The sequence below is a fragment of the Streptomyces sp. NPDC056361 genome, from assembly GCF_042262805.1.
Taxonomy (GTDB): domain Bacteria; phylum Actinomycetota; class Actinomycetes; order Streptomycetales; family Streptomycetaceae; genus Streptomyces.
Genome location: NZ_JBHJQI010000011.1, coordinates 1 through 57,671, shown reverse-complemented (window position 1 = coordinate 57,671; position 57,671 = coordinate 1). Strand labels below are relative to the sequence as shown.

Sequence of the window (57,671 nt, the reverse complement as noted above, 5' to 3'; positions counted from 1 at the left end):
GCTGCGCGGCGTGCGGATCACCGGCGTGCTGAACCTGGCGGGCGGGACCATAGGGCCGTACGTGGAGCTGCACGGCTGCCGTTTCGACGGCGAGGTGGTGCTGCCCGAGGCGCGCTTCGGGACGCTGCGGATGGTGGAGTGCTCGCTGCCGCGCCTGGAGGCGGCCCGGCTGCACACGGAGGGCGACCTGCACCTGCCGCGCTGCCGGGTGCGGCACGGCATACGGCTGACGGACGCCCAGATCGGCACGGACCTGCTGATCAACCAGATCCAGGTGTGGCCGGACCGGCGGGGCCGGGCGATCACCGCCGACGGCATGGTGGTGGCGCAGGACGTCCAGGCCGAGCTGATCGAGACGCACGGCGAGCTGAGCCTGCGCGGGGCGAAGGTCGGCGTGTCGCTCAGCCTGCGCGGCAGCGTGCTGCGCGGGGCGCAGGGCCGCCGCGCCCTGAACGCACCGCAGCTGACGGTGGAGCGCTCCCTCTATCTGAACGCGGCGTGGGTGTACGACGACTCGGGGAGCTACGCCTCCACCTACTCCACGGCCACCCCGCCGTACGGGGTGACGCCCGCCCAGGGCGCCCGCCGCAAGCCGGTGGAGTGCCACGGCGGGGTGCGGCTCGACGACGGCCGGTTCGGTGACGCGGTCGATCTGCACCACGCCCGCTTCGTGCTGAACGGCGCGCGCCGGGAGGAGGTGTCGCTGCGCCGGATCGTCACCCCGGAGCTCCGGTTCAACGGCGAGCGGCCGGAGGAGGGCCGGGTCGTGCTGAACGGCGCCAAGGTCGTCACGCTGATCGACCTGTCGACCAGCTGGCCGGGCCCCGGCGGGCTCGCGATGGGCGGCTTCGCCTACGAGAACCTCGTGCCGTACGGGCCGTTCCCGCTGGCCCGGCGCCTGGAGTGGGTCGCGGCGGCGACCCCGGAGTACGCCCCCGAGCCGTACGAACGGCTCGCGACGGTCCTGCGCAACAGCGGGGAGGACGCCGACGCCCGCGAGGTGCTGCTCGCCAAGCAGCGGCGAAGACGCGAGACCCTCCCCGTCGCCGGAAAGCTGTGGGGGTACCTCCAGGACTGGACGGTGGCGTACGGCTACCGGCCGGGCCGGGCGGCCCTGTGGATGGCGGTGCTCTGGGCGGCGGGCACGGCCGCCTTCTCCCACTACCGCCCGATCGCCCTGAAGGGCGACGAGGCGCCCGAGTGGAACGGCCCGCTGTACGCGCTCGACCTCCTGCTCCCGGTGATCAACCTCGGCCAGGACGGCTACTGGCGCCTGGAGGGCCTCTGGCAGTGGGCGGCGGCCGTGCTCATCCTCCTCGGCTGGATCCTGGCCACGACGGTGGCGGCGGGCGCCACCCGGCTGCTGCGCCGCGGCTGACCGGGCGCGCCAGGCGGGCGAGCGGGCCAGGCGGGCGGGCCGGTGGGAGGTGCGCTCGGGTGGCCCGGCGGGCGGGATGCGCTCGGGTGGCCCGGCGGGCCGGGTGCGCCCGGATGCCCCGGCCGGCCCGGCGCGTGGGTGACCGGGCGGGCGCACGCGGCCGACCGGCGGCCTGGTGGAGGGACTCCGGGGCCGTGGTGTGGGCCCGGTGGAATGAGGGTGAAAGGGCTGGGCAGGCGGGCGCGCGGGACCCCGGCGCGGTGGGAAAATACGTCGCACGATGTCCTTGCTCCGCGCCCTGGTCGGCGCCGCCCGCTCGGCCCGGCACGCACCGCGGCTCGCCGCGGGCTTCGTGCCGGACGACGACGTGCTGCTCGACGCCCCGGACGAGCGGCTCGCCCCCGCCCTCGTCGCCGCCGCCCTCGCCGACCCCGAACCGGCGGCGAAGCTGCTCGCCACCACCCGGGACGGCAGCGAGTGGGAGGACCGCGACCGGTACGTCACCCGGCTCGCCACCTTCGCGTACAACAGGGACGAGTGGCTGACGCACTGGCTCGACGCCGCGCCCCGCGACCCCGACGCCCTCCTCGTCACGGCGCAGCTCGCCGTCCGCAGGGCCTGGGAGTCCCCGGCGCGGGCCGAGCGGCTGCGCGACCTCGCCCCGCTGATCGGCGCCGTCGCGGAGCAGGCCCCGCGGGACCCGGTGCCGTGGCGCCTCGCCCTGGACCACGCGCGCGGGGCGCACGCCGGGCACACGGTCTTCGAGTCGCTCTGGGCCCAGGCCGTGCGCCGCTCCCCCCACCACTACGGCTGCCACGTCGCGGCGCTCAAGTACCTCTCCGCGCAGTGGTACGGCTCGCACCGCGCCGCCTTCGACTTCGCCGAACAGGCCGCGGACGACGCCGCCGAGGACTCGCTCGTCCGGGCCCTGCCGGTCCGCGCGGCCTACGACCTGCTGCGGGTGGGGCCCGCCGACGACGGGTCGGTGCCCGCGGCGCGGATCGACCGGGCCGTGGACCGCGCCCTGGTCCTGTCGGCGGCCTTCCCCGCGGGCGACCCGTGGCCGGCCGAGGTCCGCAACCTGCTCGCGTACGTGCTGGTGGAGCGGGGGCGGTGGCGGGAGGCGCGGGAGGAGTTCGGCCGGATCGGCCCGTACGCGACCTCGTTCCCCTGGCGGGCCGCGCGGGGCTCCGTACCGGAGGATCCTTCCCCGAGCTCTCGGCTTCGCTCGAGCAGGGGGGACCCCCTCCTCGGATTCCTGGCCGCGCGGGACCGCGTGCGGGCCGAGGTCGCCCGTCGGACACCCCTGTGGGACACCGGAGTCGGACGGGCCGGACGGGGCGGGCCCGGCGGCCATTAGGCTTGGCCGCTGTGACCACCGCTCGCCTGCCCCTCTTCCCGCTCAACGCGGTGCTGTTCCCGGGCCTCGTGCTGCCTCTGAACGTCTTCGAGGAGCGTTATCGCGCCATGATGCGCGAACTGCTCACGATCGACGAGTCGGAGCCGCGCCGGTTCGCCGTCGTCGCGATCCGCGACGGCCGTGAGGTCGCGCCGACCGCCCCGGGCATGCCGGACCAGACGTCGCTGCCGGAGAAGGGCCCGGGCGCGGGCTTCGGCACCGACCCGATCCAGTCCTTCCACCGGGTCGGCTGCGTCGCCGACGCGGCGTCGATCCGCGAGCGCGCCAACGGCAGCTTCGAGGTGATGGCCACCGGCACGACCCGGGTGAAGCTGCTCTCGGTCGACGCGAGCGGGCCGTTCCTGGTCGCCGAGGTCGAGGAGATCCCGGAGGAGCGCGGCGAGGAGGCCGGCACCCTCTCCGAGGGCGTGCTGCGGGCCTTCCGGAGCTACCAGAAGCGGCTCGCGGGGGCGCGGGAGCGCTCGCTGACGACGAGTGAGCTGCCCGACGACCCGTCGGTGGTGTCGTACCTGGTCGCTGCGGCGGCCGTGCTCGACACCCCGTCGAAGCAGCGGCTGCTCCAGGCGCCGGACACGGCGACGCGGCTGCGCGAGGAGCTGACGCTGCTGCGCGCGGAGACGGCCGTGCTCCGTCATCTGCCGTCGCTGCCGGCGGTGGACCTGACGCAGGCCCCGACGTACCCGAACTGAGCCGGACCCCAGCGGGACGGACCGAGCCGAGGAAGAGCGCGTGGCGAAGAAGCAGAAGAAGAACAGCGGGGGCACCCCGGCGACGGTGGCGCTGACCGCGGCCGGCACCCCGTTCACCCTGCACGCGTACGAGCACGACCCCGCCTCCCCCTCCTACGGCGAGGAGGCGGCGGAGGCCCTCGGGGTCTCCCCCGACCGGGTCTTCAAGACGCTGGTGGCCGACGTGGACGGCGAGCTGACCGTGGCGGTGGTCCCGGTGGCGGGGCAGCTGGACCTGAAGGCGCTGGCCTCGGCGGTCGGCGGCAAGCGCGCGGCGATGGCGGACCCGGCGGCCGCGGAGCGCACCACGGGGTACGTCCGGGGCGGGATCTCCCCGCTGGGCCAGCGCAAGCGTCTGCGTACCGTCCTCGACGCGTCGGCCTCGGACCACGCCACCGTCTGCATCTCGGCGGGCCGCCGCGGCCTCGAGGTGGAGCTCTCCCCCGCCGACCTGGCGGCCCTCACCTCGGCGGTCGTCGCCCCGATCGGCCGCGCCTGACGTCCGGCGCGGCCCTTCCCCGAGGCCGGTGCCGTCAGCCGGCGCTCGGGCCCTGCCGGTACGGCTTCGGCTGGTCCCACGCCTCGGGCTCGGGGTCGCGGGGGCCGAACGCGGCCGTGAGGGCGAGGTGCACGATCATCGCCGCGAGCGGCCAGGCCAGCATCGCGGCCGCGGCCATGTTCAGTTCGAGCGGCGCCTCGAAGACGACGTTGGGGCCGACCGCCTTGGCGTGGCCGACGACGTCGTCCGTCGGACCGAAGGACGTGCCGAGGCCCCAGGCGAGGAGCGAGCCGAGGACGCCGCCCAGGGCCAGGCCGAGCACCAGGGGGACCCCGCCCTTGCGGCGCAGCAGGAAGACCACGAGCGCGGCGACCGCGCCGAAGGCCAGGGCGAGGAGCACGAACGTGCCGTCCGCGCCGATCGCCGACTCCCCCTCGGAGTCGCGGAGGTAGACCCCCTTGCCGTCCGAGATCAGCAGGACGCGGGGGGCCAGGGTCAGCCACAGGACTCCGAGCACCGCGCCCGCGACCGCCGAGACGAGGGTCACCACGACGCCCTGCAGCACCTCGGCGCCCGTGATCGGGTCGCCGGCCGGCCCGTCGCTCGGCGGGGGCGACGGGGGCCAGTCGGGGTCGTGCGGCGGCTGGTGAGGCGGAGTCAGGGGTGCGGTCACCCCGCCATCGTGCCAGGTGTCCCTGTGGCCCGCCTCAGCGGACGGCGGCCCGCCGGTACGCCCAGGTGGCGACGGCGAGGGAGAGGACGCCGACCGCCCCGCACACGGCGAGGTCTCCGGCGACGAGCGCCCAGTCCGGGTGCGGGTCGAAGGTGCGGGCCAGGGCCTCCACGCCGTACGTGGACGGCAGCAGGTCCCGCGCCCACGCGATCGGTGTGGGCATCCCCTCCGCCGGGAGCACCCCGAGGAGCAGCGCCGCCGACATGCCGAGCTGGCCGAGGAGGGTGGCCAGCTCCGGCCGGGGAGCCAGGAGTCCGAGGGCCGCGCCGAGTCCGGCGAGCGCCGCCCCGGAGAGCGGGACGACGGCGGCGAGGATCCACAGGTGGCCGAGCGGGAGGCCGAACAGCACGGAGCCGGCGACCGCGGTGACGGCGGTTCCGGGCACGGTGAAGGAGGCGTACGCCCCGGCCGCGCCGAGCACGACCGCGGCGGGCGGCACGGGCAGCGTGGCGTAGTGGTCGAGGCCGCCGCCGGCCCGCAGCTGCCCGAAGTACTGGGCGAGCAGGTTGAGCGCGACGAAGGCGACGACCAGGACGGTGGAGCCCGCCACGACAGCCCGTGCCTCGGTGCCGCCGTCGACGACCCCGCGCATCATGACCATGATGCCGATCGACTGGAAGGTCGCCACGAAGAGCAGCGGGATGCGGGCGACCCGGGCCCGGGAGAGCTGCGCCCGGTAGACGGCGGCCAGGGCGGGCAGCAGCCGGGCGCGCGGGGCGAGGGGCGCGGGGCCGTCCTCGGCGCCGCGGGACCGGGTGGTCGACGCGGCGGCCGGCAGGACCTCCGCGGGCACGGTGCTCACTGCGGGCAGCTCCTGACGGTGTCGTGCGGTGCGTGGGGGCCGCGCGGGGCGCGGGGGGCAGGGCGGGTCACGCCTTCACCAGCCCCTCGGTCGCCCCGCCCAGTGCGAGGTAGACGTCCTCCAGGCTGGGCGTGGCCAGGGTGAAGTCGTCGAGCGCGGCGAAGGCGGCGCCGCCGGTGACGGTGGCGACGGCCGCGCGGGCGGCGTCGGGGGCGAGCCGGAGGTTCCAGCGCCGTCCGGTCTCCTGGGCGAGCTCCCGCAGCGCGGCGACCTCGGGCAGGTGGAGCGGGGCGGACTCGCGCCAGACCAGTTCGACGCGGACCTCGCCGGCGACGCGTTCCTTGAGCCCGGCGGGGGTGTCGCAGGCGATGACCCGGCCGTGGTCGAGGACGGCGACCCGGTCGAGGACGGTCTCGGCCTCGATGACGTTGTGGGTGACGAGCACGACGGTGGTGCCGTGCTCGGCGCGGCGCCGGTCGACGGCGGCCCAGACGGCCCGGCGGGCGACGGGGTCCATGCCGGTGGTGGGCTCGTCGAGGACGAGGACGGGCCGTCCGCCGACGAGGGCGGCGGCGACGCAGGCGAGCCGCCGCTGTCCGCCGGAGAGCTTCTTGAGGGGCCGGGAGGCGAGCGCGGTGAGGCCCAGCTCCTCCAGGACGGCGTCGCGCTCGGCGCGCGCGTCGGGGGCGCTGAGGCCGCGCAGCCGTGCGGTGGTCTCGGCGGCGAGGGCGACGGTCAGCTCGTCGAGGGCGGTGGACTCCTGGCCGAGGTAGGCGAGGAGCCGGGCCGCCCGCTCGGGGTGGCGGACCAGGTCGTGGCCGAGGAGCTCGACGGTGCCGGAGTCGGGGCGCATGAGTCCGGTGAGCTGGCGGACGAGGCTGGACTTGCCGGCTCCGTTGGGGCCGAGCAGGCCGAAGATCTCGCCGCCGCGCACGTCGAGGCTGACCCCGTCGGTGGCCCGCACCTCGGGTGTCGCGGGCGCACCGCGCCTGCCGCGCGTGGCGGGGTACGTCTTGACCAGATCCCGCACCACGCACACCGTACTCACGGGGGAAGAGCCTACGGGGTCGCCGGGCCCACTCCGGGCGCGGGGGCGTGTTCGGCGGCGGCGCGGACGTCGATCTCGCGCCAGAACCCGGCTCGGATCGCGTACCGGTCGTGCTCGTCGATCTGGTCGTCCTTGTGGGCGAGCAGACCGAAACGGGCGGCGTAGCGGAGGAGTTCGCCGTCGATGCGGTGCGGGATGCGGGGGTAGAGGGTGGACAGCTTCTGTACGTGGCTCTGCTCGGGGAGCCGTTCCATCCAACGGCGGGCGAACACCTGTCCGACCTCGAACGGGTCGCCGCCGACGGTGGTGATGTCCTCCTCGCGGTCGGCCCAGCGCTGCTCGGCACTGGTGAGCGCGGCGAGGGTGGGCAGGGAGGCGGTCTCGGCCGGCTCGCCGAGGGAGGGCGCGGGGCGCTCGACCCAGCCCCGGTCGGAGGACCAGCGGAGCGCGCTGGCGCCCTGCGGCACGGCGGCGACGGACGCGCCGGGCAGCGCCGGGGTGCCGGGGCCGCGCAGGCCGGCCAGGTCCTTGGGGGTGGGGACGCCCTTGCCCGGGGCCGGGGCGGGGAGCCCCGCGCCGTTCAGGTGACCGCCGCCCAGGTGGCCGTCGTCCCGCAGGTGGCCGTCCTCGCGGAGGTGGGCGTCGTCCCGCAGGTGGCCGTTGTCGGGGAGGTGGCCGTTGGCGTGGACGCGGTCGCCGTCGCGGATGTGGCCGTTGCGGTGGACGAGGCCGTCGGCGCCGTGGCCGCGGTCGGCGGGGACGGCGGCATCACCGGCGGGGGCGGGCCGGCCGTCGCGCGCGGCCGCGGCCTCCGCCGCCCGTTCGGCCGAGGCGGCGAGGGCGGCCTCGGGCAGCGGCGCGGAGAGGATCGCCGCGATCTCGGGGCGCGGGGCGGGCGGGGGCGCGCAGAGGCCGCTGAGGTCCTTGGCGCGGACGGCGCGGGTGATCCAGGTCCGGTCGAGGACCCGCCGTTCGTCGGCCTCGGCCACGAGGTCCTCGGACTGGTTGTAGTCGCCGTCGGCGGCCTGGACGGCCCAGAGGTGGACGGCGACGCCGTGCTCCTTGGCCGACATGAGGCCCGGCAGCAGGTCGCCGTCGCCGGTGACGAGCACGATGTCGGAGCAGGCCCGGTTCCTGGCGAGCTCGGTCAGCTCGGTGTGCATGGCCGCGTCGACGCCCTTCTGCGCCCAGCGTCCCTCGCTCCTGGTCAGGGCGCCCAGCCGGACGGTGACGCGGGGCATCACGCGCAGTCTGCGGTGCTCGGGCTGGGGCACCCGGTCGGGTGCGCCGTCGAACCAGTAGATCCGCAGCAGGGGCAGGGCGGTCTCGGCCTCGGCCCGCTCGCGCAGCTGCCGGATGAGGCCGGCGTGGTCGACGGTGATACGGGAGCGGGCCGGTTCCCCGGCGAGAAGACTGGCGGCGGCGCCCAGGAGGTAGCCGGCGTCCACCAGGACGACGCAGCGGTCCACGTGTTCCACCCTCTTTCGGGAGCCTCGGATTCGAAAGGGTGCTTCGGGTTTCCTTCGAGTCTGCCCGACCGCCGGGGGCTTGACGGCCGGAACTGGATCATCGGCGTGGCGAATATCACGCCAGCTCACCCCCTACGCTCCGTAATGATCCAACATGCGGCGGTTCATGCCGTATGTGAGTCTGACAGCGGCCCTGGCCCCTAGGTCCCTTTGAGGAGGCATTCCCATGGCCAAGAACCGCAACCAGAACCGCGGTCAGAAGCAGCAGTCCCCGGCCGAGCGCGGCGCGCAGCAGGCGCAGCAGTCCGCCCTCGAATCCCAGGCCGAACAGCGCGCCACCCAGGTGACACCGGGTGACATGGCGCGGAAGGGTCGTCAGAAGCGCTTCGGCCACAACTGACGCCTCCACGGCAAAGGGGCGCGCCCGTGACGACGGGCGCGCCCCTTGCGCGTGCGCGAGACCGGACGAAGGACGTCCGGAGGCCGGAGCGTAGTGCGTGCGGGAGGTCAGCCCGCCAGGCAGGACGGGCCGAGCAGCACCTTCAGGTCCCCGAAGAGGGCCGGGTCGGCCTGCACCCGGTGCCGGTCGAGCCGGAGCACGGTCGTGGTCCGGGGCCCCTGGAGCTTGATCCGCACCTCGGTGTTGCCCTTGTGGTGCTTGAGGATCTCGCCGAGCCGGGTGACCATCGGCGGCGTCACCTTCACCGTCGGGATGGTGAGGATCACCGGCGCGTTGGTCCCGGCGTTCGACAGGTCGGGGACCATCAGCTCCATGGCGACGAGGCGGGGGATGTCCTCGCGCTTGTCGAGCCGTCCCTTGACGAAGACGACCGTGTCCTCGACGAGCTGGGTGGAGACCAGCTGGTAGGTGGCCGGGAAGAACATGCACTCGATGGATCCGGCGAGGTCCTCGACGGTGGCGATGGCCCAGGCGTTGCCCTGCTTGGTCATCTTGCGCTGGAGGCCGGAGATGATGCCGCCGATGGTGACGACCGCGCCGTCGCCGTGCTCGCCGCCGGTGAGCTGGGAGATCGCGGCGTCCGTCTTGTCGGACAGGACGTGCTCGATGCCGAACAGCGGGTGGTCGGAGACGTAGAGGCCGAGCATCTCGCGCTCCTGGGCGAGCAGGTAGGACTTCTCCCACTCGACGTCGGAGAACTCGACGTCGAGGCCGAAGCCGGGCTCGTCGCTCGCCTCGTCACCCATTCCGCCGAAGAGGTCGAACTGTCCCTCGGCCTCCTTGCGCTTGACCGCCACCACGTTGTCGATCATGGGTTCGTGGTGGGCGACCAGGCCCTTGCGGGTGTGGCCCATCTCGTCGAACGCGCCGGCCTTGATCAGCGACTCGACCGTCCGCTTGTTGCAGACGACGGCCTCGACCTTGTCGAGGAAGTCCGGGAAGGAGGAGTACTTCCCCTTCGCCTTGCGCGACTTGATGATCGACTCGACGACGTTGGTGCCGACGTTGCGGACGGCGGAGAGGCCGAAGAGGATCACGTCGTCGCCCTGGGCGGCGAAGTTCGACTCGGACTCGTTCACGTTCGGCGGGAGCACCTTGATGCCCATGCGGCGGCACTCGTTCAGGTAGACCGCGGACTTGTCCTTGTCGTCCTTGACCGAGGTGAGCAGGCCGGCCATGTACTCGGCCGGGTGGTTGGCCTTGAGGTAGGCGGTCCAGTAGGACACCAGGCCGTACGCGGCCGAGTGCGCCTTGTTGAAGGCGTAGCCGGCGAAGGGGACCAGGACGTCCCAGAGGCCCTGGATGGCCTCGTCGCTGTAGCCGTTCTTCTTGGCGCCGGCCTGGAAGATGGTGAAGTTCTTCGCCAGCTCCTCGGGCTTCTTCTTGCCCATCACGCGGCGGAGGATGTCGGCCTCGCCGAGGGAGTACCCGGCGATGATCTGGGCGGCCTTCTGCACCTGCTCCTGGTACACGATCAGGCCGTAGGTGACCGCGAGCACCTCTTCGAGCGGCTTCTCCAGCTCGGGGTGGATCGGGGTGATCTCCTGCTGGCCGTTCTTGCGCAGCGCGTAGTTCGTGTGCGAGTTCATGCCCATCGGGCCCGGCCGGTACAGGGCGGACACGGCGGAGATGTCTTCGAAGTTGTCGGGCTTCATCAGCCGCAGCAGGGACCGCATGGGTCCGCCGTCGAACTGGAAGACGCCGAGGGTGTCACCGCGCTGGAGCAGTTCGAAGGTCTTGGGGTCGTCCAGCGGCAGGGCCAGGAGATCGATGTCGATCCCCTTGTTGGACTTCACCATCTTGACGGCGTCGTCCATGATCGTGAGGTTGCGCAGGCCGAGGAAGTCCATCTTCAGCAGGCCGAGCGACTCGCACTGCGGGTAGTCCCACTGCGTGATGGTGACGCCGTCGGTGTGCCGCACCCAGATCGGCGCGTGGTCGACGATCGGCTCGCTGGACATGATGACGCCGGCGGCGTGCACGCCCATCTGGCGGACCAGGCCCTCGACGCCGCGGGCGGTGTCGATGACCTTCTTGACGTCCGGCTCGTTCTCGTACATCGACCGGATCTCGCCCGCCTCGCTGTAGCGCGGGTGCGAGGGGTCGGTGATGCCGTTGAGGTCGATGCCCTTGCCGAGGACGTCGGCGGGCATGGCCTTGGTGAGCCGGTCGCCCATGGCGTACGGGTAGCCGAGGACGCGCGCGGAGTCCTTGATGGCGTTCTTGGCCTTGATCTTGCCGTAGGTGCCGATCATGGCGACCTTGTCCGAGCCGTACTTCTCGGTCACGTACCGGATGACCTCGACGCGCCTGCGCTCGTCGAAGTCGATGTCGACGTCGGGCATGGAGATGCGCTCGGGGTTGAGGAAGCGCTCGAAGATCAGACCGTGCGGGATCGGGTCGAGGTCGGTGATGCCCATGGCGTACGCGACGATCGAGCCGGCCGCGGAGCCTCGGCCGGGGCCGACGGCGATGCCCTGCTTCTTCGCCCACATGATGAAGTCGGCGACGACGAGGAAGTAGCCCGGGAAGCCCATCGAGATGATGGTGTCCATCTCGTACTCGACCTGCTTCATGCGGTCGTCCGGGATGCCTCCGGGGAAGCGGCGGTGCATGCCGCGCATGGTCTCCTCGCGGAACCAGCTGACCTCGGTGTAGCCCTCCGGGATGTCGAACCTCGGCATCAGGTTCTTCTCGACGAACATGCCGTCGGTGCTGACCTGCTCCGCGACCAGGAGGGTGTTGCGGCAGCCCTCCTGCCAGGCGTCCGAGGAGTCCACGGCGTACATCTCGTCCGTGGACTTCAGGTAGTAGCCGGTGCCGTCGAACTTGAAGCGGTCCGGGTCGGAGAGGTTCTTGCCGGTCTGGATGCAGAGCAGGGCGTCGTGGGCGCCGGCCTCGTGCGCGTACGTGTAGTGCGAGTCGTTGGTGACCAGCGGCGGGATGCCGAGCTTCTTGCCGATCTCCAGGAGCCCGTCGCGGACCCGGCGCTCGATCTCGATGCCGTGGTCCATCAGCTCCAGGAAGTACCGCTCCTTGCCGAAGATGTCCTGGTACTCGGAGGCCGACTTGAGGGCCTCGTCGAACTGGCCGAGGCGGAGCCGGGTCTGGAGCTCGCCGGAGGGGCAGCCGGTGGAGGCGATGAGCCCCTCCGACCACTGGGAGATCGTCTCCTTGTCCATCCGGGGCCACTTCTGCAGCCAGCCCTCGGCGTACGCGTCGGAGGAGAGCTTGAAGAGGTTGTGGAGTCCGGTGGCGTTCGCCGCCCAGATCGTCTTGTGGGTGTAACCGCCGGAACCGGAGACGTCGTCGCGCTTCTGGTGCGGCTGTCCCCACTGGATCTTCCGCTTGTTGCGCCGGGACTCGGGGGCCACGTACGCCTCGATGCCGATGATCGGCGTGACCCCGGCCTTCTTCGCGGTGTGGAAGAAGTCGTACGCCCCGTGCAGGTTGCCGTGGTCGGACATGGCGATGTGCGTCATGCCCATCTCGTTGCACGCGTTGAACATGTCCTTCAGCCGCGCGGCACCGTCCAGCAGCGAGTACTGGGTGTGGACGTGGAGGTGCGTGAAGGGCGGCTTGGTCACGGCGGGGGGCCTCCGGGAAACGACGGACTTCAGGCTGCGGACAGTCTGGGGGGACAGCGTGGAAGTCTACGTCGGCCGAGTGACAGACGACGGGCACTCACGGCTGGGGTCGCGCGTTGAGAGACCGGGAACACCTGTCCCCTATGTCATGAACGGCCTTGCAGCACGTCCGGTACCAGGAGGCACCTCGATGTCGGTCCCCCAGCCCACCGCGGCAGAGCGCGGTGAGCACATCCTCGCCGTCTTCGACACCGCCTTCGGCGAGCTCCTCGCCGCCGACCCCGCGGCCTTCCGCGTCAAGTTCCGGAAGATGGCCGGCTCCGCCTTCGCCTTCTACCGGGGCACCGCCTGCCTGTTCTACGCGGACCTGGAGCGGGAGGCCCACGGCGGCCCGTACCTGGACGAGCGCACCGGCCGGGTCTGGATCCACGGCGACCTGCACGCCGAGAACTTCGGCACGTACATGGACGCCAACGGCCGGCTGATCTTCAACGTCAACGACTTCGACGAGGCGTACGTCGGCCCCTTCACCTGGGACCTGAAGCGGCTCGCCGCCTCGCTCGCCCTGATCGGCTACGCCAAGGCGCTCAGCGACGGGCAGATCACCGACCTGGTCCGGATCTACGCGGCCGGGTACCGGGAGCGCGTCCACGCCCTGGCGACCGGCGCCAAGGGCGACGAGGTCCCCGCCTTCACCCTGGAGACCGCCGAGGGGGCGCTGCTCGGCGCGCTGCGCGAGGCGCGGGCGCTGACCCGCTTCGGGCTGCTCGACTCGATGACCGAGATCCGCGAGTACGAGCGCCGCTTCACGGCGGGCAGCGGCACGATCGAGCTGGACGCGGCCACCCGGTACAAGGTCCTCGCGGCCTTCGACGGCTATCTGGAGACCCTGCCGGAGTCCAGCCTGGCCCGGCCCGACTCGTACCGGGTCAAGGACGTCGTCGGGCGGCGCGGGATCGGCATCGGCTCGGCCGGCCTCCCCTCGTACAACGTCCTGCTGGAGGGCAACAGCGACGCCCTGGAGAACGACGTCGTGATCTACCTCAAGCAGGCGCAGACCCCGGCGGTCTCGCGGCACGTCACGGACGCGGCCGTGCGGGAGTACTTCCGGCACGAGGGCCACCGCACGGTGATCTCGCAGCGGGCGCTGCAGGCGCACGCGGACCCGTGGCTGGGCTGGACGGAGCTGGACGGCGCCGGGCAGCTCGTCGCCGAGGTCTCGCCGTACGCGGTGGACCTGGACTGGTCGGACATCGACGACTGGGAGGAGATCGCGGCGACCGTCGCGGACCTGGGCCGGGCGACGGCGACCATGCACGCGGCGGCGGACGACTCCAGCGGCCACTCGCTGGTGCCGTTCTCGACGGAGCGGGCCATCGACGCGGCCATCGCGGCCGACGAGGAGGGCTTCGCCGAGCTCCTGGTGGACTTCGCGCACGCCTACGGGGCCCGGGCGCGGACCGACCACCAGATCTTCGTGGACCTCTTCCGCAACGGCCGGATCCCCGGCCTGTAGGGATCGGCGGGGCCGTCCACAGGGAGTCCTTAGGGACCTCTTACGGCCCCCCGTGACACACTCCTCGACGATGGACATGGCAGGGACGCAGCTGAGGACGCTGCGGGCGGCGTTCTTCACGGCCCTGGTCGTGACGCTGTCCGTGGCGTCCCACGTGCTGCTCTCGGGCGTTCCGCTGCCGCTGGGGACCGTGGTCCCCGTGGCGGTCGCCGTCTTCGCCGCGGCGTACGCGCTGGCCGGCCGCGAGCGCGGCCTCGGCCCGATCGCCGGGCTCCTCGTCCCGCTGGAACTGGCGGCCGACACCCTCTTCACCAGCGGCCAGGCGGTCTGTTACGGCCCCGCCGGCGGCCCGGTCGCCGGTTCGCTGCGCACGGTGGGGGTGGAGGTGTTCTGCGGCGGCGCCGTGGGGACCCCGCTGCCCGGCGTGGTGACCCCCGAGGCCGGAAGCGCGGCCGCCCTGCTCTCCTCCCCCGACCCGGCGCTGCCGTGGCTGCTGCTCCTGGCGCACGTGGGCGTCGGGTTCGCGGCGGCGTGCTGGCTGCGCGGCGGGGAGCGCGCGCTGGCCCGGCTGATGGGCGCGGTGGCGGCCTGCGCGTTCCGTCCGCTGCTCCTGGTGGCGGCCTTCTTCCGTGCGGGTGGTCCGGCGCCCCGGCGTGCCGGGCGGCCCGTGGGGCGGCCGCGGTCCTCCCGTACCCGGTTCCTCGTGCACTCCGTGGGGCGGCGGGGGCCGCCGAACCCGGGTCTCGCCCTCGTCTGAGCGCGTCCCGCGGTTCCCCCTGCCTTCCCTCTCTCACGGAGATCATCATCATGAGTGCACGCAACAGCCAGTCCAACAAGGCCGCCGCCCGCGAGCGCCTGCGCGTCGAACGCGAGCGCCAGGCGAAGAAGGACCGGGCCCGCCGGCAGCTCGTCGTCGGCGTCTCGGCCGTGGCCGTCCTGGCCGCGGCCGGCGGCATCGGCTACGCGGTGGTGCAGTCCAACAAGCCCTCCCAGTGGGAGGCCGCGGCGGACGCGAAGAACGTCACGGCCCCGAAGAACACCTCGGGCACGAACGGCACGACGGTCGTCATCGGCAAGTCGTCCGCGAAGAAGACGCTGGAGCTGTACGAGGACTCGCGCTGCCCGGTCTGCGCGACCTTCGAGCAGTCGGTGGGCTCCACCGTCGAGAAGGACGTCGAGGCCGGCAAGTACAAGATCAAGTACGTCGGTGCCACCTTCATCGACAACGGCGCCCCGGGCGAGGGCTCCAAGAACGCCCTCTCCGCGCTCGGCGCGGCCCTGGACGTCAGCCCCGAGGCCTTCCTGAAGTACAAGTCCGCGCTCTACTCGACGGACTTCCACCCGGAGGAGAACGACGACAAGTTCGCCAAGGACTCCTACCTCCTGGAGGTGGCGGACTCCGTGCCGGCGCTCAAGAACAACGCCGCCTTCAAGAAGAACGTGGAGGAGGGCACCTTCGACGCCTGGGCGATGAAGATGTCCGCGGCCTTCGACGCGAGCGGGGTGACGGGCACCCCGACCCTGAAGATGGACGGCAAGCCGGTGACGGCTGCGGGCAGCGACAGCCCGCCGATGACGCCGGCCGAGTTCGACACGGCGATCGCGGCGGCCCTCAAGGCCTGACCGCCCCCTCGCGCACCCCGCCCTCACCCCCGCCCCCGCCCCTGCCTCCCCGGCCGGGGGCGGGGGCGGGGGCGTCCTCGGGGCGACGAGTCGGCGAACTTCCGGATTTCGCCTGCCCAACGGGCGTACTCGTCAGTAATCTGACTGGCCGTGACCAGTCGTTTCATATCTCCTGCCCCCACCCGCCGCACGGTCGTCAAGGCCGCCGCCGTCACCGCCGTCGCGGCACCCGCCCTCCTCGGGGCGGCCTCCCCCGCCCTCGCGGACTCCGGGGCCCCCGCCTTCCTGCACGGCGTCGCCTCCGGCGACCCGCTGCCCGACGGCGTCCTGCTCTGGACGCGCGTCACCCCCTCCCCCGAGGCCGTACCCGGATCGGGCCTCGGCCCGGACGTCCGGGTCGGCTGGGAACTCGCCGAGGACCGCGGCTTCGCCCGGGTCGTCGCCTCCGGTACGGCCACGGCGAGCGCCTCCTCCGACCACACCGTCAAGGCGGACGTCCGCGGCCTGCGCCCGGCCACCGCCTACTGGTTCCGCTTCACCGCGGGCGACGCCGTCTCGCCCGCCGCCCGCACCCGCACGGCACCGGCCGCCGACGCCGCCGCACCGGGCGTCCGCTTCGGCGTGGTCTCCTGCGCGAACTGGGAGTCCGGCCACTTCTCCGCCTACCGCCACCTCGCCGGCCGCGCCGACCTGGACGCGGTCCTCCATCTCGGCGACTACGTCTACGAGTACGCCAGCGGCGCCTACCCGGAAGCGAAGTACGTCGTCCGGCAGCACGAGCCGCGCCACGAGATCGTCTCGCTCGCCGACTACCGGACCCGGCACGGGAAGTACAAGACGGACCCCGACCTCCAGGCGCTGCACGCGGCCCACCCGGTCGTCGCCATCTGGGACGACCACGAGTTCGCCAACGACGCCTGGTCCGGCGGGGCCGAGAACCACACCCCCGGCGCCGAGGGCGACTGGGCGGCCCGGGTGGCCGCCGCCAAGCAGGCGTACTTCGAGTGGATGCCGGTCCGGACGTCCACGGAGGGCACGGTCTTCCGGCGGCTGCGCTTCGGCAAGCTGGCCGATCTGCACCTGCTCGACCTGCGCTCCTTCCGCTCCGCGCCGGCGAAGACGGGCAGCGGCACGGTCGACGACCCGGAGCGGAGCATCACCGGCCGCGCCCAACTGGACTGGCTGAAGGCCGGTCTGGCCGGCTCGGACGCGACCTGGCAGCTGGTCGGCACCTCGGTGATGATCTCGCCGGTCGCCTTCGGCGCCCTGCCCGCGTACCTCCTGGAGCCGCTGGCCGAGCTGATGGGCCTGCCCAAGGAGGGGCTCGCGGTCAACGTCGACCAGTGGGACGGCTACACCGACGACCGCAAGGAGCTGCTCGCGCACCTGACGACGCGGGCGATCCGGAACACGGTCTTCCTGACCGGTGACATCCACATGGCGTGGGCCAACGACGTGCCGGTGAAGGCCGCGACGTACCCGGTGTCGGCCTCGGCGGCGACCGAGTTCGTGGTCACCTCGGTCACCTCGGACAACCTGGACGACCTGCTGCACGTGGCCCCGGGGACGCTCTCGGTGGTGGCCGCCGGCGCGGTCAAGGCCGCCAACCGCCATGTGAAGTGGGTGGACATGGACCACCACGGCTACGGCGTGCTCGACGTGACCGCCGAGCGTTCGCAGATGGACTACTACACGGTCTCCGACAAGAAGGATCCCGCCGCGACGACGGCCTGGGCGCGCTCGTACCGGACGCTGAGCGGAACGCAGCGTGTCGAGCGGGTGTACCAGCCGGTGCGCTAGACACCCCTGTAGGGGCGATTTTCAGCCATGATCGCTCCTGTTAACGGGAGATCACATGGCTACGGCGGGTGGCGAGTTTCGGAGATCTAATCCGGACACACCACCCGCCTCTGTCACTCCACCTGTTACGTCGAGGTCTCAAACTCCGGAACCGGCGCAAGATTTTCTTCCCGAAGACCCGAATTGCCCCACGAATGATTGGGCTTGATCACTCCTCAACGATGGCTGACATGGACGCGTAATCTCCCCGGCGTGGCGAGGAAGTTCCTCACCAACACCCCCCACGAGGAGTCACCGTGCGTGCTCTTGTCCGTATATCCCCGCGTATGTCGCGCCGGATGCTCGGCACCGCCGTCATGGCCGGAACCCTGGCCCTGGCCCCGCTGTCCGCCCCCGTGGCCACCGGTGCCGCCACCACCCTGGCCGGCGCGTCCGCCGAGGAGTGCGCGGACGGCACCACCGCCCTCTCCGGCGCCCGCAAGGCGCGCGGCGCCGACACCCACGCCGCCGAGCCCAACGAGGTCTCGGCCGCCAAGGCCAAGGCCATGGACGACGACCTGAAGAAGAAGCTGGCCGCGGCCGCCTCCCAGGGGCGCCTCAGCGCCTCCGCCGGGGCCGCCGCCGTGGTCAACATCCCCGTCTACTTCCACGTCATCCACAGCGGCACGACGGGCAAGCTCTCCGCCACCGCCATCAACAACCAGATGAACGTCCTGAACGCGGCCTACGCGGGCCAGGGCACCGGCAACGTGAACACCAACTTCCAGTTCACCCTGGCCGGTACCGACTACACGGACAACGCCACCTGGTACAACCTGTCCTCCGGCTCCACCGCCGAGAAGCAGATGAAGCAGACCCTCCGCAAGGGCGGCGCCGGCGCGCTGAACTTCTACACCGCCAACCTCGGCGGCGGCCTCCTCGGCTGGGCGACCTTCCCGTCCTCGTACGCCTCGAACCCGTCCATGGACGGCGTCGTCGTCCTCGACGCCTCGCTCCCGGGCGGCACCGCGGCCAACTACAACGAGGGCGACACCGCGACCCACGAGGTCGGCCACTGGATGGGCCTCTACCACACCTTCCAGGGCGGCTGCACCGGCTCCGGCGACTCGGTGGCCGACACCCCGGCCGAGAAGACCCCGGCGTACGAGTGCCCGACCGGCCGTGACTCCTGCACCAGCAAGGCCGGTGTGGACCCGATCCACAACTTCATGGACTACACGTACGACGCCTGCATGTACCAGTTCACTTCCGGCCAGGTGGCCCGGATGAACCAGTTCTGGACCTCGTACCGCGCGAGCTGACGCACCGTCCGGACACAGGTGTGGCCCCCGGGGACTCCCCGGGGGCCACACCCCTTTCCGCGCGTACGCCCTACAGGCTCTCCAGGAAGGCCAGCGCCACCGACCAGGTCCGCCCGGCCGCCTCCTCGTCCCAGTCGGGCAGCTCCGGGTCCGTGTACACGTGCCCCGCGCCCCGGTAGCGGTAGATCTCCACGTCCGCCCCGGCCTTGCGCATCTGCAGGTACCACGAGGACAGCCAGTCGTCCGTCTCGAACGGGTCGGGCTCGGCCACGTGCAGCTGCACCGGCAGCTCGTCCACCGACGCCGACTCCGCGAGGTCCGAGGTGCCGTGGAACAGCAGCAGCCCGCGCGCCTTCTCGTCCCCGAGCGCCAGCGTCTGGGCGATCGAGGCCCCGAGGGAGAGGCCCATGTAGACCAGGCCCCGCTCGGAGTAGGGGGCGGCGGCCAGGACCGCCCGCTTCAGCAGCTCGTCCTTGCCGATCTCGTCCCGGAGCGCCACACCCTCCTCGACGGTCCCCACCGTCCGGCCGTCGTAGAGGTCGGGCGTCCAGACCTGGTGGCCGGCGGCCCGCAGCCGCTCCGCGGCCGCCTCGACGGAGGGGGTCAGCCCGTAGGCCGAGTGGAAGAGCATGATGTCCATGCGCCCCATCCTGCCACCCGGCCCACGGGGCACCCCTCAGCGCATGCTGCGCACGTCCAGCTGCCGCAGCACCCGGTCCACCACCTCGGGATCGGCACCCGGCTCGCTGCGTGCCGAGAGGACCTCGTGCCGGGCGGCCGACATCAGCTCCCGCTGGATCCGCTGCACCGCCTTGAGCCGGTCCACGCGCGCCGCGTAGGCGGCCCGCCGCTCCTCGTCGACCATGTCCGGACTGATCCGGGCCCCGATGTCGTACGCCCCGCGCAGCAACCGCTCCTGGACCTCCTCCGGCAGCTCCTCGACCTCCTCGATCTCCTTCAGCCGGCGCCTGGCAGCCTTCGCCGCCCGGATCGCGAGGTCGCGTTCGAGGGCCCGCTCGGCGTCCGTGTCGGCCCGTACGCCGAGCCGCTTGACCAGCGAGGGCAGGGTCAGCCCCTGGAAGACGAGGGTGGCGATGATCACACAGAAGGCGATGAAGATGATCTCGTCACGGCCGGGGAAGGGCTCGCCGTCGTGGGTGCGCAGCGGGATGGCGAGGGCGAGCGCCACCGAAGCCACCCCGCGCATCCCCGCCCACCACATGACGACGGTCTCCCGCCAGCTCATCGGGATCTCCTCGTCGATGTCCCTGAGGGTGTGCAGCCTCTTCGCCAGCCAGGTGGCGGGCAGCAGCCAGAGGAGCCGGACCCCGACGACCACGCCGACCACGGCGGCGCCCCAGCCGAGCATCTCCGAGCCGCGGCCCTCGGCCACCCCGAAGACGTGGATCAGCTCCAGGCCGATGAGGCCGAACGCGATGCCGGTGACCAGCGTGTCGACGATCTGCCAGAAGGTCTGCCCGGCGAGCCGGCCCATGACGTCGTCGGCGTCGGCCGCGTGCTCGGCGAGGAAGAGCGCGGTCAGCAGCACGGCGAGCACACCGGAGCCGTGCAGCTCCTCGGCGAGGACGTAGCTCACGAAGGGGACGAGGAGGGTGAGGCCGGTCTGCAGCGTGACGTCGCCGAGGAGGCCGATCAGCTTGTTGCAGAGCCAGCCGAGGACGAGGCCGACGGCCACGGCGACCACGGCGGACAGCACGAACTCGGCGAGCGCATCGGGCCAGGAGAAGGAGCCGCTGACGACCGCGGCGATGGCCACGTGGTACAGCACGATCGCGGTGACGTCGTTGAAGAGCCCCTCGCCCTCCAGGATCGACACCAGCCGGCGGGGCAGCCCGAGCGAACCGGCCACGGCGGTCGCGGCGACCGGGTCGGGCGGGGCGACGAGGGCGCCGAGCGCGATGGCGGCGGCCAGCGGCAGACCGGGCACGAGCGCGTGCGCGACCGCGCCGACGGCCGCCGTGGTGACGAAGACGAGGGCGACCGCGAGCAGGAAGATCGGTCGCCTGTTGGCCGCGAACTGCCGCCAGGAGGTCCGCTGCACGGAGGCGTAGAGGAGCGGCGGCAGCACCAGCGGGAGGATGAACTCCGGCGGGACCTCGACGTTCGGCACGAACGGCAGGAGGGCCAGCGCGATCCCGACGAGCGTCATCAGGACCGGGGCGGGCAGACCGAGCCGGTCGCCGAGGGGCACGGTCAGCAGGGCGCCGAGCAGCAGCAAGAACAACAGGGCCAATTGATCCACGGGGCCCACCCTGCCACGTACGTCCGTTTTGGCATTGAACGCCCCCTGTGTGCCGCCCGAGCGGCACACAGGGCCGCCGGGTCGGGGCCTGTCCGACCCCGGTCCGCCGGAGAGGGCCAGGGGCCAGGCGTCGCGGGGCAGACGGGAAGGTGACGACAGGCCCTAGAGGGCCTTGCGCATGGCCCGGTGCGGCATGCCCGCGTCCGGGAACTCGGGGCCGTACGCCTCGTAGCCGAGCCGCTCGTAGAAGCCCAGCGCGTGGGTCTGCGCGTGCAGGTCGACGGCGGTCAGACCCCGCTCGCGGGCCACGTCCTCGACGGCCCGCACGAGCGCCGCGCCGACCCCGAGACCGCGGGCCGCCTTCGCGACCGCGAGCCGGCCGAGGGAGCCCACCGAGGCGTCCCCGCCCGTCTTGCCGACGGCGTCCGCCCCGTGCAGCAGGCGCCCGGTGCCCAGCGGCAGTCCGTCCGCGCGCACGGCCAGGACGTGCAGCGCGGTCGCGTCGTACGTGTCGTACTCCAGCTCCTGCGGTACGCCCTGCTCCTCGACGAACACCTCGCGGCGGACCGCGAAGCACGCCTCGCGGTCGCCCTGCTCCGTCGCCTCGCGGACCGCGTACGCGGCCGTCACTGGCTCTCCGCCGCGATCCGGTCCAGCGCCCGCTGCAGGTCCTCGGGGTACGTGCTGGCGAACTCGACCCACGAGCCGTCCCCCGGGTGCTCGAAGCCGAGCCGGACCGCGTGCAGCCACTGCCGGGTCAGGCCGAGGCGCTTGGCCAGCGTCGGGTCGGCGCCGTAGGTGAGGTCGCCGACGCAGGGGTGGCGGTGGGCGGACATGTGCACCCGGATCTGGTGGGTGCGGCCCGTCTCCAGCTTGATGTCGAGCAGCGACGCCGAGCGGTACGCCTCGATGAGGTCGTAGTGCGTGACGGAGGGCTTGCCCTCGGCGGTGACCGCCCACTTGTAGTCGTGGTTCGGGTGCCGGCCGATCGGGGCGTCGATGGTGCCGCTCATCGGGTCGGGGTGGCCCTGGACCAGCGCGTTGTAGCGCTTGTCGACCGTGCGCTCCTTGAACTGGCGCTTGAGCGAGGTGTACGCGTACTCGGACTTCGCGACCACCATCAGGCCGGAGGTGCCGACGTCCAGGCGGTGCACGATGCCCTGGCGCTCGGCGGCGCCGGAGGTGGAGATGCGGTACCCGGCGGCGGCGAGACCGCCGATGACGGTGGTGCCGGTCCAGCCGGGGCTGGGGTGCGCGGCGACGCCGACCGGCTTCATGATCACGACGATGTCGTCGTCGTCGTGGACGATCTCCATGCCCTCGACGGGCTCCGCGACGATCTGCACGGGCGCGGCCGCGCCGGGCATCTCGACTTCGAGCCACGCGCCGCCGCTGACCCGCTCGGACTTGCCGACGACGGAGCCGTCGACCTGGACCTTCCCTGCGGCGGCCAGCTCGGCCGCCTTCGTACGGGAGAACCCGAACATACGGGCGATGGCGGCGTCGACGCGCTCGCCCTCCAGGCCATCGGGAACGGGCAGCGTGCGGATCTCGGGACTCGTACTCACCCGTCGAGTATGCCTTGTGCGGAAGACACTCTGTCTTCCGCACGGGGTCGGACCCCTGGCCGCTCAGTCCTTGTGGATCGTCCCGTCGGGGTCGAGGCCCCGGAACGACAGCAGGACGATGAGGATGCCGCCGCAGACGATCGCCGAGTCGGCGAGGTTGAAGACGGCGAAGTGCGCCGGGGCGATGAAGTCGACGACCGCGCCCTCGAAGACGCCCGGCGAGCGGAAGATCCGGTCCGTGAGGTTGCCGAGCGCGCCGCCGAGCAGCAGGCCGAGCGCGATCGCCCACGGCAGGCTGTAGAGCTTCCTGGCCAGCCGGATAATCACGACGATCACGGCGACCGCGATGCAGGTGAAGATGATCGTGAAGGCCTCGCCCATGCCGAACGCGGCACCCGGGTTCCGGATGGCGTCGAGCCGCAGCAGGTCCCCGATCAGGTCGATCGGCTCGTGGCCCTCCAGCTTGGCGACCACCAGCATCTTGCTGCCGAGGTCCAGGAGGTAGGCCAGCACGGCCACCACGAACAGCGCGACGATCCGGCGCCTGCCCCGCGGCCGCTCCTCGGGAGCGGCCGTCCCGTCGGAGGCCGCCGTCCCCTCGGAGGCGACCGTCCCGTCGGAGGCGGCCGTCTCGTCGGCCCCTGCTGAATCCGGCGTACCGATGATGCGCTCCGCCTCTGCCACGTGAGTGAGTCCCTCGACCTCGATGCCTGACCGTGCACCGAGGGTACGGCACAGGCGTACGAGACCGTCAGCCGAGATCGTCAGCCGCGCCGCTCCTGCCGCTGCTTGTCCTCGACGCAGAGCGTGGCCCGCGGGAAGGCCTGCATCCTCGCCTTGCCGATGGGCTTGCCGCACACCTCGCAGAGGCCGTACGTGCCCGCGTCGAGCCGCTCCAGGGCGTGCTCGGTCTGCTCCAGCATCTCCCGCGCGTTGGCCGCCAGGGCGAGCTCGTGCTCCCGGGTGATGTTCTTGGTGCCCGTGTCGGCCTGGTCGTCCCCGGCGCCGTCGCCCGAGTCCCGCATGAGGCCGGTGAGCTCCTCCTGGGAGTGGACGAGCTCGCTGCGGAGCCGCAGCACCTCGGCCTGGAGCGAGCTGCGGGCCTCGTCGACCTCCTCCGGCGTCCACGGGTCCTCGCCGGGACGCACCGCGAGTTCCCCGGTGCGGGCCGGGGGCACCGCGGCCTCGCTGCCGGCGGTCGTGACGCCGCCCGCGGTCTTCTTCGCTGCCACCGTCCTGGCTCCTGTCTGCTTCTTCGCGGCGGGCGCCTTCCTGGCCGCCGCCTTCTTCGCCACGGCCTTCCCGGCGGGCGTCTTCCCTGCGGGGGCCCCGCCGTCCGGGGCCGTGGTCTCGCGGGCGGGGGCCGCCCCGTCCGTCCCGTCGACGGCCGTCTTCCCGGTGGCCGCCTTCCTCGTGACCGCCTTCTTCGTGACGGCCTTCCCGGCAGCCGTCTTCGTCGCGACCGTCGACTTCTTGCCGGTCACGTCCTTGGCGACCTCGGCCGAACCGTCGGAACCGGCGGTCGAGGTCCTCTTCGCGGCGGTCTTCTTCGCCACCATGTCGCGGCCCCTTCACATTTTGTGATCTTGCTCGCGAATCGTGCTGGGACGATAAATCGGCCCAAGGCCCGCGGCAACGGGGCACGCCGCCGTTCCCACCCGCCCCCGCTCCCCGCGGGGCGGGCCTGCCTCCGTTGTGCCCAGCTCCCCGCCGGGTTATCCGTCCCGCCCTCCCCCACATGGCCGCACGCCAACTCCGGCCCGCCCCGTATGGCCATTCGGGTCACGCGAAAACCGGTCTGCCGCCCCGCTCCCGGCCCCGTACACTGGCCACAGCGAAAGGCTTGGATGGGGACGAGTAGCGTCGCAAGCAGCCATGAGCGACCCGGGGACGGTGAGAGCCCGGGGGCGAGCCCGATGTGAAGCATCACCCCGGAGCCGTCGGAAGAAAGCCGCAGCACAGCGCGGTGACTAGACCCGGCGTCGCGACCCCAATGAGGGGGCTCAGGGCGTGCGCGCCCGGGGCCAAGGAGGGTGGTACCGCGGGAGCCGGGCTCTCGTCCCTCCGACGGAACGACGACTTTCCGCCGGAGGAACTCGATGACACCGCCGCAGTACCGCCAGGTGCCCGCCCAGGTCGACCTGCCCGCCCTCGAACACGACGTGCTCGACTTCTGGCAGGACAACAAGGTCTTCGCCAAGACCCTGGAGCAGTCCGAGGGACGCCCCGAATGGGTGTTCTACGAGGGCCCGCCGACCGCCAACGGCATGCCCGGCGCCCACCACATCGAGGCCCGCGTCTTCAAGGACGTCTTCCCCCGCTTCCGCACCATGCGCGGCTACCACGTGGCCCGCAAGGCCGGCTGGGACTGCCACGGTCTGCCGGTCGAGCTCGCCGTCGAGAAGGAGCTCGGCTTCTCCGGCAAGAAGGACATCGAGGAATACGGCATCGCGGAGTTCAACGCGAAGTGCCGCGAGTCGGTGACCCGCCACACCGACGCGTTCGCCGACCTCACCACCCGCATGGGCTACTGGGTCGACCTGGACGACGCGTACCGGACCATGGACCCCTCGTACATCGAGTCGGTCTGGTGGTCGCTGAAGCAGATCTTCGACAAGGACCTCCTCGTCCAGGACCACCGGGTCGCCCCCTGGTGCCCGCGCTGCGGCACCGGCCTCTCCGACCACGAGCTGGCCCAGGGCTACGAGACGGTCGTCGACCCCTCCGTCTACGTCCGCTTCCCGCTGACCTCCGGCCCCCTGGCCGGCAAGGCGGCGCTCCTCGTCTGGACGACGACCCCCTGGACCCTGGTGTCCAACACGGCCGTCGCCGCCCACCCCGAGGTCACCTACGTCGTCGCCACCGACGGCGACGAGCGGGTCGTCGTCGCCCAGCCGCTGGTCGAGAAGGCCCTCGGCGAGGGCTGGGTCACCACCGGCGAGTCCTTCACGGGCGCCGAGATGGAGCGCTGGACCTACCAGCGCCCCTTCGAGCTGGTCGACTTCCCCGCCGAGGCGCACTACGTCGTCAACGCCGAGTACGTCACCACCGAGGACGGCACCGGTCTCGTCCACCAGTCCCCCGCCTTCGGTGAGGACGACCTCAAGGTCTGCAAGGCGTACGGCCTGCCGGTCGTGAACCCGGTCCGCCCCGACGGCACCTTCGAGGAGGACGTCCCGCTGGTCGGCGGCGTCTTCTTCAAGAAGGCCGACGAGGCCCTCACCGCCGACCTGGACGCGCGCGGCCTGCTCTTCCGCCACATCGCGTACGAGCACAGCTACCCGCACTGCTGGCGCTGCCACACGGCCCTGCTCTACTACGCGCAGCCGTCCTGGTACATCCGCACGACCGCGGTCAAGGACCGCATGCTCGCGGAGAACGAGAAGACCAACTGGTTCCCGGACTCGGTCAAGCACGGCCGCTTCGGCGACTGGCTGACCAACAACGTCGACTGGGCGCTCTCCCGGAACCGCTACTGGGGCACCCCGCTGCCGATCTGGCGCTGCGAGGAGGGCCACCTCACCTGCGTCGGCTCGCGCGCCGAGCTGACCGAGCTGACCGGCACCGACCAGTCCGAGCTCGACCCGCACCGCCCGTACATCGACGCGGTGACCTTCACCTGCCCGGCCGACGGCTGCGCGCTGGAGGCCACCCGCGTGCCGGAGGTCATCGACGCCTGGTACGACTCGGGCTCCATGCCGTTCGCGCAGTACGGGTACCCGTACCGGAACAAGGAGCTGTTCGAGAGCCGCTACCCGGCGCAGTTCATCTCCGAGGCCATCGACCAGACCCGCGGCTGGTTCTACACGCTGATGGCCGTCGGCACCCTGGTCTTCGACAAGTCGTCGTACGAGAACGTGGTCTGCCTCGGCCACATCCTCGCCGAGGACGGCCGCAAGATGTCCAAGCACCTGGGCAACATCCTCCAGCCGATCCCGCTCATGGACCAGCACGGCGCCGACGCGGTCCGCTGGTTCATGGCGGCCGGCGGCTCGCCCTGGGCGGCCCGCCGCGTGGGCCACGGCACCATCCAGGAAGTCGTCCGCAAGACCCTCCTGACGTACTGGAACACCGTCGCCTTCCAGGCGCTGTACGCCCGTACCTCCGGCTGGGCGCCGTCCGCCGCGGACCCGGCCCCCGCCGACCGCTCCGTCCTCGACAAGTGGCTCCTCTCCGAGCTCCACACCCTGGTCGTCGAGGCCACCGAGGCGATGGAGTCGTACGACACCCAGCGGACCGGCAAGCTCCTCTCCGCCTTCGTCGACGACCTCTCCAACTGGTACGTGCGCCGCTCCCGCCGCCGCTTCTGGCAGGGCGACGCGGCCGCGCTCCGCACCCTCCACGACGTGATCGAGACGGTCACCCGCCTCATGGCCCCGCTGACCCCCTTCATCACGGAGCGGGTCTGGCAGGACCTGGTGGTCCCGGTGACGGCCGACGCGCCCGAGTCCGTCCACCTCGCCACCTGGCCCGAGGCCGACACCGGCCTGATCGACCCGACCCTGTCCGAGCAGATGCTGCTGGTCCGCCGGCTGGTCGAGCTCGGCCGGGCGACGCGCGCCGAGTCGGGCGTCAAGACCCGCCAGCCGCTCTCCCGCGCGCTGGTGGCGGCGACGGGCTTCGCGGCCCTCCCGCCGGCGCTCCAGGCCCAGATCACGGAGGAGCTGAACGTCTCCTCCCTCGCCTCCCTCTCCGAGGTCGGCGGCTCCCTCGTCGACACCACCGCCAAGGCGAACTTCCGCGCCCTCGGCAAGCGCTTCGGCAAGGGCGTCCAGGACGTGGCCAAGGCCGTGGCGGCCGCGGACGCGGCGGCGCTGTCCCTGGCCCTCCGCTCCGGCGAGGCGACCCTCTCGGTGAACGGCGAGGACATCACCGTCACCCCCGAGGAGATCATCATCACGGAGACCCCCCGCGAGGGCTGGTCGGTCGCCTCCGACGCCGGCGCGACGGTCGCCCTCGACCTGGAGATCACCCCGGAGCTGCGTCAGGCGGGCCTCGCCCGTGACGCGATCCGCCTCATCCAGGAGGCCCGCAAGAACAGCGGCCTCGACGTCGCCGACCGCATCGCCCTCCGGTGGACCTCCACCTCCCCCGAGACGGTCGAGGCGCTCACCACCCACGCGGCGCTCATCGCGGACGAGGTCCTCGCCACGGACCACGCCCAGGGCGAGGCCGACGACTCCTACGGAGCCCCCTTCGAGGACGACTCCCTCGCCCTCGTCTTCCGCCTCCGCAAGTCCTGACCCCCTGACCGAAGGGCCCGGCCTCTCCTGAGGCCGGGCCCTTCGGCGTACGCGGGCCCCTTTCCGCGTGCGCGGGCCCCCTTCGGCGGGCGCGGGGCGCCGGCGTGACCGCGGGTCCGTCCCGGGGAACGGCGAAGGGCCGGCCCCCGGGAGAAACCCGGGAACCGGCCCTTGCAGCCTGCCGACGGCTACGCGCTCGTCGCGCGACCTCGCGCCGTCAGTTGTCGTCCTCGTCGATGAGGAAGCCGCGCATCGGCGCCGGCGCCTGCTGCATCGGCTGCGGTGCCTGCGGACGGACCGGAGCCATCGGCTGGGTCATCGCCGGAGACATCTGCTGCTGACCGCCGTAGGAGGGGGCGCCGCCCATGGACGGAGCACCACCCATCCCGCCGTTGCCGCCGTAGGACGGGGCGCTCGCGCCCGCCGAGGCCATGGACGGGGCCGGCGGCAGGGAGGCCGTCGCCGGGGTGCGCGGCGGGGCCAGCGAGTCGTCGGCCTGGGTCTCCAGCTGACGCAGCTGCGACTCCAGGTACGACTTCAGGCGCGTGCGGTACTCGCGCTCGAAGCCGCGCAGGTCCTCGACCTTGCGCTCCAGCGTGGCGCGCGCGGACTCCAGGGAGCCCATGGCCACGCGGTGCTTCTCCTGGGCGTCCCGCTCAAGAGCGTCCGCCTTGGCGCGGGCGTCCCGCTCCAGGCCCTCGGCGCGGGAGCGCGCCTCGCCGACGATCTTGTTGGCCTCGGAGCGGGCCTCGGCGATCGCCTGGTCGGCGGTCTGCTGGGCCAGCGAGAGGACACGCGCGGCGCTGTCGCCACCGGGGCCCTGCTGCGGCTGCTGCTGCATCTGCGGCTGCATCTGCTGCTGCGGGTGACCCATCGGGCCGCCCTGCATCGGGCCGGGGCCCATGGGACCGCCCTGCATGGGACCGCCCTGCATGGGACCGCCCTGCATCGGGCCGCCCTGCATGGGACCGCCCTGCATCGGGCCGCCCTGCATGGGGCCGGGGGGAAGCGCCGGGGCACCGGAGGGCAGCTGCGGCGGGCCCATCTGGGGCGGCTGCTGCTGGACCGGCGGACCGGATATGGCCGCGGGCACGGGCGCGCCGGGACGATCCTGCGGCTCCGGCGGCTTGCGCATGCCCTGCTGCTGCTGGTTCTGCGCGGCGGCGCGCGTCGCGGCGGCCAGCTTGGCGCGCAGGTCCTCGTTCTCGCGGAGCAGGCGGGTCAGTTCGGCTTCGACCTCATCGAGGAAGGCATCGACCTCGTCCTCGTCATAGCCTTCTCGAAGGCGGACGGTCGTGAACTGCTTGTTCCGCACGTCCTCGGGGGTCAGCGGCATCTCTTCTTCACCTCTACGTAGTCGTCGGCAGTCGGCAAGACCGTATCGTCCACACTCACCTCGCGAAGCTGCTCACGATGGAGATCAGGATGTAGACGATGATCATCAGAACGAAGAAGGACAGGTCGAGTGCCACGCCCCCGAGACGCAGCGGCGGGATGAGTCGCCGCAGAAGCTTGAGCGGTGGATCGGTGACAGTGTAGGTGGCCTCGAGAACGACCACCATCGCCTTACCGGGTTGCCATGAACGGGCGAACTGGAAGACGTAGTCCATGACCAGCCGGACGATCAGGAGGACGAGGAAGCACATCAGCACGATGTAGACCACCTGTAGTGCGACGCCCATCCCGCGTTTCCCTCTCCCCTGGCTTGCGTGCTCTCGCTCGGCCGGCCGCTTCGCGACCGGTCCGTCCGGTTCTGTTGTTCTCAGCTCTGGTTGAAGAATCCGCCCTCTGCGATCCGGGCCTTGTCCTCCGCCGTGACATCGACGTTAGCAGGCGACAACAGGAACACCTTCTGCGTCACGCGCTCAATGCTGCCATGGAGCCCGAAGACGAGTCCGGCGGCAAAGTCGACAAGTCGCTTCGCGTCCGTGTCGTCCATCTCCGTGAGGTTCATGATCACGGGGGTACCCTCGCGGAAGTGTTCCCCGATGGTACGGGCCTCGTTGTACGTCCGAGGGTGCAGCGTGGTGATGCGGTAGGGCTCCCGCTCGGACACGACCTTGGGCATGATCACCGGTGCGTTCTTCTCCAGGCTCGGACGTTCGGGTGTGATGGATGCCACGGGGGCAATTCGGGCCGGACGTCCGCTTTCGGCGAGTACCGGGACGGAATGGGCGACCGGTTCCCGCTGCGCGGGGGGTGCCACGACACGCACCGGTTCCTCGCGCTCCACCTGACGCGGGGGGGTGTGACGCCGGTCGCGCTCGGGCTCCGGCTCCAGCTCGGGTTCGAAGTCGTCGTCGGGGTCGAAACCCCGGCCGTCGTACCCATCGTCCTCCACGAGGCCGAGGTAGACCGCCATCTTGCGCATCGCGCCGGCCATTCTCTGAGTCCTCCGCTCTGTGGTGGATCGGCCTCGTCACCAAGTGCCGGCGATCCACGGGACACCCCGCCGTTCTGCGGAATGACCATATTTTCTGCTGTGGTCCGACTTGCTTCGCGACGTTACCCGAGCTTCGGGCGGACGCCGAGTACCGCCGTACCGACGCGTACGTGTGTCGCCCCGGCCGCGACGGCCTCCTCGAGGTCCGCGCTCATCCCTGCTGACACCATGTTCGCAGCCGGACGGGCCGCGCGCAGGGCAGTCGACAAATCCATGAGGCGGTCGAAGGCGGCGCGTTGCCGTCCCGCGTACGGGCCGGCGAGCGGGGCCACGGTCATCAGTCCGCCGAGCCGCAGCCCGGGCGCGGCGTCCACCGCGGCCGCCAACTCCTCGATCCCGTCGGGCGAGACACCGCCGCGGTCGCCCCGCTCGCCGGACTCGGCGTCGAGCGCGACCTGGAGCAGGCAGCCGAGCTCGCGCCCCTCCTTCTCCGCGGCCGCGGAGAGGGCGGAAACGAGCTTCAAGCGGTCGACGGACTGCACCACATCGGCATAACCCACCACGGATCTGACCTTGTTGGTCTGCAACTGGCCCACGAAGTGCCAGGTCAGGTCAAGGTCGACGCACGCGGCGGCCTTGGGGGCGGCGTCCTGGTCCCGGTTCTCGGCGACGTTCCGCACGCCGAGCCCGTGGAGGATTCTCACGTCGCTCGCGGGATAGGTCTTGGTGACCACGACGAGGGTCACCTCCTCCCGCGCGCGCCCGGCGGCGGCGCAGGCGGCGGCGATGCGCGCCTCCACCCGGGCCAGGTTCTCGGCGAGTTCCGACGTGCGGTCCGTCATCAGTTCTTTCCTGCCGGGGATCCGGGGGTCGCCCCCGGGGTGGATACAGCGTCCAACCAGACATATCCCGCGAGTCGCCCCGTGGTGCGGTCGCGGCGGTACGAGTAGTGGTCACCGGATTCCCGGGTGCAGACCGCGCTGGCCTGCCGGTCGGTGACGCCGAGCCGTTCGAGCTGGGCGTGGACCCCGGCGACGACGTCGACGGCCGGGGTTCCCCAGCTCGTCTCGGCCCAGGCCGCGGGTTCGGCCTCCGCGACCTCGGCCCGCATGGCCTCCGGGACCTCGTAGCAGCGCCCGCAGACGGCGGGGCCGGTGCGGGCGACGATACGGGCGGGGTCGGCGCCCAGATCGATCATGGCCGCGACCGCGGCCGGGACGACTCCCGCCACCATCCCGGGACGCCCGGCGTGGGCGGCGGCCGCGACTCCCGCGACCGGGTCGGCGAGGAGGACGGGCACGCAGTCCGCGGTGAGGACGGCGAGCCCGAGTCCCGGACGGGAGGTGACGAGCGCGTCGACCGCCGGGACGTCGGCGGTGCCCCACGGCCCGTCGACCCGGGCGACGTCCGCGCCGTGCACCTGGTTCATCCAGACCACCCGCGCCGGGTCGAGCCCGAGGGCGCCGGCGGCGAGCGCCCGGTTGGTCCGTACCGCTTCGGGGTCGTCCCCCACCGCTCCGCCGAGGTTGAGCTCCTCGTACGGAACGGCGCTCACCCCGCCCCACCGGTCGGTGAAGGCGAAGTGCGCGCCGTTCGCGTCGAAGCGTTGTCCTATCACTTCAGGAAGTCCGGGACGTCCAGCTCCTCGGCCTGGCTGTCCGCGTAGGGACGGGCCGGCGGGACGACCGGCTGGGCGGGCGTCAGCGGGACCTCGTTGACGACCGGGGTGGGCTCGACCGGGGCGGCGACGGGCTCCTCGCGGGGGGCCACGGTGCCGAGGCCGCCGAGCGGACGGGAGGTCTCGACGTGGCGGGGGGCCGGGGCCGGCTCCTCGCGCTTGGCCGAGACCGCGCCGATGATGTTGTCCCGGCGGGCCGGCGGCTGGCCGCCGTCGAAGCCGGCCGCGATGACGGTGACGCGGACCTCGTCGCCCAGGGCGTCGTCGATGACGGCGCCGAAGATGATGTTGGCCTCGGGGTGGGCCGCCTCGCTGACCAGCTGCGCGGCCTCGTTGATCTCGAAGAGACCGAGGTCGCTGCCGCCGGAGATGGAGAGCAGCACGCCGCGGGCGCCGTCGATGGAGGCCTCCAGGAGCGGCGAGGAGATCGCCATCTCCGCGGCGGCCACCGCGCGGTCGTCGCCACGGGCGGAGCCGATGCCCATGAGGGCGGAACCGGCCTCGGACATGACCGACTTGACGTCGGCGAAGTCGAGGTTGATGAGACCCGGGGTGGTGATGAGGTCGGTGATGCCCTGGACACCGCTCAGCAGCACCTGGTCGGCCGACTTGAACGCGTCGAGCACGGAGACCTGGCGGTCCGAGATCGAGAGCAGTCGGTCGTTCGGGATGACGATGAGGGTGTCGACCTCTTCGCGGAGCTCGGCGATGCCGTCCTCCGCCTGGTTGGCGCGACGGCGACCCTCGAAGGTGAACGGCCGGGTGACCACACCGATCGTCAGGGCGCCGAGCGAGCGCGCGATGTTGGCGACGACGGGTGCGCCGCCGGTGCCGGTGCCGCCGCCTTCGCCGGCGGTGACGAAGACCATGTCGGCTCCCTTGAGGACCTCCTCGATCTCCTCACGGTGGTCCTCTGCCGCCTTGCGACCGACGGCCGGGTTGGCCCCGGCCCCCAGGCCGCGGGTGAGTTCACGGCCGACGTCGAGCTTGACGTCGGCGTCGCTCATCAACAGCGCTTGCGCGTCGGTGTTGATCGCGATGAACTCGACGCCCTTGAGACCGACCTCGATCATTCGGTTGATGGCATTGACACCACCGCCGCCGACACCGATGACCTTGATGACTGCGAGGTAGTTCTGCGGTGCTGCCACGTCGAAGGCCTCTCGCCTCGAGTTACGTGTCGTCGCCGCGCGTTGGTCGCGCCGCTCCGACGGATGCCGATTGGGACGGTCCGAAACGCCGACCCGAACCCTAACGTTGAAGTTTAGGGTTACCAGTGTCTCTGTTCGCTGGACTCTTCCGAACAGGACACTAAGTCGACAAGTGGCGCACGTTCAACGAACACGCCGAACCTCCCGTTTTTCTTTTCACCCTATGTGATCACCCGTAGCGCTGGCCAACCAGGGTGCTGGCCAGCGGTGATGACCGTCAACTTCCGGATGAGGCGGGCGCCGTGGGGGCACTTACGTCGAAGTGCCCCGCTTTGGGCGCCGCCTTCATCAGAGCGGTCAGCACCCGGGCCTTCGCCGGGCCGTGCTCCGCGCTGCCCCAGAAGACCGTGCGCCCCTTGGTCAGCTCCAGAGTGACGGAGTCGTACGAAGTGACGCGCACGACACGAGCGTCCCGGGCGATTTCCGCCGGGAGTTCACCCCGGACGCGGACCGCCTCGCGGAGCAGCCGGTCCGCGCCGAAGCGGCGCAGGCTCGGGGAGGCCGCGCTGTCCAGGACGAGCTTGGGGACGCCGCGCGGGGCGGTGTCGACGGTGGCGAACCGCACGCCGGTTCCGTCCACTTCGGTGAACTTTCCGCCCTTTTCGACGAGCAGGACGGGCTGCCGTTCCGTCACTTTCAGCCCGATTCCGTGCGGCCAGGACCGGACGACGTCGATCGACTCGATCCGGGGGAAGGCGGCCCGGAGTCGGGCCTCGATCGCCTCGGTGTCGACGGTGACGAGCGGGGCTCCGAGGGGGACGGCGGCGGCGGCCTCGACCTCGCTCGCGGTCAGGACCCGGGTGCCGGAAGTCTTCACACGTTCCACACGGAACCACGTGGACCCGTAGAGCGCCCAGACCCCGCCGGCGACGAGCGCGACCACGCCGAACGCGACGAGCAGCAACCGGGGGGCGGGCACCCGGAACCGAGGGTTCCGGGTACCCGTGCCGGACGACCGCTCCGACGACCCCTTCGACTTGCTGGCGCCGCTCTTCTCCGCGGTCGTCGGTCCGGCTGCCACCTGGCGCTCCTGCCTCTCGCCGCCGCGCTACGCCTGTCGGCGGGCGGCGATCGCCTCGTACACCATGCCGACGAGCAGGTCGTCGGCGTCCCGACGGCCGAACTCGGCAGCGGAACGGGACATCTCGTACAACCGGTGCGGATCGGCCAGTACGGGCAGGACGTTGCCCTGCACCCACTGCGGCGTCAGCTCCGCGTCGTCGACGAGGAGTCCACCGCCCGCCTTGACCACCGGCTGGGCGTTGAGCCGCTGTTCGCCGTTGCCGATGGGCAGCGGGACGTACGCGGCGGGCAGCCCGACGGCGGAGAGCTCGGCGACGGTCATCGCGCCCGCGCGGCAGAGCATCATGTCGGCCGCGGCGTACGCGAGATCCATCCGGTCCACGTACGGTACCGGCACGTACGGCGGCATACCGGGCATGTTGTCGACGCGCGGCATTTCGTTCTTCGGGCCGACCGCGTGCAGGATCTGGATGCCGGAGCGCTGGAGCACCGGGGCGATCTGCTGGATGACCTCGTTGAGCCGCCGCGCGCCCTGCGAACCGCCGGAGACAAGGAGTGTCGGCAGGTTCGGATCCAGCCCGAAGGCCGCGCGCGCCTCCGGACGCACCCGCGCCCGGTCGAGGGTCGCGATGGTGTACCGCAGCGGGATGCCGATGTAGCGGGCGTTGCGGAGCTTGCTGTCCGGGGTGGCGACGGCGACCCCCGCCGCGTACCGCGAACCGATCTTGTTGGCCAGGCCGGGCCGGGCGTTGGCCTCGTGGACCACGATCGGCACCCCGAGCCGCTTGGCCGCGAGATAGCCGGGCAGCGCCACGTAGCCGCCGAAGCCGACCACGCAGTCCGCCTTGGTGCGCTCCAGGACCTGCTCGGCGGCCTTGATCGTGCCGCGCAGCCGCCCGGGGACGGTGATCAGCTCGGGGGTGGGCTTGCGGGGCAGCGGTACGGCGGGAATGAGCGCCAACTCGTAGCCCCGCTCGGGCACGAGCCGGGTCTCCAGACCCTTCTCCGTGCCGAGCGCCGTGATCCCCACGCTGGGGTCCTGCCTGCGCAGGGCGTCCGCGAGGGCGAGCGCGGGCTCGATGTGGCCGGCGGTCCCCCCGCCGGCGAGTACGACATGCACCGAAATTCACCGCTCTCCGGACGGGCGCTTCTTGACGCGCCGTCGCATCGACTTCCATCTCACCCCGGCCCGCTTGCCCCAACCGGGACGGCGCATGGCCAGGGCCGCTTTCGCGGCGGGTTCCTGTCGCGCGAAGGCGATCAGGAGCCCGACGGCGAACATGGTCGGCAGCAGGGCCGACCCTCCGTAGGAGAACAGCGGGAGGGGGACACCGGCGATCGGCAGCAGACCGAGCACCGCACCGATGTTGATCACGGCCTGCGCCGTGATCCAGGTGGTCACGCCTCCCGCGGCGAACCTCACGAAGGGGTCCTCCGTGCCTCCGGCCACGCGGATACCCGCATAGCCTAGAGCCGCGAACAGGGCGAGTACCGACAGCGTCCCCGCGAGGCCCAGTTCCTCACCGGTGACCGCGAAGATGAAGTCGGTGTGCGCCTCGGGCAGTTGGCCCCATTTCTCCACGCTCGCACCGAGCCCGGATCCGAACCATCCGCCCGAGGCCAGAGCATAGATTCCGTGCGCGGCCTGGAGACAGGGGGCTCCCTCGCCACCGGGGTCGGTCGCTCCGATGCAGTCGAAGCGCTTCATCCGGTTCGAGCTCGTCTTGATCAGCAGCACGCCGATCACGCCGGCCACCGTGAGCACCCCGACGAACAGGCGGGTCGGCGCTCCGGCCGTCCACAGCAGGCCGAAGAGGATCGCGGCGAGGATGATCGAGGTGCCCATGTCGCCGCCGAGCATGATCAGCCCGAGCAGCATGAAGGCGCCGGGGACCAGCGGGACCAGCATGTGCTTCCACTGGGTCAGCAGCCGCATGTCGTGCTTGCGGGCGAGCAGGTCGGCGCCCCACAGGATCAGCCCCAGTTTGCCGAACTCGCTGGGCTGGAGCTGGAAGGGGCCGCCGAGGGAGATCCAGTTCTGGTTGCCGTTGACCGCGTGCCCTATCCCGGGGATCTGCACGAGCACCATCAGGAAGACCGCGCCGACCAGGATCGGGTAGGCGAGTGCCCGGTGCAGCTTCACCGGCATCCGCGAGGCGGCCAGGAGCAGTCCGGTGCCCAGGAGCGCGGCGAAGAACTGCTTCCGGAAGAAGTAGGAGGGCACCAGCTCGTAGCGGAGCGCCGTGATCATCGAGGCGGAGTAGACCATCACGAGGCCGAGCGTGGTGATCAGCATCCCGGCACCGATGATCACGTAGTAGGCCGTCAGCGGCCGGTCCCAGGCCTTCTGCGCCCGCCGGTAGAGCCGCCCCACGCCTCCGCGGCGGGGTCGCCGCGGGGTCGCGGGGGCCCGCCCTCCGCCGCGTACGGCGGAAGGCCGGCGTGTCCCGGCGATCTTGCTCGGCATGGTCGCTGCCCCCTCCAGTCGTGCCCGGTCCGGCCGGACCCTCCCGCTGGTCAGGTCAGGCGTCCCCGGTGGCGGCGAGGGCGCGGACGGCGTCCGCGAAGGCCTCGCCCCGCTTGTTGTAGTTGGTGAACATGTCCATCGAGGCGCAGGCCGGGGCGAGGAGGACCGTGTCTCCCGGGCGGGCGAGCCGGGCCGCCTCGCGGACCGCCTCGGACATCGCCTCAGTGTCGGTCCGGTCGAGGTCCACCACCGGGACCTCCGGGGCGTGTCGCGCCAGGGCTTCGCGGATCAGCGCGCGGTCGGCGCCGATCAGGACGGCACCGCGCAAGCGCTTCGCCGAGTTCCGGACGAGCTCGTCGAAGGTGGCGCCCTTGGCGAGGCCGCCGGCGATCCAGACGATCGGGTCGTAGGCCGCCAACGAGGCTTCCGCGGCGTGGGTGTTGGTGGCCTTGGAGTCGTCGACGTACGTGACTCCCTGGACCTCCTCGACCAGTTCGATGCGGTGCGGGTCGGGGCGGAAGGCCTTGAGCCCGTCCCGTACGGCCTTGGCCTCGACGCCGAAGGCGCGGGCGAGGGCGGCGGCGGCGAGCGCGTTGGCGATGTTGTGCGGGGCCGGCGGCTGGACGTCGGCGACCTCGGCGAGTTCCTGGGCGTTCTTCTGCCGGTTCTCGACGAAGGCGCGGTCCACGAGGATGCCCTCGACGACGCCCAGTTGGGAGGGGCCCGGGGTGCCGAGGGTGAAGCCGATGGCGCGGCAGCCCTCCTCGACGTCCGCCTCGCGGACCAGGTCTTCGGTGACCTGGTCGGCGACGTTGTACACGCAGGCGACCTGGTTGCCCTCGTAGATCCGGCCCTTGTCGGCGGCGTACGCCTCCATCGAGCCGTGCCAGTCGAGGTGGTCGGGCGCCAGGTTGAGCACGGCGGCCGAGTGGACGCGGACCGAGGGCGCCCAGTGGAGCTGGTAGCTGGAGAGCTCCACGGCGAGGACGTCGTACGTCTCCTCGCCGAGGACGGCGTCGAGGAGCGAGACGCCGATGTTGCCGACGGCGGCGGTCCGCAGACCGGCCGCCTCCAGGATCGAGGCGAGCATCCGGACCGTCGTGGTCTTGCCGTTGGTGCCGGTGACCGCGAGCCAGGGAGCCGCGTCGGGCCCCCGCAGCCGCCACGCCAGCTCGACGTCGCCCCAGATCTCCACGCCCGCCTCGGCGGCGGCCGCGAAGAGCGGCTTGTCGGGCCGCCAGCCGGGGGTGGTGACGATCAGCTCGGTGCCGGACGGCAGGGTGGCCCCGTCGCCGAGGCGGACGGTGATGCCCTCCGCCTCCAGCTCGGCGGCCTGGGCCCGGGAGCGCTCGTCGTCGCCGTCGTTGACGACGGTGACGAGCGCGCCGAGGCCGTGCAGGACGCGGGCGGCCGGGATGCCGGAGATCCCGAGTCCCGCAACGGTGACCTTCTTGCCGTTCCAGTCGAGCTGTTCTGTCACTTGTCCGCTGCCCATCCCGCGTAGAAGAGGCCCAGGCCCACGATCACGCACATGCCCTGGATGATCCAGAACCGGACGACGACCAGGACTTCGGACCACCCCTTGAGTTCGAAGTGGTGCTGGAGTGGCGCCATCCGGAAGACGCGCTTGCCGGTCATCTTGAACGAGCCGACCTGGATGACCACGGACATCGTGATCAGTACGAACAGGCCGCCGAGCAGGGCCAGCAGCAGCTCCGTACGGGAGCAGATGGCGAGACCGGCGAGGGCGCCGCCGAGGGCGAGCGAGCCGGTGTCACCCATGAAGATCTTGGCGGGCGAGGTGTTCCACCACAGGAAGCCGAAGCAGGAGCCCATGAGGGCGGAGGCGACGACGGCGAGGTCGAGCGGGTCGCGCACCTCGAAGCAGGCGTTGGGGTTGGTCAGGGTCATGGCGTTCGCACAGGACTCCTGGAACTGCCAGAGCCCGATGAAGGTGTACGCGCCGAAGACCATCACCGAGGCGCCGGTGGCGAGGCCGTCCAGACCGTCCGTGAGGTTCACGCCGTTGGACATGGCCAGGATCATGAAGAGGGCCCAGACCACGAACAGCACCGGTCCGATGGCCCAGCCGAAGTCCGTGATGAAGGACAGCTTCGTGGAGGCCGGGGTGTTGCCGCGCAGGTCCGCGAACTGCAGCGCGAGCACCGCGAAGGCGATGCCGACGATCAGCTGGCCGGCCATCTTCGCCTTGGCCCGCAGGCCGAGCGAACGCTGCTTGACGATCTTGATGTAGTCGTCGAGGAAGCCCACCAGGCCCATGCCGGCCATCAGGAACAGCACCAGGACGCCCGAGTACGTCGGGTCCTCGCCGGTGATGACCTTGGCCAGGGCGTACGCGATGAGCGTGGCCAGGATGAAGGAGATGCCGCCCATGGTGGGCGTGCCCTTCTTCCCGGCGTGGCCGCGCGGGCCGTCGTCCCGGATGAACTGCCCGTACCCCTTGCGGGCAAGGAGCTTGATCAGCAGCGGCGTACCGATCAGGGTCAGGAAGAGCCCGATGGCCCCCGCGAAGAGGATCTGCCTCATCGGCCGGTGACCTCGCCCTCGGTGTCGAGCAGTGCCAGGGCGACCTGTTCGAGACCGACCGACCTGGAAGCCTTCACAAGGACGACGTCCCCCGGGCGCAGCTCACTGCGCAACAGGTCGACCGCCGCCTGCGCGTCGGACACGTGCACCGACTCCTCACCCCACGAACCCTCGTTATATGCGCCCAGCTGCAGCCAGGACGCTTCCCTGTCCCCGACCGCGACGAGCTTGCTGACGTTGAGCCGGACGGCGAGCCGTCCGACCGCGTCGTGCTCGACGAGCGATGCGTCACCGAGCTCGGCCATCTTGCCGAGCACCGCCCACGTGCGAGCCCCTCGGGCCTGTGCGGCCCTGCCCATGGCCGCGAGCGCGCGCAGGGCGGCTCGCATGGACTCGGGGTTCGCGTTGTAGGCGTCGTTGACGACCGTCACGCCGTCCGGACGCTCGGTGACCTCCATGCGCCAGCGCGACAGGGTTCCCGCTTCGGAGAGCGCGGTGGCGATCTCTTCGACGGGCATGCCCAGCTCGTGCGCGACGGCGGCCGCTGCGAGCGCGTTCGACACGTGGTGCTCACCGTACAGGCGCAAGGTCACGTCGCTGCACCCGGTGGGTGTGTGAAGACGGAAAGAAGGCTGTCCGGACTCTGTGAGGTGGACGTTCTCGGCCCGTACGGCCGCTTCGTCCGCTTCGCCGAAGAAGGTCACGCGGGCCTTGGTGCGGCTCGCCATCGCGCGGACGAGGGGGTCGTCGGCGTTGAGGACGGCGACACCGCCCTCCTCGGCGGACGGCAGGGCCTCGACGAGCTCGCCCTTGGCCTCGGCGATCTGCTCCCGGCCGCCGAACTCGCCGATGTGGGCGGTGCCGACGTTCAGGACCAGGCCGATGCGGGGCGGGGTGAGACCGGTGAGGTACCGGATGTGCCCGACGCCGCGGGCGCCCATCTCCAGGACCAGGTGCCGGGTCTCGTCGCTCGCGCGGAGCGCCGTGAGCGGCAGGCCGATCTCGTTGTTGAGCGAGCCGGGCGTCCAGACGGTGGGCGCGTGGCGGTCGAGGACCTGGGCGATCAGGTCCTTGGTGGACGTCTTGCCGGCCGAGCCGGTGAGGGCGACGACATCGGTGCCGAGGCGTTCCACGACCGTGCGGGCGAGGGCCCCCAGCGCGGCCTGGACGTCGTCGACGACGATGGCGGGGACGCCGACGGGCCGGGCGGCGAGCACGGCCGCCGCACCCGCCTCGACGGCGCGCTCGGCGTAGTCGTGGCCGTCGACGTGCTCGCCGGCGAACGCCACGAAGAGGCTGCCGGCCCGCACTTCACGGGAGTCGATGACGACGGGACCGGTGATCCGGGCGTCCGGATCCGGTATGTCGTGCGCCTGCCCGCCGACGATTGCGGCGACCTCGGCGAGGGAGAGGGCGATCACTGCTTCATCCCTGACTGTTCTGGTGGCTGGCTTCGTCGCCGTCGTCCGCCGGGGCGGCCTTGGCGTTCTGTTCGAGGATCGCCGCCCGAAGGACCTCGCGGTCGTCGAAGGGGCGGACCACCCCGGCGGTCTCCTGGCCCTGCTCGTGGCCCTTGCCGGCGACCAGGACGGTGTCGCCCGGCCGTGCGCGGGCGACGGCCGCGGCGATGGCGGCGGCGCGGTCGGCGAGGACGAGCACCTCGCCGCGTTCCTCCGCGGGGACCTCCACGGCGCCCGCGAGCATGGCGGCGAGGATCCGGAGCGGGTCCTCGGAGCGGGGGTTGTCGGAGGTCAGGACGGCGGTGTCGGCGAGCCGGGCGGCCGCGGCACCCATCGGGCCGCGCTTGGTGGTGTCCCGGTCGCCGCCGCAGCCGATGACCACGTGCAGCGTGCCCTCGGTGACCTCGCGCAGCGAGCGCAGGACGGACTCGACGGCGTCCGTCTTGTGCGCGTAGTCGACGACGGCGAGGTACGGCTGGCCGGCGTCGACGCGCTCCAGGCGGCCCGGTACGCCGGGGACGGCGGCGATGCCGTCGGCGGCGGCCTTCGGGTCGAGGCCCGCGGCGGCGAGGGTGACGATCGCGGCGAGGGTGTTCGCGACGTTGAACGGGCCGGGCAGCGGGGCGGTGGCGGGGATCCGCTCGCCGTCCGGGCCGACGGCGGTGAACGTCGAGTCGTGGGAACCGAGGACCAGGTCCTCGGCGCGCCAGTCGGCGTCGGCGAGGCCGTCGGCGGAGAAGGTGACGACCGGGACGGTGGCCTCCTTGGCCAGCCTGCGGCCGTACTCGTCGTCGAGGTTGACCACGCCGAGGCGGCTTCGCTCGGGCGTGAAGAGCCCGGCCTTCGCCCGGAAGTAGTCCTCCATGTCGGAGTGGAACTCCATGTGCTCCGGGCTGAGGTTGTTGAAGACGGCGACGTCGAAGACGCAGCCGTCGACCCGGCCGAGCACGAGGGCGTGGCTGGAGACCTCCATGGCGACGGCCTCGACGCCCCGCTCGCGCATGACGGCGAAGAGCGCCTGGAGGTCGGTGGCCTCGGGGGTGGTCCGCTCCGACTTGATGCGCTCGTCGCCGATGCGCATCTCGACGGTGCCGACGAGGCCGGTCTTCCGGCCGGAGCCCCGCAGGCCGCCCTCGACGAGGTAGGCGGTGGTGGTCTTGCCGGAGGTGCCGGTGATGCCGATCTGGAGGAGGGCGGCGCCGGGCCGCCCGTAGATCTCGGCGGCGAGTTCGCCCATCCGGCCGCGCGGGTCCTCGACGACCAGGACCGGGAGGCCGGTCGCGGCGGCGCGTTCGGCACCGGCCGGGTCGGTGAGGATCGCGGCGGCGCCGAGTCCGGCGGCCTGGGCGACGAAGTCGGCGCCGTGCGCCCGGGCGCCGGGCAGGGCCGCGTACACGTCGCCGGGGCGCACCGCCCGCGAGTCGTGGGTGATGCCCGAGATCTCGGCGGCCCCGAGGGCGTCGACCCCCAGGTGTGCGGCCAGGTCGCCCAGGGGTGTCGGGCGGGCCTGCTCCGGACGGGGCGGGGCGGTTCGGTACTGATCAGCGTGTGGCACGGCGGTGAGCGTACCGGGCGCACCCTGTACGGGGCCAAAAGAGCCCGGGGCGTCGCCGGAGTTCGATTTCCGGTTCCCGGAATGGGGGGTGATCGTTGTCACTGGTGCTCCCGGAGTGTCACGGGGTGGGGACGAAGTCGACCGGCAGTCGGGCGGGGTCGCTGCCCGTGGGGGCGACGTGGAGGGTCTTGAGGGCGAACTCCATGACCTTCTTGTAGATGGGTCCGCAGATCTGGCCGCCGAAGTAGTTCCCCTTGGTCGGGTTCTGGATGGCGCAGTAGACGGTGACCTGCGGGTCGTCGGCCGGGGCGAAGCCGGCGAAGGAGGCGGTGTACCCCTTGTAGCGGCCGAGTTCGGGGTCGACGCGGTTGGCGGTGCCGGTCTTGCCCGCGACCCGGTAGCCGGGGATCGCGGCCTTGGTGCCGGTGCCCTCCCGGTCGTCGACGACGGACTCCAGCATCTTGGCGAGGGTGTCGGCGGTCTTCTCGCTGACGACCCGGGTCTCCTTGGGCGCGGGGGCCGGGGTGAAGCGCCCGTCGGGGCCCTTGGTGCCGCGGATGAGGCTCGGCTCGACGCGTACGCCCTTGTTGGCGACGGTCGAGTACACGGAGGCGGCCTGCATGGCGTTCACGGAGAGGCCCTGGCCGAAGGGGATCGTGTACTGCTGCGAGGTGGACCAGTCCTCGGGCTTGGCGAGGATGCCGGCGGTCTCGCCCGGGTAGTCGAGGCCGGTGGGGCCGCCGATGCCGAACTTGCGCAGGTACGAGTGGAGGACCCGGTTGGACTCGGGCTGGGTGGCGCCGAGCCGGCCGGTGGCGAGGATGGTGCCGATGTTGCTGGACTTGGCGAGGACGCCGTTGAGGGTCAGGTACCAGGTCTTGTGGTCGACGTCGTCCTTGAAGAGCCGGTCGCCGCGGTGGAGCCGGTTGGGGACGATGACGTGGGTGTCGGGGGCCGCCTTGCCCTCCTCCAGGACGGCGGCCATGGACATGACCTTGCTGGTGGAGCCGGGCTCGTAGGCGTCCTGGAGGGCGGCGTTGCCCATGGAGGCCGCGTTGGCGGCGGAGAGGTCGTTGGGGTCGAAGCCGGGGGCGTTGGCCATCGCGAGGACCTCGCCGGTCCTGGTGTTCTGCACGATGACGTAGCCGCGGTCGGCCTTTGACTTCTTCACCTGGTCGGTGATGGCCTTCTGGGCGGCCCACTGGATGTCCCGGTCGATGGTGAGCTCGATGTCGGAGCCGGGGACGGCGGGGGTGCCCTGGGAGCCGGCGGTCGGCACCTGGCGGCCGCCGGACTGGGTGAAGCGGATCGTGCCGTCCTTGCCGGCCAGCTCGGGGTCGAGCATCGACTCGACGCCGCCGGCGCCGCGGCCCTCGGCGTTGACGTAGCCCAGTATCCCGGCGGCGAGCTCGCCGTTCGGGTACACGCGCTTGGTGCTGGGCTCGCTGAGGACGCCGCCGAGGAGGTTGACGCCGTTGCCGCCGGCGGAGCGCTGCGCCTTCTGCCCGTAGACCTTCTTGAGGTCCTTGATCTGGTTCCAGACCTGCGGGGTCTGCTTGCGGGCGAGCAGGGTGTAGCGGGACTTGGGGGTGCGGAGCTTCTTGACGAGCTCGGCGGGCTCCTTGTTCAGGAGGGGCGCCAGGAGGGCGGCGGCCTGCTCGGGGGCGTCGGCGACCTTGGACTCCTCGGGGGTGAAGAGCTTGGGGTCCGCGGTGATGTCGTACGCGTCGACGCTGGCGGCGAGCGCGATGCCGTTGCGGTCGGTGATCTCGCCCCGCTCGGCGGAGAGCGTGTACTCCTGGAAGCGGTACTTGTCGGCCTTGGCCGCGTACGCGCTGGCGTCGACCGCCTGGACCTGGAGCAGCCGCACCACGAAGGCGATCATGACGAGGGTCAGGCCGAGGGAGACCAGGCGCAGCCGGGGCTTCGGGCTGCCGAGCCGGATGGTGCGGGGCTGCCGGGCCGGCGGCCGGGGCGCGGTCCGCTTCGCGGCCGGGCGCGGGGCGGGACGGGACGGGCGGGCTCCGGCGGAGGCGGGCCGGGGGCGGGCGGGCCGCGCAGGTCCGGGGACACGCCGGCGCGGGGGCTCCTTGGGGGGCACTGCTCGATCACCTGCCGGAGGTCGTCGGGGTGGGGTCCTGAAGCTCTGGTGCCTGCGCCGTCCGTGCCCACCCGTTCCCGGCGGGGCCCGCACCGGTGGGGCTTCCGCCGGTGGATTCGGCGTCGGTCGGAGTCACGCCGGTGTCCGCCCGCGCGGTTCCCGCGTCCGCCCGGTCCGTGTCGGCGCCCGCCGGGGCGACGGAGGTACGGGTGCCGGTGGTGGTGGCGGTGCGGGTGGCGGCCGTGTTCGTCGGGGCGGTCGTGTTCGTGGGAGCGGCGGTGTTCGGCGGCGGCTTCGGCATGCCGGTCGGCGTCGGCTTCGGCTTCGGCTTCGGGGTGGGGCTGGGCTTCGGGGAGACGGCGACGGAGGGCTCGCCGAGGACCTTGCCGTCGGGGCCGAGGAAGGCGGGGCTGCCGCCCGGGACCATGCCGAGCTCGCGGGCCCGGCGCTCCAGCGCGTCGGGGGCCGCGTAGTCGTCCACGTCCCGCTGGAGGGCCTGCTGCTCGTCGGTCAGCTCGGTGGTCTTGGTCTTGAGCTCGTTCAGCTGGAAGGAGCCCTGGTTGAGGGCCGAGTTCAGCAGGAGCAGGGAGATGAGCCCGCCGCCGAGCAGGACGACGACGAGCAGGACGAAGGGGGTGCGGGCGGCCGAGCTCGGCCCCGACGGCATGAGCCGTCCGAGCCGCGCGGCCCGCCCTTTGAGCGGCCCCTTCGCCGTGCTCACAGCACGTCCTCCCGGATGCGCTCGACACCCCGGAGCCGGGCCGGGGCGGCGCGCCGGTTCTCGGCGACCTCCTCCTCGGTGGGCAGCTCGGCGCCCCGGGTGAGCAGCTTCAGGCGGGGCTGGTACTTCTCCGGGACGATCGGCAGACCGGGCGGGGCGGTGGTCGCCGCGCCGGCGGCGAAGACGCCCTTGACGATCCGGTCCTCCAGGGACTGGTACGAGAGGACGGCGACCCGGCCGCCGACGGCGAGGGCCTTCACGGCCGCCGGGATGGCCTTCTCGACGCTGTCGAGCTCGCGGTTGACCTCGATGCGCAGGGCCTGGAAGGTGCGCTTGGCCGGGTTGCCGCCGGTGCGCTTGGCCGCCTGGGGCAGGGCGTCGCGGATGAGCTCGACGAGCCGGGCGCTGTTGCTGAACGGCTCCTTCTCGCGCTCGCGCACGACCGCGGAGACGATCCGCTTGGCCTGCTTCTCCTCGCCGTACGCGCGGAGGATGCGGACCAGCTCGCCGGCCGGGTAGGTGTTGAGGACCTCGGCCGCGCTGATGCCGGTCGTCTGGTCCATGCGCATGTCGAGCGGCGCGTCCTGGGCGTAGGCGAACCCGCGGTCGGCCTCGTCCAGCTGCATGGAGGAGACGCCGAGGTCGAAGAGGACGCCGTCGACCTTCGGGATGCCGAGCCGGTCGAGGACCTCGGGCAGTTCGTCGTACACGGCGTGGACCAGGGTGGCCCGCTCGCCGTACGGGGCGAGCCGCTCGCCGGAGAGCCGCAGGGCCTCCTTGTCGCGGTCGAGGGCGACGAGCCGCACCTCGGGGAACCGCTTGAGCAGGGCCTCGCTGTGGCCGCCGAGGCCCAGGGTGCAGTCGACGACGACCGCGCCGGGGCGCTCCAGTGCGGGGGCCAACATGTCCAGGCACCGCTGGAGCATCACCGGGACGTGTCGGTCGTTGCTCAATGCGCCCTCTCAGAACCGGCGCGGAGGCACGTACCGCGGGAGGAGGCCGAGCCGTAGGTACCGCCGCACACACGGGGGAGAAACCGCGGGAACCGCTCGATGTCTCCGTTAACTCCGCGTCACTTTAGTCCACCGGACGCGCCGGTCAATCAACCGGCTGGCGCGTCGCACGACGCCGGTCGGCCGTGCGGACATTCCGGACGCCTCACTCGTTCGGGTCCATGATCCCCGCGCCTGTGGATTAGCTCACAACAAGACTCGATGGCGTTCTTTGTCCCCTCTCACAGCAGGCCCGAGCGGCTTGTGCCCGTTAACGTCGAAACCATGTCGACCTCCGCGCACCCCTCTGCCGACGCCATACGCACCGGCGCCTCGGTCACCGACCGTCTCGTCGAGGCCAACGAGAACTACGCCGCCGGCTTCACCGACCCCGGCATGGACGCCCGCCCCGTGCTGCGCGTCGCCGTCGTCGCCTGCATGGACGCCCGTCTCGACCTGCACGCGGCCCTCGGGCTCGAACTCGGCGACTGCCACACCATCCGCAACGCGGGCGGCGTGGTCACCGACGACGTGATCCGGTCCCTCACCATCAGCCAGCGCGCCCTCGGCACCCGCAGCGTGATGCTGGTGCACCACACGGGCTGCGGTCTCGAGTCGCTCACCGAGGACTTCCGGCACGAGCTGGAGGACGAGGTCGGCCAGCGCCCCGCGTGGGCGGTCGAGGCCTTCCGCGACGTGGACCAGGACGTCCGCCAGTCGATGCAGCGGGTGCGGACCTCCCCCTTCCTGCTGCACTCCGACGACGTCCGGGGCTTCGTCTTCGACGTGACGACGGGCCTCCTGCGCGAGATCGACCCGGCGTAAACGCCCAAACCTCGGCATTTCCCCCGCACTTGTCCGCGGGCAAGTGACACGACCCGGCCACGGCAACAAGAATGCCCGGGTGGACACCCCCCGAACATCCCGCGGGGGCAGGTGTCCGTGTTCCGGAAGGCCGAGGAGGGCCGGGTGACGACCTATGACGATCGAGCGAGCCTCACTGATCTGACCACCACCGCGGAGCGAGTCCGCAGGTCGGTGGAGAGCGTGATCGAGGGCAAGCCCGAGGTCGTACGGCTTTCGCTGACCGTGCTGCTCGCCGAAGGACATCTCCTCATCGAGGATGTCCCCGGCGTCGGCAAGACCATGCTGGCCAAGACGCTGGCCCGGTCCATCGACTGCTCGGTGCGCCGCATCCAGTTCACCCCCGACCTGCTGCCCTCGGACGTCACGGGCGTGTCGATCTTCGACCAGCAGCGCCGGGAGTTCGAGTTCAAGCCCGGCGCGATCTTCGCCCAGATCGTGATCGGCGACGAGATCAACCGCGCCTCGCCCAAGACCCAGTCCGCGCTCCTCGAGTCCATGGAGGAGCGCCAGGTCACCGTCGACGGCCAGACCTACGAGCTGCCCAGCCCGTTCATGGTCGTCGCCACCCAGAACCCGGTCGAGATGGAGGGCACCTACCCGCTGCCCGAAGCCCAGCGCGACCGCTTCATGGCCAAGGTCTCCATCGGCTACCCGAGCGCCGAGGCCGAACTCCAGATGCTCGACGTGCACGGCGCGGTCTCCCCGCTGGACGACCTCCAGCCGGTCGCCCACGCCCACGACGTCATGAAGCTGATCGAGGCGGTCCGCGCGGTCCACGTCGCCGACGCCGTACGCCGGTACGCGGTCGACCTCGTCGCCGCCACCCGCACCCACCCCGACCTGCGACTCGGCGCCTCCCCCCGGGCCACGCTCCACCTGCTGCGGGCCGCCAAGGCCTCCGCCGCGCTCAGCGGCCGCGAGTACGTCCTGCCCGACGACCTCCAGGCCCTCGCCGCACCCGTGCTCGCCCACCGGCTGCTGCCGACGGCGCAGGCCCAGCTGAACCGGCGCACCGCCGAACAGGTCGTCCAGGACATCCTCCAGCGCACCCCCGTCCCGGCCGCGGCCCCGCCCGCCGGACCGCTCTACGGCCAGCAGCAGCCCGGCGCCCGGCGGCTGTGATGACGACCGCTGCCGGACCGGACGGACAGCGGGAGGACGACGACCGGGGCGGCCTGCGGGCCGCCCTGGGCGGCCTCACCACCCGCGGCCGCTCCTTCCTCGCCGCCGGCGTGGCCGCCGCCGTCTGCGCGTACGTCCTCGGCCAGGCCGACCTGCTGCGCGTCGGACTGCTGCTCGCCACCCTGCCGCTGATCTGCGTCCTCGTACTGCACCGCACCCGCTACCGGGTCGCGGCCTCCCGCCGCCTCAGCCCCCAGCGGGTCGAGGCGGGCACCGAGGCCCGCGTCCAGCTGCGCGTGGAGAACGTCTCCAAGCTCCCCACCGGGCTGCTCATGCTCCAGGACCACGTGCCGTACATGCTCGGTCCCCGCCCCCGCTTCGTCCTCGACCGCGTCGAGGCCGGCGGCCGGCGCGAGGTGTCCTACCGGGTCCGCTCCGACCTGCGCGGCCGCTTCCCGCTCGGCCCGCTCCAGCTGCGGCTCAACGACCCCTTCGGCATGTGCGAGCTGACCCGCTCCTTCAGCGCCTACGACACCCTCACCGTCGTCCCGCGGACCGTGCCCCTGCCGCCCGTGAAGCTCACCGGCGAGGCCTCGGGATACGGCGACGGGCAGCAGCGCTCCCTCGCGCTCGCCGGCGACGACGACGTCATCCCCCGCGCCTACCGGCACGGCGACGACCTGCGCCGCGTGCACTGGCGCTCCACCGCCCGCTACGGCGAACTGATGGTCCGCCGCGAGGAGCAGCCGCAGCGGGCCCGCTGCACCGTCCTCCTCGACACCCGCCGGATCGCCTACCAGGGCTCCGGCCCCGACTCCGCCTTCGAATGGGCCGTCTCCGGCGCCGCCTCCGCCCTCGTCCACATGCTGGCGCGCGGCTACGCCGTCCGGCTCCTCACCGACACCGGCAGCGCCGTGCCCGGCGAGGGCTCCGAGGGCTTCGCCGGCACCGCACAGGACTCGGCCGACTCCGCCGGACTCCTGATGGACACCCTCGCGGTCGTCGACCACTCCGAGGGCGCCGGGCTCTCCCGCGCCTCCGACGTGCTGCGCGGCGGGAACGAAGGGCTGCTCATCGCCTTCGTCGGCGACCTCGACGAGGAACAGGCCGCCCTCACCGCCCGGATGCGCGGCCGCAGCGGCGGCGCCATCGCCTTCGTCCTCGACTCCGGCACCTGGCTCACCGGCGGCGCCGTCACCGGCGCGGTCGAGGACCGGGTCCAGCAGTTGCGGGACGCGGGCTGGACGGCACTCGCCGTACCGGCCGGGGCCCGGCTCGCCGACCTGTGGCAGCAGGCCGCCGGAGCACGCGCGGAATCCGCCGCGGACACCTACGGAGGCTGGTCATGAGCGGCCGCGCACGGCTGACACTCGCCGCCTGGGGCGCCACCCTGATGGCGTCCGGGGCGCTGCTCCCCCTGGTGAAGCCGGCGACCTGGATCTTCACCGCCGCCTTCGTCCTCGCGCTGGTCAGCGGGGTCGGCACACTGGCCCGGCGGGTCCCGCTCGCCCGGCCGCTGACCCTCCTCGCCCAGATCGCCGTCTCCCTCCTCGCGCTGACCGTGATCTTCGCGCGGGAGCAGGCGGTCCTCTGGCTGATCCCCGGCCCGCGGGCCCTCACGCACGCCGCCGAACTGTTCCAGGCCGGCGCCGACGACGTCGGCCGGTACGCGATCCCCGCGCCGGACACCGAGGGCATCAGGCTCATGCTGGTCGGCGGCGTCGTCGCGATCGGACTCCTGGTGGACTCCCTCGCCGTCACCTACCGCAAGGCGGCCCCCGCCGGCCTGCCGCTGCTCGCCCTGTACTCGGTGGCCGCCGGACTCTCCGGCGGCGGCGCGGGCTGGCTGTGGTTCCTCCTCGCCGCCTCCGGTTACCTCCTGCTGCTCCTCGCCGAGGGCCGCGACCGGCTCTCCCAGTGGGGACGGGTCTTCGGCGGAGCCCAGCGCTCCGGCCGAACCGGCTCCACCGTCGCCGGCGGCCCCGCCATCGCCCCGGCCCGCACCGGGCGCCGGATCGGCGCCGTCGCCATGGGCATCGCGCTCGTGGTGCCGCTCGCGCTGCCGGGCCTCAGCGGCGGGCTGTTCGGCAACGGCGGTGGCGAGGGCGGCGCGGGCACGGGCCAGGGCGGCACGATCTCGGCCGTGAACCCGCTGGTCTCCCTCCAGGACAACCTGCGCCAGCCGGAGGACCGCGAGGTCCTGCGCTACCGCACCAACTCCCGCAACACCGGCGACTTGTACCTGCGGCTCGTCGCCCTCGACCAGTTCGACGGCACCTCGTGGAAGTCCTCGGTCCGCCCGATCGAGGCCGTGCCCAAGCAGCTGCCCTGGCCTCAGGGACTCTCCCAGAGCGTCCAGATCACCGAGGTGACCAGCAACTTCGTCGCCTCCGACGCGTACAAGCAGAAGTGGCTGCCGATGCCGTACCCGGCCGGCCGGGTCGACATCGACGGACGCTGGCGGTTCGAACCGGCCGGGCGGATGCTCGTCGGCGACGACAAGCAGACCACCGAGGGCGCCCGCTACCAGGTCGCCAGCCTCGACATCCGGCCGACGTCCGCCCAGCTGTCCGCCGCCGGGCCCGCGCCCGAGAAGCTCCGCCGCGAGTACACCAAGGTGCCCGACTCGCTCCCCGCCGACGTGCGGGCGACGGCCCTGACGGTCACCAAGGGCGCCCGCAACGACTACGAGCGCGCCGTGCGGCTCCAGGAATGGTTCGCCCGCGACGGCGGCTTCCGCTACGACGTCGAGGTCGAGTCCGGCACCGGCGTCCAGGCGATCTCCCGCTTCCTGAAGGACAAGCAGGGCTTCTGCGTCCACTTCTCCTTCTCGATGGCGGCGATGGCCCGCTCGCTCGGCATCCCCGCCCGGGTGGCCGTCGGCTTCACCCCCGGCACCACCCAGACCGACGGCTCCGTCTCCGTCGGCATCCGCGACGCGCACGCCTGGCCCGAGCTGTACTTCGAAGGCGCGGGCTGGACCCGGTTCGAGCCGACGCCCGCGCGCGGCTCCACCCCCACCTACACCCGGGAGACCACTCCCTCCGGCACGGCCACCGGACCCGCGCAGCCCCAGCAGAGCGCCTCGGCCCAGCCGTCCGCCGCGCCGAGCGCCTCGGAGAACTGCACCCCGCAGATGCGCCGGCTCGGCGACTGCGGTCCCGACGCGGCCGCCGGCGGTGCCTCCTCCGACGGTTCGGGACCGGCGCCGATGACCGTGGTCCTCATCTCCCTCGCGGCACTCGTCGTCCTCGTCCTGCCGCTCGTCCCCCTGCTCTGGCGGACCCGGATCCGGGCCCGGCGCCTCGGATCGGACGGCGGCCGCGGCCCCGCGGAGACGGCGGCGCGCACGCTCGCCGTCTGGCAGGAGATCAACGACACCGCCTGGGACTACGGCGTCGAGCCCGACGAATCCCGCACGCCGCGGAACACGGCGGCCCGGCTCGTCCGCCTCGGTGAGCTGCACGGAGAGTCCGCGGACGCGGTGCACCGGGTCGCGCGGGCCGTCGAAGAGGTCCTCTACTCCCCCCGTCCGACTCCGGCCGCCGGTCTCGCGGAGGACGCGGGGCTCGTTCGTGCGGGCTTCCACGCCGCCGCGGACCGGTCGGCTCGGATCCGGGCCCTCCTCGCCCCCCGCTCCGCCGTTCGGCTCCGCCACTCCCTCGCCGCCCGCTGGACCTCCATCCTCACCTCCCTCACTCCCCGCCTCCCCACCCGCAACCCCACCTGACCCCCGGGCGCGTGCCGCCCCTACTCCACACCCGGGCGCGGCCCGGACCCCACCCGGGTCCGGCCCGCGCCCCCTCCTTTGCACCCGCCCCGGCGCCACGCCCGGGGGCTGGACGCGCGGCCCCGTAAGGCGGGGGGATGGACGCGCGGCCTCGTAGGGCGCGGGGGGGTGGACGCGCGGCCTCGTAGGGCGCGGGGGGGGGTGGACGCGCGGCCTCGTAAGGCGCGGGGGCGGGGAGAGAGGGGACGCACTGAGCCCCGCGGGGCGCGCGGGGGCGCGGGCCGCGGGGCTCGGTGGGGTAAGGGGTGCGGGGCTTCCGCTCAGGGGGCCGTCAGTGGCCGCCGCCCTGCTGTTCGTCGCGGCGGCGCTGCCACCGCTCTTCGATGCGGTTCATCATGGAGCGTCGCTGCCGGGTCTGACGGCCTCCGGCCGCCGTCCCGCCTCTGGCCTGCTGCTCACCCGGCTTGGGCGCCTTGCGCCATCCGGTGACCGCCAGGACCGCGCAGCCCAGCATGACGAGGAATCCCACCACGCTGATCCAGATCTGCTGTGCGACCATTCCGGCCATGAGGAGCGCGATACCCACCAGGAAGCCGGCGACTGCTTGGTAGACCCGTCGTCGGGTGTACGTACGCAGTCCGCTTCCCTCGAGCGCTGTCGCGAACTTGGGATCTTCGGCGTACAGCGCTCGCTCCATCTGCTCGAGCATTCGCTGCTCGTGCTCCGAGAGCGGCACGGAGTCCTCCTAGTCGTCGGTCGCGGGGGCGACCGGTTTGCGGCCCTTTCAGGATAGGCAGGGAATCGCCCCCGTGAAACCCGCCCTCAATGCCGAATAGCCAATCCGGGCCGCCATGCGGATCGGTTGCTGAGGCGTTGATTCCCCGGCCCCTTGTCCGTCATGCCGGATGGTGTCCCCCGATCATACGGGGCTGAACCCCTTGACGGGCGGGCTGTGGCGTACTCCATGGAGTGCCGTGGCCCGCACCGCCGAACGGGTGGCGGTCCCGATCAGGCGCGCTTCTCGCCCAGGAGGTGCAGTTGGGTGGCGATGGCCTGGAAGGAGGGCAGCTCGGCGGCGGCGGCCTCCAGCTTGAGGAGCGCCTCGGCGGCGCCGGGCTCGGTGTCGACGAGGGCACCGGGGACCAGGTCGGCGAAGACCCGGACGCCGTGCACGGCGCCGACTTCGAGTCCGGCTTCGTCGGACAGCTCGGTGAGCTGTCCGGCGGTGAAGCGCCGGGGTACGGGGTCGCCGGTGCCCCAGCGGCCGGCGGGGTCGGAGAGCGCGTGCCGGGCCTCGGTGAAGTGCCCGGCGAGGGCGCGGGCCAGGACGGCTCCGCCGAGTCCGGCGGCGAGCAGGCTGAGGCTGCCGGCGGGCCGGAGCGCGGCGACCGCGTTCCGTACGCCTTCGGCGGGGTCGTCGACGTACTCCAGGACGCCGTGGCAGAGCACGGCGTCGAAGCTTTCGCGGGCGACCACGTCGAAGAGGCCCCGGATGTCTCCCTGGACGCCGGTGACGAGGTCGGCGACGCCGGCTTCGGCGGCGCGGCGCTCCAGCGCGAAGAGCGCGTTGGGGCTGGGGTCGACGACGGTGACCCGGTGGCCGAGGCGGGCCACGGGCACCGCGAAGTTCCCGGAGCCGCCGCCCGTGTCGAGGACGTCGAGGCTGTCCTTCCCGGTGGCCTCGATCCGGCGGTCGAGGGCGTCTTTGAGGACGTCCCAGACGACGGCGGTACGCAGGGAGGCGCGCGACGGTCGCGACGACGCCTCTCGACCGAAGACAGGGGAAGGGTCCGGCACGGCTGTTGACTCCTCGGTGACGGGTACGGACGCTCCCCACCCTATGGCCTCGGTAACGCCTTTCGGATCATCCTCCGGACTCGTCGGCCCCCGTCTGCCGCGGCAGCACCGGCTGGAGGTCGAGGAGCCGCTCGACCAGGCGCAGGAAGAACGCGGCATCCCTGAGGAGGTCGTCTGCCTCGCGCCGGGTGGCGGCGCTGGTGATGCCCGCCTCGGCGCGGGCCCGGCGCGGCGCGCCCGAGGCGAAGAGGGCGCTCCACTCGGTGAGCTCGGGTGCCAGTTCGGCGAGGAGTTCCCAGGCGCTCCGTATCCGCTGCCGCCTGCGGGGGCCGGTCTCGGGTCGGGCGCGTGCGGCGAGCACGGCGGCGGCGGCGCGCAGGGCGGCCAGGTGGGCGGCGGCGTACCGCTCGTGGGGGCGGTCTAGGGCGGCGGCCTCGTCGAGGCCGGTGCGGGCCTTGGCGAGGAGATCGAGGGCGGCGGGAGGGGCGGTGGCGCGGCGCGGGACGGGGTGGATGTCGGATGCGGGTCCGGACTGCGCGGGTGCGGGACGGCCTCCGGGGCGGCGCTGGGGCGCGGCGGCTGCGGAAGGGCTGGCCATGACGAACCTCCTGTCGTCGCGTGACGGCGCTGTGGCCGTATGTGTTCATCCTGCCCGCCCCCACTGACAATCACGCTGACCTGGGGTTTTGCCTCAGATCCAACTCAGGGGTAACTTTTAGACTGACTGGTCAGTTCAAAAAGGGGAATGGGGGGTGAGTCCGTGGGCACGGAAGCCGAGCAGCAGCCGCACGGCGCCGCCGTCGTCGCGGACGGCTTCGGACTGAAGGGTCCGCGCGGCTGGGCCTTCAGCGAGGTGTCCTTCCGGGCCGGGCCCGGGTCGCTGGTGGCGATCGAGGGACCGTCCGGTTCGGGCCGCACCTGTCTGCTGCTCGCTCTCACCGGGCGGATGAAGACCCAGGCGGGTCACGCCGAGGTCGGCGGTCTCCCGCTGCCCCGGAAGATGGCCGCCGTGCGCCGGATCACCGCGCTGGGGCAGGTCCCGGGCGTCAGCGAGCTCGACCCGGCCTTCACGGTCGCCGAGCACCTGCGCGAGCGGGCGCTGCTCCAGCGCCGTTACGACGGTTCGGTACGGACGCTCCTGCGGCGCCCCGCAGAGCGGGCCGCGACGTCCCGGGCCCGGATCGAGGAGGCCGTGGCGGCCGCGGGTCTCGACCTCGACGCCCTGCCGAAGGGCGAGCGGACCTCCGTGCGGGATCTGGAGCGGCTGGAGGCCCTGCGGCTCTCGATCGCCCTCGCCCTGATCGGCCGGCCCCGGCTGCTCGCCGTCGACGACACCGACCTGAAGCTCTCGGACGCCGACCGGGCCGAGGCCTGGGCGCTGCTGCGCTCCGTGGCCGCGTCCGGGACCACCGTCCTCGCCGTCTGCAGCGAGGCCCCCGCCGACGCCCTGCGCCTCTCCACGCGCGCGGGTGCGCCGAAGCCCGCGGAGGACACCACCGAGGCGGCCGAGACCGGCGCGAACGGCGCGAACGGCACCACGGACCCCGCCGAGAACAGCGCCACCGGCACCACGGACCCCGCCGAGAACAGCGCCACCGGCACCGCAGACCCGGCCGACACCAGCACCGATGCACCCGCATCCACGACCGAGGAGGGGGCGGCCGATGCGCTCGCCGAAACTGGCCGCGCTTGAGCTGAAGCGCTTCGGCAGGGGAAAGCTGCCGCGCGCCGCGCTCGTCGCGATCCTGCTGCTGCCGCTGCTCTACGGCGCCCTGTACCTGTACTCGTTCTGGGACCCGTACAGCAGGCTCGACAAGATCCCCGTCGCCCTGGTGAACGAGGACAGGGGGGCCACCGCCGGCGACAAGAAGATCAACGCCGGTGACGACATCACCGAGGGGCTCCTGGAGAGCAACACCTTCGCGTGGCACCAGGTGAGCGACGCCGAGGCGCGCGAGGGCGTCGAGAACGGGACGTACTACCTGTCCCTGACCATGCCGGGCGACTTCAGCTCGCGCATCGCCTCCAGCTCCGGCGACTCCCCCGAGACCGGGGCGCTCCGGGTGCGGACGAACGACGCCAACAACTACATCGTCGGGCAGATCTCCCGGACGGTCTTCTCCGAGGTCCGCACCGCGGCCTCCACCAAGTCGTCGCGGACCTTCCTCGACAAGATCTTCATCTCCTTCTCCGACATCCACGACGCCACCGCGAAGGCGGCCAAGGGCGCCGGCGACCTCAAGGAGGGCGTCGACAAGGCGAAGAAGGGCTCCAAGGACCTGGCCGACGGGCTGAAGACCGCCAAGACCGGCAGCGGCGACCTCGCGGCGGGCCTGAAGAAGCTCGACAAGGGCGCCAAGGACCTGGAGAGCGGCTCGCGGAAGGTCGCGAACGGTACGCAGACCCTCGCCGACAAGGTGAACGGCACCGCCGACCAGGTCCGCCCGTACCTGGCGAACAACGGCAAGTCGATCCGTGACACCGCCCGGCTCGTCTCCGACTCCACCACGGCCGCCCAGAACAACCTGGCCGACCTGGTGCGGCGGGCGCCCCTGGTCCGCTCCGCGGCCCACACGGCCGACGACGGCCTCGCCGCGCTGCACCGCGAGGCGTGCGTGGACGACCCGGCCCCCGACGCCAAGATGTGCGAGCTGCTCAGGAAGGCCTCGGTCAGCGCCGGCGACGTGGCCACGATCGCCGACGACGTGCACGAACTCACCAAGGAGGACGCCGCCGACCTGAAGACCCTGGACGCGCGCCTGACCAAGCTCAAGAAGCAGGCCGACGAGCTCGCCGCCCGCGCCCCGCACCTGGACGAGGACGTCGAGGGCGCCATCAGGAAGATCAACGAGCTCAACGCGGGCGCCAAGCAGGTCGCGGCGGGCGCGGACCGGCTGCACACCGGCGTCACCCAGGCCAGGACCGGCTCCGTCAGCCTCGACACCGGCGTCGGCAAGCTCAAGAAGGGCGCGGGCGACCTGGACGGCGGCCTGTTCAAGCTGGCCGACGGCTCGGGCACCCTCGCGACGGGCCTGAAGGACGGCGTCGCGCAGATCCCGGACTACGACAAGCAGGACCGCGACCGCCGCACGGAGGTCATGGCCGACCCGGTGCGGCTCGCCTCGCAGTCGCTCCACAAGGCGGCGAACTACGGCACCGGCTTCGCCCCGTACTTCATCCCGCTCTCCCTCTGGGTCGGCGCGATGGTGGCGTACATGATCATCCAGCCGCTGAACCGCCGCGCCCTCGCCGCCGGCGGCTCCGCCTGGCGGATCGCTCTGGCGGGCTGGCTGCCGGTGGCGGCGATCGGCGTCCTCCAGGTCGCCGCCCTGATGTCGGTCCTGCACTGGGGCCTCGGTCTCCAGATGGCCAGGGCCGCCGGCACGGTCGGCTTCCTCGCCCTGGTCACCTGCTGCTTCGCCGCGATCATCCAGTGGCTCAACGCCCGCTTCGGCGCGGCGGGCCGGATCCTGGTCCTCGCGGTGCTGATGCTCCAGCTGACCTCGGCGGGCGGCACCTACCCCGTCCAGACCAGCCCCGCCTTCTTCAACGCCGTGCACCCCTTCCTGCCGATGAGCTACGTGGTCGAGGCGCTGCGCCGGCTGATCACGGGCGGCGGGATCGGCCCGGTCTGGCAGGCCTGCGCGGTCCTGACCGCGTTCACCGTGGGCGCCCTGGCGCTGACCGCCGTCTCGGCCCGCAAGCGGCAGGTCTGGTCGCTCGACCGGCTCCACCCCGAACTGACCCTGTGAGACGGGGCCGGTGACCCCCGCGACACCTGTGAGAATCGACCCCATGGACAGCAGCAGCACCCGACGCCAGGCCACGCGCGCGAAGCTCTACGAGGCGGCCGTCACCCTCATCGCGGAGCAGGGCTTCTCCGCGACGACGGTGGACGAGATCGCCGAGCGGGCCGGCGTGGCCAAGGGCACGGTCTACTACAACTTCAAGAGCAAGACCGAGCTCTTCGAGGAGCTGCTGCGCCACGGGGTGTCGCTGCTCACCGCCTCCCTGCGGACGGCGGCCGAGGAGACCGCCGAGCGCGGCGGCAGCCGCGTCGACGCGCTCGACGCGATGATCCGGGCGGGCCTCGTCTTCATCGACCGCTACCCGGCCTTCACCCAGCTGTACGTGGCCGAGCTCTGGCGCACCAACCGGGCCTGGAACTCGACCCTCCTCGTGGTCCGCCAGGAGGCCGTGGCGGTGGTCGAGGGGGTGCTGCGGGAGGGGGTCGCCGCCGGTGAGCTCAGCGACGAGATCGACGTCCAGCTGACGGCCGCGGCGCTGGTCGGGATGGTCCTCGTGGCCGCGCTCGACTGGCAGGCCTTCCAGAGCGAGCGTTCCCTCGACGACGTCCACGCGGCCCTCTCCCGACTGCTGCACGGCCGCGTCGGCGGCCGGTGACGTCGAGCGGTGTCCCGCTTCTCCGCGCGGAGGAGCGGGACACCGCTCGACGGGCGGCACGCGCGCGGAGAGCCGGCAAGCGCTCGACCGGCAGCACGCGCGCGGAGAGGCCGGAAGCGGCGGAGTCGCGAGAAAACGGAAACGCCGGTGCGGCGAGGCTCGATCCCCCCGAGCC

The 57,671-nt window shown here is 72.3% G+C and carries 48 protein-coding genes (1 of these 48 running past the window's edge); 18 read left to right on the top strand and 30 right to left on the bottom strand.

What is annotated here, in order from left to right:
* From ACFCY7_RS05800 to ybaK, 4 genes are all read left to right on the top strand, one after another.
* Positions 1 to 1,378: the 3' portion of an oxidoreductase gene (locus ACFCY7_RS05800; RefSeq protein WP_376481652.1), read on the top strand. The gene continues 239 nt to the left of window position 1, outside the view; 1,378 of the gene's 1,617 nt are visible here — the last part of the coding sequence; its start codon lies off the left edge, out of view; the stop codon is at positions 1,376 to 1,378.
* Between the two features lie 280 nt (positions 1,379 to 1,658).
* Positions 1,659 to 2,738, top strand: a complete 1,080-nt coding sequence (locus tag ACFCY7_RS05795; protein ID WP_376481650.1) for a hypothetical protein — start codon at positions 1,659 to 1,661, stop codon at positions 2,736 to 2,738.
* Between the two features lie 11 nt (positions 2,739 to 2,749).
* Positions 2,750 to 3,487, top strand: a complete 738-nt coding sequence (locus ACFCY7_RS05790; RefSeq protein ID WP_376481648.1) for an LON peptidase substrate-binding domain-containing protein — start codon at positions 2,750 to 2,752, stop codon at positions 3,485 to 3,487.
* Positions 3,488 to 3,527: 40 nt separating this feature from the next.
* Positions 3,528 to 4,025: a Cys-tRNA(Pro) deacylase gene (gene ybaK, locus ACFCY7_RS05785; RefSeq protein WP_376481646.1), complete on the top strand. Its 498-nt coding sequence runs from the start codon at positions 3,528 to 3,530 to the stop codon at positions 4,023 to 4,025.
* Positions 4,026 to 4,059: 34 nt separating this feature from the next.
* Here the strand turns inward: ybaK and ACFCY7_RS05780 are convergent, their stop codons facing one another.
* From ACFCY7_RS05780 to ACFCY7_RS05765, 4 genes are all read right to left on the bottom strand, one after another.
* On the bottom strand, positions 4,060 to 4,698 hold the full coding sequence (locus tag ACFCY7_RS05780; protein ID WP_376481644.1) for a DUF2567 domain-containing protein: 639 nt from the start codon (positions 4,696 to 4,698) through the stop codon (positions 4,060 to 4,062).
* A 34-nt stretch (positions 4,699 to 4,732) separates the two neighbouring features.
* A complete protein-coding gene (locus ACFCY7_RS05775) occupies positions 4,733 to 5,560 on the bottom strand; it encodes an ABC transporter permease (protein WP_376481642.1) in 828 nt (275 codons plus the stop codon).
* 67 nt (positions 5,561 to 5,627) lie between these two features.
* Complete coding sequence (locus tag ACFCY7_RS05770; protein WP_376481730.1) at positions 5,628 to 6,599, bottom strand: ABC transporter ATP-binding protein; 972 nt, start codon at positions 6,597 to 6,599, stop codon at positions 5,628 to 5,630.
* A gap of 20 nt (positions 6,600 to 6,619) precedes the next feature.
* On the bottom strand, positions 6,620 to 8,077 hold the full coding sequence (locus ACFCY7_RS05765; protein WP_376481640.1) for an NYN domain-containing protein: 1,458 nt from the start codon (positions 8,075 to 8,077) through the stop codon (positions 6,620 to 6,622).
* A gap of 226 nt (positions 8,078 to 8,303) precedes the next feature.
* Here ACFCY7_RS05765 and ACFCY7_RS05760 point away from each other — a divergent pair, with 226 nt between their 5' ends.
* Entirely contained in the window at positions 8,304 to 8,477 is a 174-nt protein-coding gene (locus ACFCY7_RS05760) for a hypothetical protein (RefSeq protein WP_376481639.1), read from the top strand.
* A gap of 107 nt (positions 8,478 to 8,584) precedes the next feature.
* Here ACFCY7_RS05760 and dnaE read toward each other — a convergent pair whose 3' ends face one another.
* Positions 8,585 to 12,124, bottom strand: coding sequence for a DNA polymerase III subunit alpha (gene dnaE, locus ACFCY7_RS05755; protein WP_376481638.1), 3,540 nt, complete (start codon positions 12,122 to 12,124; stop codon positions 8,585 to 8,587).
* A gap of 190 nt (positions 12,125 to 12,314) precedes the next feature.
* Here dnaE and ACFCY7_RS05750 point away from each other — a divergent pair, with 190 nt between their 5' ends.
* The 5 genes from ACFCY7_RS05750 to ACFCY7_RS05730 all read left to right on the top strand — a co-directional run bounded on the left by ACFCY7_RS05750 (position 12,315) and on the right by ACFCY7_RS05730 (position 18,364).
* A complete protein-coding gene (locus ACFCY7_RS05750) occupies positions 12,315 to 13,640 on the top strand; it encodes a DUF2252 domain-containing protein (RefSeq protein ID WP_376481637.1) in 1,326 nt (441 codons plus the stop codon).
* Between the two features lie 70 nt (positions 13,641 to 13,710).
* Entirely contained in the window at positions 13,711 to 14,397 is a 687-nt protein-coding gene (locus ACFCY7_RS05745) for a hypothetical protein (protein ID WP_376481636.1), read from the top strand.
* A 50-nt stretch (positions 14,398 to 14,447) separates the two neighbouring features.
* Complete coding sequence (locus ACFCY7_RS05740; RefSeq protein ID WP_376481634.1) at positions 14,448 to 15,263, top strand: DsbA family protein; 816 nt, start codon at positions 14,448 to 14,450, stop codon at positions 15,261 to 15,263.
* Positions 15,264 to 15,413: 150 nt separating this feature from the next.
* Positions 15,414 to 17,063: an alkaline phosphatase D family protein gene (locus ACFCY7_RS05735; protein WP_376481633.1), complete on the top strand. Its 1,650-nt coding sequence runs from the start codon at positions 15,414 to 15,416 to the stop codon at positions 17,061 to 17,063.
* Between the two features lie 326 nt (positions 17,064 to 17,389).
* Entirely contained in the window at positions 17,390 to 18,364 is a 975-nt protein-coding gene (locus tag ACFCY7_RS05730) for a zinc metalloprotease (RefSeq protein ID WP_376481631.1), read from the top strand.
* A 70-nt stretch (positions 18,365 to 18,434) separates the two neighbouring features.
* Here the strand turns inward: ACFCY7_RS05730 and ACFCY7_RS05725 are convergent, their stop codons facing one another.
* The 6 genes from ACFCY7_RS05725 to ACFCY7_RS05700 form a co-directional block, all read right to left on the bottom strand.
* Entirely contained in the window at positions 18,435 to 19,004 is a 570-nt protein-coding gene (locus ACFCY7_RS05725) for a dienelactone hydrolase family protein (protein WP_376481629.1), read from the bottom strand.
* 36 nt (positions 19,005 to 19,040) lie between these two features.
* Positions 19,041 to 20,627, bottom strand: a complete 1,587-nt coding sequence (locus ACFCY7_RS05720) for a Na+/H+ antiporter (RefSeq protein WP_376481627.1) — start codon at positions 20,625 to 20,627, stop codon at positions 19,041 to 19,043.
* A 162-nt stretch (positions 20,628 to 20,789) separates the two neighbouring features.
* Complete coding sequence (locus ACFCY7_RS05715) at positions 20,790 to 21,257, bottom strand: GNAT family N-acetyltransferase (protein ID WP_376481625.1); 468 nt, start codon at positions 21,255 to 21,257, stop codon at positions 20,790 to 20,792.
* The gene (locus tag ACFCY7_RS05710; RefSeq protein WP_376481623.1) at positions 21,254 to 22,195 is read right to left on the bottom strand and encodes an RluA family pseudouridine synthase; all 942 of its coding nucleotides are present in this window, start codon (positions 22,193 to 22,195) and stop codon (positions 21,254 to 21,256) included. Before ACFCY7_RS05710 ends, ACFCY7_RS05715 begins: the two co-directional genes overlap by 4 nt.
* A 63-nt stretch (positions 22,196 to 22,258) precedes the next feature.
* The gene (lspA, locus tag ACFCY7_RS05705; RefSeq protein ID WP_376481622.1) at positions 22,259 to 22,879 is read right to left on the bottom strand and encodes a signal peptidase II; all 621 of its coding nucleotides are present in this window, start codon (positions 22,877 to 22,879) and stop codon (positions 22,259 to 22,261) included.
* A gap of 80 nt (positions 22,880 to 22,959) precedes the next feature.
* Positions 22,960 to 23,754, bottom strand: a complete 795-nt coding sequence (locus tag ACFCY7_RS05700; protein ID WP_376481621.1) for a TraR/DksA family transcriptional regulator — start codon at positions 23,752 to 23,754, stop codon at positions 22,960 to 22,962.
* A 540-nt stretch (positions 23,755 to 24,294) separates the two neighbouring features.
* On the opposite strand from ACFCY7_RS05700, the gene ileS reads away from it, so the two are divergent.
* Entirely contained in the window at positions 24,295 to 27,438 is a 3,144-nt protein-coding gene (ileS, locus tag ACFCY7_RS05695) for an isoleucine--tRNA ligase (RefSeq protein ID WP_376481619.1), read from the top strand.
* Positions 27,439 to 27,655: 217 nt separating this feature from the next.
* Here the strand turns inward: ileS and ACFCY7_RS05690 are convergent, their stop codons facing one another.
* The 16 genes from ACFCY7_RS05690 to rsmH form a co-directional block, all read right to left on the bottom strand.
* Positions 27,656 to 28,774, bottom strand: coding sequence for a DivIVA domain-containing protein (locus tag ACFCY7_RS05690; protein WP_376481617.1), 1,119 nt, complete (start codon positions 28,772 to 28,774; stop codon positions 27,656 to 27,658).
* 55 nt (positions 28,775 to 28,829) lie between these two features.
* Positions 28,830 to 29,120 carry a YggT family protein gene (locus ACFCY7_RS05685; protein ID WP_017238790.1) on the bottom strand — a complete coding sequence of 97 codons (291 nt, stop codon included), beginning with the start codon at positions 29,118 to 29,120 and terminating at the stop codon, positions 28,830 to 28,832.
* An 80-nt stretch (positions 29,121 to 29,200) separates the two neighbouring features.
* The gene (locus ACFCY7_RS05680; protein WP_017238791.1) at positions 29,201 to 29,821 is read right to left on the bottom strand and encodes a cell division protein SepF; all 621 of its coding nucleotides are present in this window, start codon (positions 29,819 to 29,821) and stop codon (positions 29,201 to 29,203) included.
* Positions 29,822 to 29,943: 122 nt separating this feature from the next.
* The gene (locus tag ACFCY7_RS05675) at positions 29,944 to 30,663 is read right to left on the bottom strand and encodes a YggS family pyridoxal phosphate-dependent enzyme (RefSeq protein WP_376481613.1); all 720 of its coding nucleotides are present in this window, start codon (positions 30,661 to 30,663) and stop codon (positions 29,944 to 29,946) included.
* On the bottom strand, positions 30,663 to 31,439 hold the full coding sequence (gene pgeF, locus ACFCY7_RS05670; RefSeq protein ID WP_376481612.1) for a peptidoglycan editing factor PgeF: 777 nt from the start codon (positions 31,437 to 31,439) through the stop codon (positions 30,663 to 30,665). Before pgeF ends, ACFCY7_RS05675 begins: the two co-directional genes overlap by 1 nt.
* Positions 31,436 to 32,650 (bottom strand): cell division protein FtsZ, encoded by a 1,215-nt coding sequence (ftsZ, locus tag ACFCY7_RS05665; protein WP_376481610.1) that lies wholly within the window; start codon positions 32,648 to 32,650, stop codon positions 31,436 to 31,438. The genes pgeF and ftsZ overlap by 4 nt, the downstream gene beginning before the upstream one ends.
* A gap of 277 nt (positions 32,651 to 32,927) precedes the next feature.
* Positions 32,928 to 33,731: a cell division protein FtsQ/DivIB gene (locus ACFCY7_RS05660; RefSeq protein ID WP_376481609.1), complete on the bottom strand. Its 804-nt coding sequence runs from the start codon at positions 33,729 to 33,731 to the stop codon at positions 32,928 to 32,930.
* 27 nt (positions 33,732 to 33,758) lie between these two features.
* Complete coding sequence (gene murG / locus ACFCY7_RS05655) at positions 33,759 to 34,853, bottom strand: undecaprenyldiphospho-muramoylpentapeptide beta-N-acetylglucosaminyltransferase (protein ID WP_376481608.1); 1,095 nt, start codon at positions 34,851 to 34,853, stop codon at positions 33,759 to 33,761.
* Between the two features lie 6 nt (positions 34,854 to 34,859).
* Positions 34,860 to 36,200, bottom strand: coding sequence for a putative lipid II flippase FtsW (ftsW, locus tag ACFCY7_RS05650; RefSeq protein WP_376481605.1), 1,341 nt, complete (start codon positions 36,198 to 36,200; stop codon positions 34,860 to 34,862).
* Positions 36,201 to 36,255: 55 nt separating this feature from the next.
* Positions 36,256 to 37,695, bottom strand: coding sequence for a UDP-N-acetylmuramoyl-L-alanine--D-glutamate ligase (gene murD / locus ACFCY7_RS05645; protein ID WP_376481603.1), 1,440 nt, complete (start codon positions 37,693 to 37,695; stop codon positions 36,256 to 36,258).
* The gene (gene mraY, locus ACFCY7_RS05640) at positions 37,677 to 38,747 is read right to left on the bottom strand and encodes a phospho-N-acetylmuramoyl-pentapeptide-transferase (RefSeq protein ID WP_376481602.1); all 1,071 of its coding nucleotides are present in this window, start codon (positions 38,745 to 38,747) and stop codon (positions 37,677 to 37,679) included. Before mraY ends, murD begins: the two co-directional genes overlap by 19 nt.
* The gene (gene murF, locus ACFCY7_RS05635; protein ID WP_376481600.1) at positions 38,744 to 40,168 is read right to left on the bottom strand and encodes a UDP-N-acetylmuramoyl-tripeptide--D-alanyl-D-alanine ligase; all 1,425 of its coding nucleotides are present in this window, start codon (positions 40,166 to 40,168) and stop codon (positions 38,744 to 38,746) included. Before murF ends, mraY begins: the two co-directional genes overlap by 4 nt.
* Before the next feature lie 4 nt (positions 40,169 to 40,172).
* Positions 40,173 to 41,864 (bottom strand): UDP-N-acetylmuramoyl-L-alanyl-D-glutamate--2,6-diaminopimelate ligase, encoded by a 1,692-nt coding sequence (locus ACFCY7_RS05630; protein ID WP_376481598.1) that lies wholly within the window; start codon positions 41,862 to 41,864, stop codon positions 40,173 to 40,175.
* Between the two features lie 16 nt (positions 41,865 to 41,880).
* The gene (locus tag ACFCY7_RS05625; protein ID WP_376481596.1) at positions 41,881 to 43,863 is read right to left on the bottom strand and encodes a penicillin-binding transpeptidase domain-containing protein; all 1,983 of its coding nucleotides are present in this window, start codon (positions 43,861 to 43,863) and stop codon (positions 41,881 to 41,883) included.
* A gap of 7 nt (positions 43,864 to 43,870) precedes the next feature.
* Positions 43,871 to 44,584, bottom strand: coding sequence for a septum formation initiator family protein (locus ACFCY7_RS05620; RefSeq protein ID WP_376481595.1), 714 nt, complete (start codon positions 44,582 to 44,584; stop codon positions 43,871 to 43,873).
* Entirely contained in the window at positions 44,581 to 45,537 is a 957-nt protein-coding gene (gene rsmH, locus ACFCY7_RS05615; RefSeq protein WP_376481594.1) for a 16S rRNA (cytosine(1402)-N(4))-methyltransferase RsmH, read from the bottom strand. Before rsmH ends, ACFCY7_RS05620 begins: the two co-directional genes overlap by 4 nt.
* Before the next feature lie 324 nt (positions 45,538 to 45,861).
* On the opposite strand from rsmH, the gene ACFCY7_RS05610 reads away from it, so the two are divergent.
* From ACFCY7_RS05610 to ACFCY7_RS05595, 4 genes are all read left to right on the top strand, one after another.
* The gene (locus ACFCY7_RS05610; RefSeq protein WP_376481593.1) at positions 45,862 to 46,401 is read left to right on the top strand and encodes a beta-class carbonic anhydrase; all 540 of its coding nucleotides are present in this window, start codon (positions 45,862 to 45,864) and stop codon (positions 46,399 to 46,401) included.
* Between the two features lie 144 nt (positions 46,402 to 46,545).
* Complete coding sequence (locus ACFCY7_RS05605; RefSeq protein ID WP_376481591.1) at positions 46,546 to 47,565, top strand: AAA family ATPase; 1,020 nt, start codon at positions 46,546 to 46,548, stop codon at positions 47,563 to 47,565.
* Positions 47,565 to 48,914 (top strand): DUF58 domain-containing protein, encoded by a 1,350-nt coding sequence (locus tag ACFCY7_RS05600; RefSeq protein WP_376481589.1) that lies wholly within the window; start codon positions 47,565 to 47,567, stop codon positions 48,912 to 48,914. The genes ACFCY7_RS05605 and ACFCY7_RS05600 overlap by 1 nt, the downstream gene beginning before the upstream one ends.
* Entirely contained in the window at positions 48,911 to 51,295 is a 2,385-nt protein-coding gene (locus tag ACFCY7_RS05595) for a DUF3488 and DUF4129 domain-containing transglutaminase family protein (protein WP_376481587.1), read from the top strand. The genes ACFCY7_RS05600 and ACFCY7_RS05595 overlap by 4 nt, the downstream gene beginning before the upstream one ends.
* A gap of 331 nt (positions 51,296 to 51,626) precedes the next feature.
* Here ACFCY7_RS05595 and ACFCY7_RS05590 read toward each other — a convergent pair whose 3' ends face one another.
* From ACFCY7_RS05590 to ACFCY7_RS05580, 3 genes are all read right to left on the bottom strand, one after another.
* A complete protein-coding gene (locus ACFCY7_RS05590) occupies positions 51,627 to 52,031 on the bottom strand; it encodes a DUF3040 domain-containing protein (protein WP_376481585.1) in 405 nt (134 codons plus the stop codon).
* Between the two features lie 272 nt (positions 52,032 to 52,303).
* Complete coding sequence (locus ACFCY7_RS05585; RefSeq protein ID WP_376481584.1) at positions 52,304 to 53,092, bottom strand: class I SAM-dependent methyltransferase; 789 nt, start codon at positions 53,090 to 53,092, stop codon at positions 52,304 to 52,306.
* 67 nt (positions 53,093 to 53,159) lie between these two features.
* Positions 53,160 to 53,690 (bottom strand): SAV_6107 family HEPN domain-containing protein, encoded by a 531-nt coding sequence (locus ACFCY7_RS05580; protein WP_376481583.1) that lies wholly within the window; start codon positions 53,688 to 53,690, stop codon positions 53,160 to 53,162.
* A gap of 147 nt (positions 53,691 to 53,837) precedes the next feature.
* Here ACFCY7_RS05580 and ACFCY7_RS05575 point away from each other — a divergent pair, with 147 nt between their 5' ends.
* The 3 genes from ACFCY7_RS05575 to ACFCY7_RS05565 are packed head-to-tail and all read left to right on the top strand — an operon-like array spanning position 53,838 to position 57,496.
* Complete coding sequence (locus tag ACFCY7_RS05575) at positions 53,838 to 54,785, top strand: ATP-binding cassette domain-containing protein (RefSeq protein ID WP_376481581.1); 948 nt, start codon at positions 53,838 to 53,840, stop codon at positions 54,783 to 54,785.
* Entirely contained in the window at positions 54,757 to 56,844 is a 2,088-nt protein-coding gene (locus tag ACFCY7_RS05570) for a YhgE/Pip family protein (protein ID WP_376481579.1), read from the top strand. The genes ACFCY7_RS05575 and ACFCY7_RS05570 overlap by 29 nt, the downstream gene beginning before the upstream one ends.
* Before the next feature lie 43 nt (positions 56,845 to 56,887).
* Positions 56,888 to 57,496, top strand: a complete 609-nt coding sequence (locus ACFCY7_RS05565) for a TetR/AcrR family transcriptional regulator (RefSeq protein WP_376481578.1) — start codon at positions 56,888 to 56,890, stop codon at positions 57,494 to 57,496.
* The last annotated feature ends 175 nt before the right edge of the window (positions 57,497 to 57,671 follow it).

Coding starts and splice junctions, on each gene's coding strand:
- ACFCY7_RS05730 (WP_376481631.1), top strand. CDS start 17,390: ATGTCGCGCCGGATGCTCGGCACCGCCGTCATGGCCGGAACCCTGGCC.
- ACFCY7_RS05745 (WP_376481636.1), top strand. CDS start 13,711: ATGGACATGGCAGGGACGCAGCTGAGGACGCTGCGGGCGGCGTTCTTC.
- ACFCY7_RS05565 (WP_376481578.1), top strand. CDS start 56,888: ATGGACAGCAGCAGCACCCGACGCCAGGCCACGCGCGCGAAGCTCTAC.
- ftsW (WP_376481605.1), bottom strand. CDS start 36,200: ATGCCGAGCAAGATCGCCGGGACACGCCGGCCTTCCGCCGTACGCGGC.
- ACFCY7_RS05680 (WP_017238791.1), bottom strand. CDS start 29,821: ATGGCCGGCGCGATGCGCAAGATGGCGGTCTACCTCGGCCTCGTGGAG.
- ACFCY7_RS05595 (WP_376481587.1), top strand. CDS start 48,911: ATGAGCGGCCGCGCACGGCTGACACTCGCCGCCTGGGGCGCCACCCTG.
- ACFCY7_RS05685 (WP_017238790.1), bottom strand. CDS start 29,120: ATGGGCGTCGCACTACAGGTGGTCTACATCGTGCTGATGTGCTTCCTC.
- ACFCY7_RS05600 (WP_376481589.1), top strand. CDS start 47,565: ATGACGACCGCTGCCGGACCGGACGGACAGCGGGAGGACGACGACCGG.
- ACFCY7_RS05795 (WP_376481650.1), top strand. CDS start 1,659: ATGTCCTTGCTCCGCGCCCTGGTCGGCGCCGCCCGCTCGGCCCGGCAC.
- ACFCY7_RS05700 (WP_376481621.1), bottom strand. CDS start 23,754: ATGGTGGCGAAGAAGACCGCCGCGAAGAGGACCTCGACCGCCGGTTCC.
- ACFCY7_RS05675 (WP_376481613.1), bottom strand. CDS start 30,663: ATGACGGACCGCACGTCGGAACTCGCCGAGAACCTGGCCCGGGTGGAG.
- ACFCY7_RS05750 (WP_376481637.1), top strand. CDS start 12,315: ATGTCGGTCCCCCAGCCCACCGCGGCAGAGCGCGGTGAGCACATCCTC.
- ACFCY7_RS05570 (WP_376481579.1), top strand. CDS start 54,757: ATGCGCTCGCCGAAACTGGCCGCGCTTGAGCTGAAGCGCTTCGGCAGG.
- ACFCY7_RS05725 (WP_376481629.1), bottom strand. CDS start 19,004: ATGGACATCATGCTCTTCCACTCGGCCTACGGGCTGACCCCCTCCGTC.
- mraY (WP_376481602.1), bottom strand. CDS start 38,747: ATGAGGCAGATCCTCTTCGCGGGGGCCATCGGGCTCTTCCTGACCCTG.
- ACFCY7_RS05740 (WP_376481634.1), top strand. CDS start 14,448: ATGAGTGCACGCAACAGCCAGTCCAACAAGGCCGCCGCCCGCGAGCGC.
- ileS (WP_376481619.1), top strand. CDS start 24,295: ATGACACCGCCGCAGTACCGCCAGGTGCCCGCCCAGGTCGACCTGCCC.
- ACFCY7_RS05575 (WP_376481581.1), top strand. CDS start 53,838: ATGGGGGGTGAGTCCGTGGGCACGGAAGCCGAGCAGCAGCCGCACGGC.
- ACFCY7_RS05610 (WP_376481593.1), top strand. CDS start 45,862: ATGTCGACCTCCGCGCACCCCTCTGCCGACGCCATACGCACCGGCGCC.
- ACFCY7_RS05690 (WP_376481617.1), bottom strand. CDS start 28,774: ATGCCGCTGACCCCCGAGGACGTGCGGAACAAGCAGTTCACGACCGTC.
- murD (WP_376481603.1), bottom strand. CDS start 37,695: ATGGGCAGCGGACAAGTGACAGAACAGCTCGACTGGAACGGCAAGAAG.
- ACFCY7_RS05760 (WP_376481639.1), top strand. CDS start 8,304: ATGGCCAAGAACCGCAACCAGAACCGCGGTCAGAAGCAGCAGTCCCCG.
- ACFCY7_RS05580 (WP_376481583.1), bottom strand. CDS start 53,690: ATGGCCAGCCCTTCCGCAGCCGCCGCGCCCCAGCGCCGCCCCGGAGGC.